This is a genomic window from Pseudomonas sp. 1 R 17 (assembly GCF_900067035.1).
Taxonomy (GTDB): Bacteria; Pseudomonadota; Gammaproteobacteria; order Pseudomonadales; family Pseudomonadaceae; genus Aquipseudomonas; species Aquipseudomonas marginalis.
Window position 1 is genome coordinate 251,023 of record NZ_FKLB01000069.1, and the last position, 57,671, is coordinate 308,693.

A 57,671-nucleotide genomic window follows, 5' to 3' on the forward strand; every position below is an offset into this window, starting at 1 on the left:
CCCTGCATGCCTTCGGCCGGCACGATCAAGCGCGTCGGGCTGGCCATCAGGCCGTCACGAATGCTGGGGTCGGCGGCCGGCTTGAGCGCCACCTCTTCGGAGGTTCCGTCATTGTTGTAGAGGATTTCCTGCACCTGGATCCGTACAAAGGCGGTGCTGTCGCCAGCATTGAAGACCCGCTTGAGGTAGGTACTCTTATCGCCTTCCAGGTAGTCGTAGAACGCCCCGACGTTGAGGCTCGGGCCGGCGTGTGCCCACAGCGGCAAGCCGCCGAGCACCCACAGGGCCAACACATACTTGATCCACATAACGCTCTCCGTTTACAGGTCCGAATCCCAGATCACCGTGACCTGCCCCGAATAGGTGCTGCCGCCCTGGCTGAGCATGGCGTCGACATGTTCCTTGGCGACCTCGAAATGCAAGGTTCCAGGGCGGCGGTTCACATAGAACCCCGGCTGGAATTGCTCGGTGCCGGCACCACTCAACAACAGCGGCTGGCGATTGACGGCAGAGCTGTCAGGGCGGTTCAGGCCGTGGGGCAAGGAGACACTGATATTCACGGGAACCTGGTGGTCGGCCGCGTTTCTCAAGGCGCAGGTATTGCCCATGACTCGCTCGCATTCCAACTGCATCTTGAAACGCGACGAAGCGGAAATATTGAAAGTCTGGTCGCGAAACAGCCGCGCCGGCTTGCGCCCTTGGTTCAGCCAAGCCTGCCAACCGCCTTGGGGTACCAGTTCAATGCGGGTGCCTCCCGGCGGCACCTCGACTTTCAGGTCGTGCTCCACACTCAAGGTGAAATTGAAGGTGAGGGCATTTTTCGAGGGGATCACGACATCGCCAAAATCGTAATCGCCACCGGGGCCCATGGTGTACGTAATGCTTCCGGTGTAGTGACCACTGGACATGCCCAACGGGTTGGGAGTGCGCAGTTCGTAGGCATACTCCATGGTGTTGTAACGCAGGGTCGCCAAGTCCTGGGACGGTTGCCGACTGCAGGGGCCCGCACCTTCGGGTGTCAGCCAGAAGTACGAGGCAAAGAAAGTGCCGGCAGCAAGGTGGCCGGTGCTCTGACAGGGCGCGGGCGCCGTCGTCCATCGACTTTGCCATCTCACCCCAGGCTGTGCCCACGCCGAAACGCCAGGTGGCCGCGGCACATACCAAAGCGATCCGACGCCGGCGATCCTGACCTGTACGGTCTCGGTCTCCTGGGTGACCGTATGCGTCACGGTCAAGTCACGCCAATCAGACGGCACCTTGACCATGAAGCCTTGGCGCTCGTCCGAATGGTTGGCCTGGATGGGCGCAATGGCGGCTGCCGTGAAGTTGGTGTCGCGCAGGCTGAAGATATTCAACGCCTTGCACCGGGCCGGAATGTGCGCGGCGCAAATCGAACTGATCGGCGTGGTGTTCTCGAACCTGTTCACCATGGGGTTGCCGGGGTCCGGCCTGAACCGTGCGGTGATGTCCTCGTCGGCCAGCGCCGCGAAGGAACACAGGAGCATCGCCGTACCCACTACATGGCGTTGGGTGGCGCGGGAAAGAAGCGTTTTCATGACTGTGCGTGTTCTCATCTTCATGCTCAACCGGCAATCTGTTCGGTGACTGTGGACTCCGCCAACGTATCCGGCGTGCAGCGCAAGTCCCCGATCATCAGCACACTGTTTTCAAGGCGCGCCTTGGAAGGATCAAGCCTGAACTGGCAGAGCAGTTGGTTGTTGCGGCGCACTTCCAGGGTCGGCGAACTGGCATTCATTTCCAGGGAGAAGAACCCGTCGACCTCACTCACCCCACGCGTGGCGTGGTTGATCACATGCAGGCCCTTGAGCGGTTTACCCTGGGGGTCCACCAGGCGCCCGAGCACGGTGACGGTTTGCATCACGCTGACCTTGCGGTACTCCACGCCGCCCTTGTTCAGGTGGTAGCGCGTGCGCGGCGGTTGAATCGAGGCCGAGGGCGCGTGGTTGCCTTCGAAGTCGAAGCTCACCGAGCTGCCTTTGTAGGCGGTGATCGGGATGAAGTTGCGACCAGGGCGCAGGGCCGTACTGCCACCGCTCAAGTCGTCGGCGCGCAGGGCGATGTCGTCGACGTCGGTTTCGACATCCACGATCAACCCGGAGCCGGTGCCGTGGTATTGGCTGGTGAGCACCATTTTTTGTTGGCCCAGGGCAAAGGTGCTGTCCAGGTTCAGGCCGCCCGCCAGCTCATTGTTGAATGAAGAACGCTGGACGTAGCCGTCACCACTGACAAACTCGTTCTCGAAACTGGCCATGCCGGACAAACCGATGCCGTAGGTGTCAGTGGTCGCCGTGGCGGAGACGCTTTGCAGCATGTGGTCTTGCAGGTCCTTGCGGTAGGTCAGCGAGGCATTGTTGTCGCGGGTGCCCTCGCGGGAGGTACGCGTGCCGATGCTGGCGGACCACTGCTCGCCGGGGGCGCCGAGGGCCAGGCTGATGCTCAGGTCGACCCCACGGTTGCGCCGGTCGCCCGTGCTGGCGGTGGCTGGCCGGTCAAATACCGACACGCGCCAGTTGGCGTCGTTGCCGAACATATGGGTGCGCTCGGTCCAGCCCAGGTCCAGGCCGACGCCTTCACTGTTGCCTTCGCTGTAGAACAGGCGAGCGTTGATCGAGCGCAGGTTGCTCAAGCGGTGGTTGACTGAAATCGATGAGTTACTGGTCTGGCCCACAAACACGTCGCGCTGGCGAATGCGCGTGCCATCCGGCAGGGTTTCATAGGTGTTACGGGTGTCTAGCCAGCTGCGCGTGTGGTTGAACACGACGCTTCCCAGGCCGTAGTTGTACAGGCCGTTGAGGTCGAGGCCGGTGCCGTATTTTTCCGTCCAGTAGACGTTGGCATACAGGCTGGCCTGGTCGGCGAGGGTCCAGTCGACCGAGGTGCCGTATTGCATGTTGTCCTTGACCTGGCGACCGGACGCCCCCAACACCACACGGGGGTGAGCCAGGTAGTTCACCGAGATGCCTGCGGTCGGGCTGCCGCTGCTCTGCTCATCAAAGTTGCTCAGCAGTTTGCTTTCCCGGCCAGCAAACAGGTTGTAGCGCCAGCGCTCGTCGTGGTTGCGCCAGTTGTTGGGCTTGTACACCAACTCCTGGGTGGTGCTGGTGATCTGGCCGTCCTCCACCAGGCGTACTTCCACTTCATAAATGCCACCGGGCAGCGGCCGCGTGTCCAGGCTGTGCAAGCCGCTGCTGACCGGCTGGGTGTTGATCAGCAGGCCATTGCGATAAATCTCCACCGATGCCTGGCGGCTGGCGGTGACATAGATCGGGTAAACGGCAGGCTTGGAATTATTGATCATCAGGCTGTCGGAACTGCCATACATCACGCCCACGGCGGTGTCCGGGCTGGCCCCGAAGGTTCGCAACTGGCGGGTCAGGCCTTCGGCATTGGGTGTGAAGTAGCCCAGGCGCAGGAAATTGCCCTGCAGTTCACGCTGGGTATAGAGCGCATACACGGCGTGGTTGAGGTCATCGTCGTCCGGCCCGCCGAGGCGCGAGAACTGCATGTTCAGGGTCTGGCTCCACAGGCCCAGGCTGCTGCTGGCATCGATGCCGAAGCGTCCGCCCAGGTCCTGCCCTTCGCCACCGCTGAGGTTCATCTGGTTGCGCACGATCAGGCCAGTGCTGCCGCCGGTGGGCAGAAAGTAGTAGCGCTGCTCCTCGGCGTCGCGCTCGGCATTTTCGGTCAGCAGGGAAACCGTGGAGTTTTCCAGGTTGTAATGCACGGCCATGAGCCCGTCGGGGCAATTGGTTTCGCATGCCCCCAGGGGCACGCCTTGTTTCAGGTACTCGGCCCAGCGGTCACGCTCGTCATCCTTGATCACGCTGCCGTCATGGTCGGTAAAGTCGAGTAAGGTCAGCCCGTCATCACGGGTCAATACGATCATCGCTTCGGACACAAACTCTTGGTCCAGATCCACCTTGACTGCCAGGGGCACGTCGAAGAAATGCTCTTCAAAGTCCGCCGGTAGTCCCTTGGCCTGGGAAAGCAGACTACGAGGTGTAGTGCCGTCGGCAGTACCTGCCGCCAGCGCGTTCGCACAAAACAACAAGGCAAGCGCTGCCGCGATGGGAGTCATCGGGAACATGAACGGAATACTCTGATTTCGAATTTCAATACGAGAAAACCGGCCGACCGACAGACAGAGACTGACTGCCGACCGGTTTGACTACCGAGCCACAGGCCGGTGCTTACCGCTCAACGAGCCTGGCTTCACGGCGTGACGCGCGGCTCGTGGTCGAACACGATGGTGTAGTTGGTGGTGAAGAGCCCGGAAACGCCATCCGCAGGTTTGGCAGCGGCCACTACCAGGTCCGCCTGGGTACCTGGAGTGGAGCTGGCATCATCGACCACTTCCAGCGGCGAGCCGGTCAGTACGACACCGTTGAAGGTGTTGGTCAGTGCGATCGCGTCGCTACCGTTGGTCAACGAAGCAGGGCCGCCCTCGATGTAAGCCTTGATCGAGCCGTCGGTGTTTTTCACATCGTAGGTGGCGCGCAACTGGCTCAACTCGCCGGTGACGGTGTTGTAGTTCATGGTTTCGTCACGACCGAAGTTGGGGTCACGTGGCTGCGCGTGGAACTGCTTGGTCGGAATCGTTGCCTTGATGTTGATGACACTGCTGGCTTCACCTGCGGCGAACACGCTGGACGTGCTGAAAGCCAGTGCGAGAAACGGCAGTACGAAAGCGGTCTTCTTAAGCATTTTAAGTACCTGTTGTGGCATTAGATATTGGTTGGGAAACCGATTTTCCCAATGCGACAAAACACGAATAAACCGGGTCTTGCGACGCAGGTAAATAGTGCTTGGAAATCACACTTGACGATGCCGGCAACTTCTCTTTAGCGCGTAATAAATCTCGACCCGATCGGAAATAAAAAAACCTTAATATTCAATATTATAAATATTAACTGTCATCCACTAATTACATCCAAACATCACTGATACTACTTATATAAATCATAAAGCTGTAGGAGATCGGCCACACGACTAGAGCGGGCTTGAGCCTGCATACTTCTAGAGCAAACACTCCAACTAACAACTGTATTTAATATTCATGCAAATGCCATGTTTTCGCCCACTTAAAGGCGAGCAGTGCCACGCTCCGCTCACCCCTACCGACCACCCGCCAAGCGCAGATTTGCTTGCGCTACCGTTCGTCAGACGATTTTGCGCTCTTCATAAGATATATCTTAAGTTGTATCTTAATTAGACAGGAGAGAACGATCATGAGAGACCCTCATCACCACCGAGACCACGGTGACGACCGCGACGGCTTCGAAAAACGCCCCGTCCGCGAACGCGGCGGCCGTGGCCCGCGCGTCTTTGCGCCGGGCGACCTGAAGCTGCTGCTGCCCGCCCTGATCGCCGAACAGCCGTGCCACGGCTACGACCTGATCCGCCAGATCGAAGGCCTGTTTGACGGCGCCTACACCCCAAGCCCAGGGGTGATCTACCCGACGCTGACCTTCCTGGAAGAAAGCGAATTGATCAGCGGCGACGCCGAAGGCGGAAAAAAACGCTACACAATCACCGACGCCGGACGTCTCTTCTTAAGCGAACAGGCGGTTGCGCTGGACGGTGTGCGCATGCGCATCCAATTGAGCAAACGCTCGCTGCGCGGTCATGACCGCCCGCCGCAAATCCACGAGGCCGTGCACAACCTGCGCCATGCCTTGCATTCGCACCACGGGCGCTGGAGCCCGGAAGAAATCGTTCGTGTCGCGGCGCTGCTCAACGGCGCCGCCCAAGCCATTGCCGACGGGACAGCTCAATGAATACGCAAGCCATCCACCGTGTCACCCACGAAATCAAACGCCGCCGCCTTGAAGTATTGCGGGTAGTCGACCTCACCCCGCGCATGCGCCGCATCACCCTGGGCGGCCCGGAACTGGCGGGCTTTATCAGCCTGGGCAGTGACGATCACATCAAGCTGCTGTTCCCACAGAACGCTGCGGAACAAGCGGCGCTGGAAAGCCCGACCTTCAACATCAAGGGCGACGGCCCGCAGCCGGCGATGCGCGACTACACGCCACGCCGCTTCGACCTGAACATCGGCGAACTGGACATCGACTTCGTGCTGCACGGCGACGGCCCGGCCTCCACCTGGGCTGAACAGGCCAAGGTCGGCCAGCACCTGTATATCGGCGGGCCACGGGGCTCGATGATCGTGCCGGATATGTTCGACAGCTATTTGCTGATCGGCGATGAGACGGCGATCCCGGCCATTGCTCGGCGCCTGGAAGAATTACCGGCCGGGCGCAAGGTGCTGGCGGTGATCGAAATCGCCAATGCGGCGGAACGGCAGGCACTGGCAAGTGCTGCCGATGTGGAGGTGAAATGGATCGTGCGCGGCCAGGACGACCTGCTCGACACCGTGCAGAAACTGACGCTGCCGAGCGGTTCGTTGTACAGCTTTGTCGCCACCGAAACCAGGCTGTCGCGCCAGGTCCGCCGGGTGCTGCTGGACACACACAAGGTCAATGAGGCGTTCCTCAAGGCGGTGGGTTACTGGCGTGCGGAAGGCAGCGAAGAGGAGTAAGCCTCAGGGCACCCCCATTACAAGGACGCCGCTGCCGCTGACAACCCCAGCGGCAGGCAGTGAACCGAAACGCCGTACGAGGGAAAACGTCACATCGTCGCTCCCCACACTGTTGGTGATTTGGGTCAGGAATGAACCACCGACTTGAACCGCGCTTGCGCCACGAACCAGGGCCGTGCCCACGTCCGGGTTGGTCATGCGCAGCAGGCGCGTGTCGAACGACGAGGCGGTACCTTTGTAGGTGATGGTGATCGGCGTGGTAATCCCGCCGTCCGGGCATGAATAGGTGAGCCGGCGGTTGCTGCGGATGGTCGTGGTCAGCGGATCGGTACCTATTGCTCTTTGGTGCACATTGCCGAAGTTGATCTCGATCGGGTTGTTATTGTTGATCGTGCAGGTGGACGGGGAGATGGTGAAGTTGTTGGCAGCCGTATACGTGACCGTGAGTTGCGGCCGTGTCGCGTCGTAATTGTTCGAGCTGGTGAGACGCAACAGGCCGAGGGTATCTCCTGTTCGTATATCGATCGGATTGGAGGGACTGTGACGCACCAGGATGTAAGGGGTGATATTGATCGGATAGCCGATCCCGTTGTTGGGCATGGTAGCCACCCGTATACCCGCCGGAACCGGGGTATTGAGGAAAGCGCCATTGATACGCAAACCACTCCGTTCACTGACGAACTTGGGGCCGGATGTCCAAGGTGTCCCAGAGGCATTGCCGGTTTCCCAATAGTCCGCCCCCCAAGCCGGGCCTGCTCCAGCCGTAAACCGACATTCGAGCCGGGCACCTTCCATCAGGATCCTCGTGCGATCCGCATCGAGTCGTACCGTTACGGGGACGGTCAGATGAGTGACGCGCGCCCACTCACCGCCATTGACCCGACAGTCTACGGCCTGCGCGGTCGTGCTGACGCCAATCAGCAGGAGAAGCACAATGGCGCTGTCATATAGTCGTTTCATGTTGATCTCTCGTTGCTTATCTACACAGGCGCCATCCAGCGAACAATCAGTTCGTGCAGACCTGATTGATCTGGAGCCCCATGCGTATGCGCCCGGTTGTCGAGCGTTTGAATTACGGATAATCCAGCGTAAAAGTAGAGGTCGCGGTATAGCTGCCGTGCCCTATGGTCTGGTCCCTGATGGCCATCGGCTCCCCTTGCACGTAGGCTTTGAGTTCGATGACATTGCTGCCATTACTCAGTACCTGTTCGTCGCTGGTTTTATTCAGCGGCAAGGGCTTGTTACCCAGCGTCTCTATACCGATCCCGATACCGGAGGCGCCGCTTCCACCATCGAGTGCGAGCAACCCCGGAAGCTCCCGGTTTTCTACGCCGCCGAACGTGATGGTCACCGTGTCGCCGATGGTGGTGTCGCAGTCCTCCAGGTGCAGCTTGAAACCTTTGCCCACCGAACGCGTATTGATGTAGAGGTGCTTGCTGGTCAGGTCCCAGAGTTCCAGGCTGATTGCCTCGTCACCCGGGCGGATGGTGCAGGCTTCTTCAACCAGGTTGCCCTTGAAATTCAGGTTATCCGCCGCGTGTGCTTCGCAGATCAGGCCGAGGGCCGGCAGGCACGCCAGCACGGCGTACAGCCTGGCCCTATGAACAGTTTCATGTCCCATATCCAACTCCTACTGGTACTCGGCCAACAACGTCGCCACCGCGGTAAACCTGGCGGGGGCAAGCGTTGCACCGGGCTGTTTGACCGGCACGACTTCCAATACCGGCGGGGAAGACAGGGTGATGTCCAGTGGCGTATTGAGTCGAAACGGCAGGTTGTTTTGGAATATCCGAATACCCAGGTCAGGTGCACTGGTCTGCAATGCCGCGCCGTCGAACGTCGTGGGGGTACCGTTGACACTCAACTTGAGTACCCACGGGAGCGTGTCGACGCCACAATTGATGGTGTAACCCACCCCCCGGCGATATTTCACCCCATCGACCCGCTTGACCCCCACATCCCCAAAGTCGACTTCAATCTTGTTGCCCGCATCAATGGTGCAGGGCGGGGGCTCGTTAAGCGTTCCGCTGAACGTTACGTTGGCCGACGCACTATGGCAGAGGCCGATGGAACACAAAGCGAGCAAGGCTCGCTGCTGCCAGCATGTCATTGCGCGCTCCTCATCACTGGTAATCGATCACGAAGGTGGCGGCAGCGTCGAATGCGCCTCCCACCAGCCGGCTGCCCGCGCGCTTGACAGGCACCGCCTGCACCACGGGAAAGTTCGGATAGGTAAAATTCACGCTCGAATTCAGCGCCCAGTCAGCGCCATTGAGCGACAGCTTGACCCCCAGGTCCGGGTTGCGGGTCGAGAGCACACGCCCATCGAACGAAGCCCCGGTCCCCCTGAGCTGGAGAGTCATCGCGTTACTGAACGGGGCGTCACAGGTGACGGTGTAAGGCACGTTGCGACGGTAGTTGACCCCGTCGATCCGTGACGTAAGAAGGTCATTGCCAAAAGGCACATTGAGCGTACCGCCGCCATTGATGACGCAGGGCGGAGGCGCAATGATGACTGCGCGGATGATCAGGCTGGTCTCGGCCTGCGCGCCTTGACTGACCGCCCACAACAGGCCCCCCACGATAAGAATGGCCCGCGAGCCGACTGACTTAGCCATTGTTTTGCCCTTACTCATAACTGAGCCTGAAATCCACCACGGCCCGAAACGCTCCGCTGGTCAACGGCGCGGAGGTACGCGTGGGTTGAACATTCCACGTCTGGGTCGTGCTGCCCTCGCTCAGAAACAACGGTTCGCCCCTGGAGCCCAGCTGTACATCGCGCCCCAGGGCATCGGTCAACCGCAGTCCCATCCCGGTGATGCCTTGCACTTTGACCAGTCGTGGGTCGTCGGCATCGGCAGGGGCAACAAACGTTACCGACAACACCGGTTGGTGAGCGCTCCATGCCAGGTTCCCGGTACGTTCGCTGCGGATACTGCCTGCGGTGCGCTGGCAATCCTGAAAACGCAGTTGAAACGGCTTCGATGGGGCCTGATCGCCAGGTCGTTGCAGCTGACTGGCAGACACGGCGCCCAAGTCGACCGTTTGATGCAACGATGTCATCTCCAGCGTGCAAGGGGACTCATGCATGGATCCGGAAACGTTCAACCGGCCACGCTGGCCATCGATTCCATCGTCATCCTCGGCGCCCGCGCGCGTTGCCAGGACCAGTAACACACAGCCCAGGACTTTCACGTTGTGCAACTTCATGACGCTCTCCCGCTGCAGGCTGCTACTCATTAGGCGTCGAGACTTGCAAGTTCACCTTGCATGTTTCGCCCGTGCAGGTGAACGCCAGTAATGGACGCCCGCCGTAGTCATTCACGTAGGCCAGGTAGGGTGAATTGCCCAGCGCCTTGGCCGTCGGCCCGAGGGTTTGCGTGCCTTTAGGCGGGATCATCACGGGCTCGAAACCCGGCACGGTCTTGCCGTCTTTGCTGCTGCGAGCATCCACCAGAGACACGTAGTAAGGCGTAGGGTTGTTCACCTGGTAACGGTCGCCCTGGCGGGTCAGGGTCAGCTTTTCCTGCCAGGGGTTGGACAGGTCTTGCTGACTGGGAGCGATGGCCTGCGGTCGGTAGAACAATTTAATCCGGGTCTGCAGCGCGATTTGCAGGGTGTTGGATTTGTCGCTGCGCGGTGGAATCTCCCGCAGGTTGAAGTAGTAGACCGTCTCGCGATCCTGCGGCAACGACTTGGCCGCCGGCAACGCCTGCACTTTCACCTGGCTTTGCTTGCCGGGCTCCAAGCGTTGAACCGGCGGCAGCACGATCAAGGGCGAGGTGATCTTGTTGCCCTCCTCGTCCTCGATCCAGCCTTGGGCCAGGTACGGCAGTTGGGTGTTGTTATTGGTGATATTCACGCTGGTCGCATCCTTGCCACCGTCAAAAATCACCCGGGTTCGGTCCAGGCCAACCGCGGCGCCGGCACTCTGGCTCAGACCCAGAGCCAGCAGTGCGAAGACCAGGAGTGTGGGGTGCGTATTGAGCATCATGAGGCGTTGTTCTCCGTATCGGTACGCTTCCCGGTCAGCGCTGCTGGCTCGGGTGAGGATTGATCAGTGGCTACGCTCTGGCAGCGCAATTGCAAGGCATCGGTCAAACTGTCTGCGGGCAGCGCGACGGGCAGCGTGAGCAGGCAGCGTTCGATGCCGCCCCAACTGACGATCATTTGCTCACCGGCCTGAATACCGCTCAGGTAAACAGCGCCACCGTCGTTCACAATCCCGGTGTCCTGCTGTTTGGTGTTCTTCACCGTCGCGCCGAAGGGCGGTGCACTGCCATCCGGCAGGCGCAGGACAGCCATGGCCTTCTCACCGGCAATCACGTCCAGGGACCGATAACCAATGGCCCCTTCGGTAAGGGTCAGTTGGGTCACCGATTGAGTGGCTTCAACGTTGCTCGGCAGGTTCTCCAGGTCGACACTGGCGGCCGTACGCTGGTAGCTGCTGATATCGGAAATCACTGCCTTGCCGAACGCGTTGGTGCGGGTCGATGTGCCGTAACCACGCACAGGCACATCGGGCACACCTCCGGTGTCGAGCATCAGGCGGGTGCCACCGGTGCCATTGGTTCGGTGCAGCGCCGCACCGTAGGGCGTGAGCGTGCCGCCGCCGCGAATGGATGCACTGAGGGTCCTGCCACTGCCTTCCTGGGTGCTGGCGCTGAGATCGATGTCGGCCTGGTCGCCGATATGACTCAGATAGCCGCTGGCGGAGCGGTCGCTTGCATTGAGCTGGTAACTGTTGCGCTCATCGAGGCGATCGCTGTAGCGCGTCGAGAAACTCTCTTTACCCGAGGTCCTGTTGGCGTCCAGCGACAGGGTGCCGCTGCGCCCCAACGGCAGGCTGACCGTCAGCGCCATTCCGTTATCCTTGTAGGCATACTCCTGGGTGCGAAACATGTTCAGGGACAGGCTCATGTTCCTGACGGTTCCCACATTGAAGTAGCGCGACATCGACAGGTTCCAACGCTGAGTGTCCGGGCGCCCCCAATACGTCTGCTTGTTGTAGCTGGCGTAGACGGTCGCCCCAAGGTCACGAAACTGCTTGTTGAGCGTCACCGTATACAGGGCCTTGCTGTCGCCAATCGGCTTCCAGCCCTCGATGTATTCACCGCGCTCGATCCCGCCGCGCTCACCGTTCAACCCGTAATGACGGGCGTCCAGGTACTCGCTCATGCTCAAGTAGTTTTTCTCGGAAAACCGGTAACCGGCAAACGTGACCTGGCTGTCGTACTGCTCGAAGTGCTTGGAGTATTGAAGGCGGTAGGATTTGCCCGAGAATGTCTGGTTCCACACACTGGCGTGGGACTGGGTGGCATCCAGCGATACGGCGCCGAACGCCAGCAGGTCGCGACCGACCCCGACAGACAATGCGCGGTAGTTGTTATCCGTTATCCCGCCGCCAAACAGCGACCAGCCATTGCTGATCCCCCAGGAGAATTCGCCGGTGCCGAAAACGCTGCCGTTGGCGCCGTACTGAAGATCGGACGGGCGCCCGGTCGCCAGCTTGTATCGAACGTGCCCAGGACGTGTCAGGTAGGGAACGCCTGCCGTATCGATCTGGAAGGTCTGAACCGAACCGTCCTGCTCCTCGACCCGCACATCCAGAGTGCCACTCACGGCGTCGCTGAGGTCCTGAATGCGATAAGGGCCTGCGGCGACCAGCGTTTCATACAGCACGCGGCCCTTCTGGCTGATGATGATTCTTGCGTTGGTCTTGGCGACCCCGACGACTTCCGGTGCGTAGCCACGCAGGTTGGGTGGCAGTTGGCTTTGATCCGAGATCAGCGAAGCCCCGGTAAAACGGAAGCTGTCGAAGATGTCCGAGTACAGGTAGTCCTCTCCGACCGTCAAGCGTGCCTTCAGTGCAGGCACTGCGCGATAGGCGTAGTAACGACTCCACTCCAACTGTTGTTGATCCCTGGGTGCCCCCTCCACGCCTTTCTCGATCCGCCCCTGCCAGTCGGCCCTCAGGCGCCAGGCCCCGGCATTGGCGCCAAGGGTTCCGTTACCACTGAGGTTGTTGCGGGTGCCGTCATTCTTTTGATAGCTGGACTGCGCCGTCATGTTGTAGTCAACCAGCAGCCCCGGCACCCCCTCATCCCACCGGGACGGCGGATCCCAATGGATGGCGCTGTACTCGAGATAGGCCTGGGGCAGGTTGATGTTCAGTGTGGAGGTGGCCAGGTCGCCACTGACCTCCATGCCAGGCAAACTTTCGGTATCCAGGCACTCGCCGTTTTTCCACCATTTGAGTTTGGCCGCGTCCGACGCCTTGAGACCCAATTGATCGACAAGATCCAGCGATAAACATGCCTGGCTGCCTTTAGGGTCATTATCGGGGGGATAGAAAGCCACCGATTGCTCAGCAATGGGCTGGGCATTGATCTGCACTACCATCGAATAGGTGCCCGGCAGAATAAACCCGCTGCGGGCAAACTGAGACAAGTCAATATTAGTGCGATCACTCAGATCAAGAACATCAGTATTAAACTCAATATCCCCAGCAGCCAGTGCAGTGCCTGCCAATGATATCAACCCGCCAAAAAGGCTTGGGCGCAGCGTATTTTTGACCTTCGCTGTATTTAACATGCAAGCAACCCATCAACGTTCAAAAATATTCCAACTTGAACCGCACGGCAGTACGGTGGGCTCCGGCCACTATGGGCAATCCGTTACCGACAAAATGAAGCGTGTAGTGCAGCGTCATATCGCCTTCCGTTAACGGATGTGGAGTCATCGGCTGACCCGGAACACTTAACTGGCCAGCGGAATCCTCAATATTCATCGCAACGCCTTGGGAGCCACCAAAGACCGCAAAAGAACGACCGCCTCTGTCGGTGGGGCCGTCAAACGTCACCCGAAGGTGCTGCCAGTCGGGCAGCGTTACCCCTGGACGGGATGGATCGGTACGACTCAAGGTGCAATTGACCAGGCGCAACTGGAAGGACTGGTCCTGGCCCCTGGCGCGCCGCAGGAACCGGCCAATGGGCTCGGGGTCCGTATCGATGGTTTGATCGACGCTGACCAACTCCAGCCCGCAGGCCGAGTCGACGACCTCTCCTCCCAGCGTGACAAGCCCATCACCTTGAGCAGGCTCCTGGGCAACCACCCCAGGGCTGATGAACATCGCCAAAGAAGAGGAGATAGCGAGACTTATGAATGTTTTCACCTGTGCCTCCACCAGCCTCCCCCGCCACGCTGGGTGGCGGGGGAAAACGCTTACTGATAAGCCAAGGTGAAGTTGGTCACCGCGCTGAAGTCGCCTGGCACGATGTCGCCCGTGGCAGCGCCTTGTACATAGGCACCGAACTCCAGCGTGTTGTCACCGGCGGCAATCACTTGCGGCGTGGTAGCCACGCCCAATTCAACGGGTTTACTGCCATGGGTCATCATGATGCCCACATTGCCCGCGCTCCCGACGGTGCCCAGCGCACCCGGCACAACGCTCGATGGCGCTCCGGTGAAGGTGGTGGTCACGGTGTTATCGGTGAGACCCGCCAGGTCGCAGCCCTCAAGTTCAATCAGCAGGCGACGCGGCTCGGACTTCCCGCCCGCTTGCAATTGATGTTTTGCGATCGCGCCAAGGGGAATGGTCTGATCGACCGAATCAGGCTTTATAGAGCAGGCACCCGAATGGACCGACCCCAAGAACGTGACAGTTCCGTCCGCCGCCTGGGCAACGGACATCGACCCCACCAACAGCCCGATAGAGAACAGCGCGGTTTTCATTTTAGCTTTCATTTATAGATGCCCACATTAGTAATAAACGTCGTTTAAGTGATTCCGCCGCCGTGGCGCACAGAATTCCTCTATTTATTCCAATTACTTGTATTGCAAACCAGCTCATTTGAAGCCAGGCGATTATCCCGACCAGATTCCAAAAACATAAGTCGGCCAGTTCTTCTAATTACGTAGCCCTGCAACACTTAAACACATAGGAAAAACATGGCAAATTGCCAAAACTTTAAAAACATCCGTAAGAATTGGACTACATCGGCCTTAGTTGCAAAAGCTTGTCTTCAGATATAACTGTAAGAGAGGGATTACACTCAACGAAAAATAACAACATTTACTCGAGCACATCAACTAACGTGTTGATAAGTGCGCGACGTGGCGAAACACCGCTCAATGGAAAACCATGGACGGTGCGCAGCGGGGGGATGACGAGGCTTAAAGCCTGGGAGAAGGGAGTTGCTCCCTGCCCAGAGATCCGTACAGGTTAAATTCGGGGTGACTTCAAGGTCTTGTCCAGGCCGACCGCCGCCAGGGCAACCAGCACGAACCCCAGCAGGATCCCCCCGGCATTCACAAACACTTGTGGATAACCCAGGGTGCCGACATCGATGAACGGGTACTGGTACTGCCCGAGCAAATCCCCGCGCAGCAGCACATAGCCGAAGTACACCAGCGGGTAGATGACCCACAGGCCAATGTGCTTGAGGCGCAACTGGCCCTTGGGCACGCAGCGCCACCAGTACAGCACGAACAGCAGCGGCATCACGTCGTGCAGCAGTTCATCGGCGATCCATTGAAAGCCTTCGGGCTGCCACAGATGCCGCAGCAACAGGCTGTAGGCCAAGCCGACCACCACGATGCTGACGGCGATGCCGCTGCTGACGCCGGGGGCGAGGAAAAACCGCCTGGCTGCAGAATCGCGCTTCACCCACGCATAGCTCAGCACCACCGCTGCCAGGGTATTGGTCAGCACCGTGAAGAAACTGAAGAAGTTGATCAGCCCGCCGAGCAGACTGGCGCCGGACTCCCAGCGCGAATAGAAAATCAGGTATTGCTGAATCGCCAGGCCCACCCAACCGGCCAGCGCCGCTGCCGCCACATACCGCTTCATGAGGTCAATCCAGCGGGCGTTTGGTGCGCATCAGCTTGACGTACAAGCCTTCGACCTTCTCCCGCGCCCATGGGGTCTTGCGCAAGAAAGTCAGGCTCGACTTGATGCTCGGGTCGCTCTTGAAGCAACGGATATCAATGCGTTCGGCCAGGCCTGCCCATTCGTAGTGTTCCACCAGGGTGGTGAGGACGTGTTGCAGGGTCACGCCGTGGAGGGGGTCGTTGTTTGTCGCGGTCATGCCGGGCCTATGAAAAAGTGCTCACGAAGGCGCACACCTTATCACTCCGCCCTGGCAGGTAAAAAAAGTTCCCGCCCCCGGCAAAAAAGAGATGTTATATTGTAACTATAAATCTCAAATCTTTTTCGTCGTTTTGCCAAGGAATGTCCGATGTCCCTCTCCTCCCTGTGGCGCTTGTCGCCGCTCGCCGCCGCCCTGTTGATCAGCTCGGAAGCCCACGCCCTGGAACTGCAACCCCAAGTCATCACCGGCAACCCGCTGGGCAGCGAGCAACTCGCCTCGCCGACCACCGTGCTGGAGGGCGATGAGCTGACCCTGCAACAAAAAGGCAGCCTCGGCGAAACCCTGAACAAGCAACCGGGCGTGTCCTCCTCGTACTTTGGCCCAGGCGCCAGCCGGCCGATCATTCGTGGCCAGGACGGCGACCGTATACGCATTTTGCGCAACGGCGTGGGCGCGCTGGATGCGTCGTCGCTGTCCTATGACCACGCGGTGCCGCTGGACCCGGTCAACGTCGAACGCATTGAAATCGTACGCGGCCCGGCAGCGCTGTTGTATGGCGGCAGCGCCATCGGTGGCGTGGTCAACACCTTCGACAACCGCATCCCCACCGAAGCCATCGAGGGCATCCACGGCGCCGGTGAATTGCGTTACGGCGGCGCCGACACCACGCGCAGCAGTGCGGGCAAGCTGGAAGCCGGCAATGGCACCTTCGCCTTGCACCTGGACGCCAACGCGCGGGAATTCAACGACCTGAAAATCCCCGGCCAGGCCCGCAGCCGCCACGCCCCGGACAGCGATGACGCACCCGGCAGGAACGGCCGCCTGGGCAACAGCGACGGGCGCCAGGACGGCGGTGCGGTAGGCGGCTCCTACACCTGGGACGACGGTTACGCCGGGCTGTCCTACAGCAACTACGACAGCAACTACGGCTCGCCGGCCGAGCAGGAAGTGCGCATCCGCATGAAGCAGGATCACTACGCCTTTGCGTCCGAGATCCGCAACCTGCAAGGCCCGTTCACCTCGGTCAAACTCGACGCGGGCTACACCGACTACGAGCACCGCGAAATCGAAGGCGGCGAAACCGGCACGATCTTCAAGAACAAAGGCTATGAAGCCCGCGTCGAAGCGCGTCACCAGCCCGTTGGCCCGTTCGATGGCGTGGTGGGCGCCCAAGTAACCCGCAACGAATTCTCGGCCCTCGGTGAAGAAGCCTTCGTGCCGCAGACCGACACCAACGCCGGCGCGCTGTTTATCCTCGAAGAAATGCAGGCCACCGAGCGCCTCAAGCTCAGCCTCGGCGGGCGCCTGGAGCACACCAGCGTCGACCCGGACGCCAAGGGCAACGCGCGTTTTGCCGGTGCCGACAAGACCAACGACTTCACCGCCGGCAGCCTGTCGTCCGGCGCGGTGTATACGCTGACGCCCATCTGGTCCCTGGCCGCGACCCTGGGCTACACCGAGCGCGCGCCGACCTTCTACGAGCTGTATGCCAACGGCGCCCACGTCGCCACCGGCACCTATGAACTGGGCGATGCCAACCTGAAAAAAGAAAAGGCCGTGTCCAGCGACCTGGCCCTGCGCTTTGACAATGGCACGCACAAGGGCAGCTTCGGCGTGTTCTACAGCCGCTTCTCCAATTACATCGGCCTGCTGGGCACGGGTCGTACGCTGAACGATGAAGGCGAAGAAGACGCGGATGGCATTCCTGAGTACGAATATTCCGGCGTGCGGGCACGTTTCGCCGGCTTCGAAGCCCAGGATCACATCAAGCTCGGCGAAGGCGCCTACGGCAAATTCGCGCTGGAGCTGTCAGGCGACTACACCCGCGCCACCAACCTCGACACCGGCGAAGCCTTGCCGCGCATCGCCCCGTTGCGCTTGAACAGCGGTTTGCTGTGGGAACTGGACCGCTGGCAGGCACGCATCGACGTCGAACACGCCGCTGGCCAGGGCCGTGTGCCGGATAACGAAAGCGGCACCGATGGCTACACCACATTGGGCGCGAGCGCCGGTTATCACTTCAATGTCGGCGGCAGCCAATGGCTGGCGTTTGTGAACGGTGAAAACCTGACCAACCAGACCGTGCGCTATGCCAGCTCGATCCTGCGCGATATCGCGCCGGCACCGGGACGCAGTGTGCAATTGGGCATCCGCACCACCTTCTAAACACACTGAAATTCCCCTGTGGGAGGAGGCTTGCCCCTCCCACCGTTATTTGGCAGCGACGATCTGTCACTGTTACCAAATCGGAAATGATGCATCTTGCGATTTGCGCTTTCTCTCGGCGCGTCCGCGCTTTATTCTTGTCGGCAATAAACTGAAACGTTTCACTTCCCCGGTCGATCCTATCTTGCTGATTATTCCTGCCCACCAAGACAGCGCTGTCTTACACCGACCCGCGCCTGGGGATAAATCGCCCGCCTGTGGATAACCCCCGCTTTCCCCAGAAAAACCGAATTAACGCTGAACCAAGCCCGTGCCGAATCGTCATCTACAGTGAATGAAGCACGGGGTTACACAATTATTCCAACGTCACGGAGAAACACACTATGAGCACTGATGGTGCTTCGAGCCCAAGCCGCCTGCTGCCCAGGCTGCTGGGGATCTTGCTGCTGATCATGGGCCTGGCCTTGCTGGCCGGCGGCGTCAAGCTGAGCCTGCTCGGCGGGTCGCTGTACTACCTGCTGGCCGGTATCGGCATCACCCTGACCGGCCTCCTGCTGCTGGCTACCCGCCGCGCAGCGCTGGGCCTGTACGCGCTGGTGCTGTTCGCCAGTACCGTGTGGGCCTTGTGGGAAGTCGGCCTGGACTGGTGGCAGTTGGTGCCGCGCCTGGCGCTGCTGTTCGCCCTGGGCATCGTCATGCTGCTCCCGTGGTTTCGCCGTCCGTTGCTGCGCGGCCAACCTGCCCCGCTGGGCACTGGTGCGCTGAGCGTGGCCGTGGTGCTGGCCGGTGCAACCGCCCTGGCCAGCCAATTCACCAACCCCGGTGAAATGGTCAAGACCGGCCAACTGGACCGCGACGCGGTACCGGGCATGGCCAGCGCTGCACCGTCCCAGGCCGATGGCGACTGGAACTCCTATGGCCGCTCGGCCTACGGTGATCGTTACTCGCCGTTGGCGCAGATCACTCCGGAAAACGCGCACAAGCTGGTACCGGCATGGACCTATCGCACCGGCGACATCCCCGGCCCGAACGATCCAGGCGAGACCACCGCGGAAAACACCCCGCTGAAAGTCAACGGCATGCTCTACGTGTGCACGCCCCACAGCCAGGTGATTGCGCTGGACCCGGACACCGGCAAGGAAATCTGGCGCTTCGATCCGAAGATCAGCAGCCAGGGTGCCGAGAACTTCAAGGGTTGGGCACACATGACCTGCCGTGGCGTGTCGTATCACGATGACGCCGCCTACGCTTCCGAGCAGAGCCCGACCGGCAGCGCCAGCCCGGCCGCCGCACCGAATGCCTGCCCGAAACGCATCTTCGTGCCGACCGCCGACACCCGCCTGATCGCCCTGAACGCCGACACCGGCAAGATGTGCGAAGACTTCGGTGACAAAGGCCAGGTCGACCTGCGTGCCAACATCGGCAGCTTCGCCCCAGGCGGTTACTACTCCACTTCGCCACCGGCCGTGACCAAAAACCTGGTGGTGATCGGTGGACACGTCACCGATAACGTCTCCACCGACGAGCCCAGCGGCGTGATCCGCGCGTTCGACGTACACACCGGCAAGCTGGTGTGGAACTGGGACAGCGGCAACCCGGACGACACTACCCCGTTGGCCGAAGGCAAGACCTACACCCGCAACTCGCCGAACATGTGGTCCATGTTCGCCGTGGATGAAAAACTCGGCATGCTCTACCTGCCGATGGGCAACCAGATGCCCGACCAGTACGGCGGCGATCGTACCGACGATTCCGAGAAATACGCTGCGGGCCTGACCGCCCTGGACATCGACAGCGGCCACGTGAAGTGGACCTTCCAGTTCACTCACCATGACCTGTGGGACATGGACGTCGGCGGCCAGCCGTCGCTGATCGACATCAAGACCGAAGCCGGCGTGAAGCAAGCGGTGATGGCGTCGACCAAGCAAGGCAGCATCTACGTGCTGGACCGCGCCACCGGCCAGCCGGTGGTGCCGATCCACGAAGTGGCCGTGCCCCAGGGCGCTGTCGCGGGCGACCGTACTTCCCCGACCCAGCCGAAGTCCGAGCTGAACTTCATGCCACCGCCCCTCAAGGAGCGTGACATGTGGGGCGTGACACCGTTCGACCAACTGCTGTGCCGCATCGATTTCAAATCCATGCGCTACGACGGCCCGTTCACCCCGCCATCGCTGCAAGGTTCGATCGTCTACCCAGGTAACTTTGGCGTGTTCGACTGGGGTGGTATTTCCGTCGACCCGGTACGCCAGATCGCCTTCGTGAACCCGAGCTACATGGCGTTCAAATCCAAGCTGATCCCGGCGGCCGATATCGCCAAGCAAGGCCCTCGCGTCAGCGAAACCCAGGGCGTGCAGCCGAACAAAGGCGCGCCGTACGGCGTGATCCTCGAAGCACTGCTGTCGCCCCTGGGCCTGCCGTGCCAGGCACCGGCGTGGGGTTATGTGGCCGCGGTCGACCTGACCACCCACCAGACTATCTGGATGCACAAGAACGGTACCGTGCGTGACAGCTCGCCGGTTCCGGTTCCGCTGACCATGGGCGTACCGAGCCTGGGCGGTACGTTCACCACGGCCGGTGGCGTGTCGTTCCTCAGCGGTACCCTCGACCAGTACCTGCGGGCCTATGACGTGAAAAACGGCAAGCAGTTGTGGGAAGGCCGCCTGCCAGCCGGCGCGCAAACCACCCCGATGACCTACACCGGCAAGGACGGCAAGCAATACGTGCTGGTCGTGGCGGGTGGTCATGGTTCCCTGGGGACCAAGCAGGGTGACTATGTGATGGCGTTTAAACTGCCGGATTAAGCAAGACTGGCGGTAAAACAAAGGCGGCTACCCTCAACAGGTAGCCGCCTTTTTCATGTGTGATGCAGGACTGAATGTGGTGTTCAGCAGACTAGTGCTCGATCACTTCTCCACGCATCGCAGCCAGCCGGGCAATCAATCGATTTTGCACCGCTACCGCAATGCCCTCGCGGTCCATCGCCTTGATCAAATCCTCCACCAACGCATTAAAGTCACTGCGGCTCACGTTCTGGCCCTTGTGACTCTCGGCCATGCTGTCACCGGTGTAGGTGCACGGCCCGCCTGCCTCGACGCAGAACTGTTCGATCAACTTGTTGCGCAAACGCTGGATATCGATGCGTCGGAAGCGTTCGACAATGCGCTCATCGCGGGCAATGTTGAGCAGCATGCCTTCGACAATCCGCGTGATGCCGGGCATGGCGCCGAGGTCGCGGTACAGGCTGTCGTCCTTGGGCGGTTGCTGGGCGCAGGCGCTGAGCAGCAGCACCAGGGCGATGGGTAGAAAGCGCATCAGAAACTCCCCTGCACCGACAGGTAGGTGCCGTTCTGGTTATCCAAGGTCGCGATTTCGCCGAGGCGGGCGTAGGCCAGCACAAACGACAGGTGTTTATTGGGAAAGTAGCCGACAAACACATCGGCCCAGTCGCTTTCGCCGGCGAACGACAGGTTGTCGGGTTTCTCGCGGTACTCCACGCCCACCGCCCAGCGCGGGTTGAACAGCAGCGCCAGCGAGCCTTCCTTGAGCAGGCTGCGGCTGTCGCGACGGTCGCCGCCAAAGCCGAGCAGGCCGGTTTCGTTGGCGCGGCTGTAGCGCAGGCTGGCGTTGACCAGCACGTTGTAGCCAAACGCGGCGCCCATGAACAAGCGGCTGGCGGCGAGGTAGCCCTCCACATCGCTGTCGCGCTTGGCGCCGACGAGGCTGGGGATATCGAAATTGGTCTGGTGCTTGTATTCCAGGCCGAGGGACACCTGCGGCAAGCGGTCGTAAATCACGTCACCGAACAGGCGAACCTTCACGCCCAGTACATCCTGGCCGAGGTTGTCTTCGGGCAGGTTGAGCTTATGCACCAGGCTACCGAGGTCAAAGCGCTGGCGGGCGAAAGACACTTCGACCCGGTTGTCATAGGCCAGCGCCAACCCGGCCACGTCCAGCCGATAATCCGGCAGGTTGACCGTGGTGGCGAACGCCGTGGCACCCCACTCGTGCTGTTCGCCGTAGCCGGTCAACACCGCCCACGGCGTGATCCCACCGCCGGCCGTACCCTCGATGCTGCTGGCACCGCCGGTGGCGATCAGGCGACCGCTATCGGCCAGGGTGGTTTGCACCGTCAGGGCGGCCAGGCAGCCGATCACTAGAGAAAGACGCACGTCAGCCACTCAATGAACCAGGGAAGTTTGCGCACTGAGGGGCAAGGCCACCCAGGCTTCGAAAGCGTCGGCGCTCAAGGGCCGGCTGATCAGATAACCCTGGGCCGTATCGCACTGCCAGCGTTCCAGAAGACGCAGGCTGTGGGCGTATTCAACGCCCTCGGCGACCACTTTGAGGCCCAGATTGTGGCTCATCTCGATGGTGGAACGCACGATCACTGCGTCTTCACTGGTTTCATCGAGGTTGCGCACAAAGGATTGGTCGATCTTCAATTCTTGCACCGGCAAGCGCTTGAGGTGCGCGAGGGACGAGTAGCCAGTGCCGAAGTCATCCACCGACAGGCTGATGCCGCAATTGCGCAGCAGGTGCAGGACTTTGAGGGCTTTTTCCGGCTCGCGCATCACCGCGCTCTCGGTGATTTCAAACACCAACTGCTCCGCCGGCAAGTTATAGCGCCGCAACAACGCCAAGACTCGGTGAGCCAGCTCATCGCCGAGCAAGTCGTCTGCCGAGATGTTCAACGACAGCTGCAGGTACAGGCCACGGCGGTTCCATTCACACAACTGACGAATGCCTTCCTCGATCACCCAATGGGTCAACAACTGGATGCTGCCCGAGCGTTCGGCCAGGGGGATGAACTCCGCTGGCGAGACCATGCCGAACTGCGGGTGCTGCCAGCGCAGCAAGGCTTCGGCCTGGCGCACATGGCCTTGGCGAATGTCCAGCTTGGGCTGGTAATGCAGCAGCAGTTGGCCCTGGTTGGGCGCGTGACGCAGGTCGCGGATCAGGGTGATCTGGCGGCGGTGCGCGAGGTCGCGGCCCTGCTCGTAGATTTGCAGGCGGCCGGGCATTTGCGCGGCGTCTTTCATGGCGATGGCTGCGCGCTCGAGCAAGGTGTGCGGGCTTTCGCCATCGGCCGGGAATGCCGCGATGCCCAGGCGGCAGTCCAGCGCCAGGTCATGGCCGTTGATGCGCTGGGGGCGCAGCAACAGTTGCTGGAGTTTGTCGGCCATGCCCACCGCCTCGTCGCTGCCGGCGCCTTCGAGCAGGAGCAGGAACTCGTCGGCAATCAAGTGCGCCAGGGTATCGCCGGGACGCAACACCGCCTCCAGGCGACGACTGACGGCCAGCAGCAATTGGTCCACCGCATCCGGCCCGGCGGTTTCGCTGGCGGCGCGCAAGTTGTCGATGCCCAGGTAAATCAGCGCGACCGGCCGATTCAACGCAATGGCGCTGCCCAGGCGCTCCATGGCCAGCGCGCGGTTCGGCAGGCCGGTGAGCCGATCATGCAGGGCGTTGTGGGCAAGCTGCTGTTCGCGCTCGGCGATCCCGCTTTGCATGGAGTTGACCGCATGGGCCAGCAAGCCCAGTTCGTCGCTGCGGGCCAGGGCCACCGGCGTCTGATAATCGCCCTGGCCAATGCGTTCGGCCGCCAGGGCCAGCGCCTGCACCGGGCGCGATACGGTGCGCGCCAGCAACAAGGCACCGATCAACGAGGCCAGCAATGCGATCAATGCGATACCGAGGATCTTTTCATCCAACGGCACAAAGGCCTGCATCGCCGCATCCAGCGGGCTTTGCAGCAAGGCCAGGACCTTGCCGTTTTCATCACTGGCCAAGACCAGCGACTGGCTGAGGAAGCTCTGCTCCAGATGATCGGTGGTGGACACGCCACGGCGCGTGGAATCGCCCTGCATCAGGCTCAGGATACTCCCGCGCAGCGCCTGGGGCTGGGTGGTGACCAACTCGCCGGGCTGGTCTTTATCAATCGCCAGGAACGACACTTCGAGGTTGCTCAACGAACGCAACTCATCGGCGAACACGCCGTCCATGCTGAAGCCCATCACCACCCGCGCAATCGGCAACGGCGCCAGCACCGAGGCCTCCACCAGCAGGTGCGGCTTGCCTTGCAGCGGCACGATCAGCATGGCCTGGCGATTGCGCCGGGCTTCGCGCAGCGATTGGTCATAGTGGAAGGTCGAACCTTCGGGCACTTCGCTCAGGGTGCTGGCCAGGACTTTGCCGTCCATGCCCAGCAGGATCATGTCGCTGGCGTTGATGCGCTTGCCGTGGTTGAGCAGCACCGAGCGCATCGTCGCCGAATCGCCACTGGCCACCGCATCACGAAAACCGAAGTCGGCCGCCAGCAATTGCACGCCGTCGGCGAGGCGCCGGCCGCGTGCGTCCAGCAAGCGCTCGAACACCCGCGCGCCCACGTCCAACTGGGCCAGCGCCTGGCTGCGCACCGCCGAGCTGGTGGCGGCCTTGACGCTGAAGTACAGCGCACCGATCACCACCAGCAGCAGCAGGATCAGAACGCTGGCGACCCGCGCCTGGAAACTACTGCGCAGGTTCACGGGCAGCTCGGTTGAAGGCATCGCCAAAGGCGCTTGGCATCGGTGTGGGTGGAAGATCTTCGGACGCGGGCTCAAGGGCCAGCACCACGCGGTGGCTCAGGCCGGCGGCGGGAACATGCAGGGTGCCGCCATCCAAGGGCTGCATATTCGCCAATTGCGGATGCCACAGGGTGGCGTGGTAATCGCCGGGAGGCAGTTGCTCCAGGCGCACCTGGCCCTGGGCATCGCTGACGCCAAAGTGCGGATCGTCGGTGACGTAGATATAGCCGAGCATCCAGTCATGGATATTGCAGCCCAAGACCACCACGCCGGGCTTGTCGAACAGCAGCGGCTCGCTGGGCGTGCCTTCATACAGGCGCAGTTCGAAGCGTTTGGCCGCGGAGAAGGAATACACCTGGTGCCGGATGTTATCGCTGTTGGGGAAACGCACCTGGGTGCCGGTATGGACCGCCAGCACATGTGGGGCAAAACGCTGGCCACGTTGGTCCATATTGGCCTTGAGCACACCGGCAGGCGCGCCTGCCGGGCCCTGGAGGGTCACGACTGCATCGGCAACCGGGCTGCCATCGGCCTGGCGCATCGAGACCTCAAGCGTGGCCGCCGACGCGGGGCATGCCACTGCCAGCACCAGCGCTACACGGGATAAGAAGTCAGTCATTCGAGCCATGGGATATCCGCAAAAAATGGAAAAAGAGCGGCCAGCCCTGGCACAACGAAGCACAGCCATGATGCCGCAAGCAAGGCAAAATGCCATCACTGATTATGAGATGAGGCTTGACCGTTGGTCGGCAAAAACCTATGCAATCGGTCAAGCTCTGTAGAGGATGTCGACCATTCAAGAGAAAGCTGTAGCCGAGCGCCCGTTTTTTCCGGCCGCCACGGCTACCTCAATCTACTGCCCTGGCCATGCTGGTTTGCGAACCGATCTCTACCGCAAACTTGCTGTTGAAGGGCAAGTAATGGTTGTAAGCCTCGGCAAAGGCTGTGGCGTCTGAAGAAGACAGCTTGATACCCGCGAGCGACGGATCCGTTGCCGCCCAACTCAAGTCATAGGCGCTGCCCATGGTTTTCCTCAGCACGTCGTTGAACAAGGTCGGCCCCGTGACTTCAAAAATCCTGGTCTGGTACTCATTGAACGTCTTTATCTGCTCGGCGGTAGGGGTTCCCTTCAAGTAAGGGCGATTACCTTCGAGCCATTGCTGATTGCCTTTGAAACGACGGTACAGCTCATCGCTGATATCGCGCAGCACAGGATTATTGGGATGACTTGCAAACACACTGGTGTTGTAGCCAATAAAATCGGTGTCTGCATAGGAAACATGCGAGTTCAATAACACCTGATTACCCGTCGCCTTGAGCTCCACCTCACCGATATTGGCCGTGACCACGTCATCACTGTCCAGGTAAATACCGCCCCGGTGATTGATCAGCGGGTAACGTAATGCATCACTGGCCGCCGCGTAGTTTTGCCCCGCGCCTTGGCGGAAGAACTGATAAACCTCGCCGGAATCCGATGCCTTGAAGGCTTTGAAAAAGGCATCATCGTTCAAGTTACGCACGTCCAGGTTGCGGCCTTTGCCCTGAAGTTGCGCTTTTATCTGCTCAAACACCTGCGGTGTGTCCGCATCGATATGCACAATGGTTTTATAAGCAGAGGTCTTTTCTGCGTTACTCAGAACAGTGGCGAGCCGATCATCCGGCATGCTGCCGCCCGCCCAGATGTAATTGATCTCCTTGGGGATGGCGGTGGCTGCCTGGGGAATAGGCAGCGCTGCAACGCGCACGGTTCTGATACTGCTGGGCGAAGGCAATGTGTCTTTGACTTTCAAGTATTCCTGTAACGGCCCGGCGCGCCAGTCGTAAGGCCCGGCTCGCCAGAAAACATCACCCAGCGCATCGCCCCGGCCGATTTTACGCCAAGCGCCCAGTTCGGCATCAAACCTGACTTCAGTCGTAAAGTTAGCGAGAAAGGTTATTTGCCCATCCCTCCTCACCACTTGCTCAACCTCGTCCATCGGCAGTTCAACCAGCTTGTAGTCCTGTGACGCAATGCCGTCTCCACCCTGTAACCCCAAGCGACGCCACTGTTCGTTGCCACGGTTGCTGAACAGGAACTCGGTTTGCCGGTTGGTCTTCGGGTTAATCAGCCGCGCCTGCACACTCCCCGGGCTGCCGGCCTGCGACACCTCGCGAACTTTATAAACCGAGGTTTTCCCCGAGCCGTCCGCGTTGCGAATGTACTGTGCGCCGTCCTCCCCTCGGTAGATACCCTGGCTGTCAGGCGTCAACCCCGCCAACTTCGCTTTACTGACCGCATACTTGTCGAAGTGCACATTATCAACGGCACCCGGCGCAACTGCGGGTGGGCTGACAGGGCGAAAATCCTTGAGCGCCGGGCCATAGGCCGTGCGAGTAGTGACATCGTAGGCATGCCACTTGCCCCGATGACGCTTGGCAATAACCTTCAATCCCTGCGTCGATGCACTCGCCAAACCCATCTCACCTTCGACAGCACCCGACATTTTTGCGTAGGCGTTGAGATTGAAACCCTGCCCCTGCAGCCATTTCAGTTCCCTGTGACCGGCCTGCCAGAGCGTTTTGATGCCTTGGGTGGCCCGCAGCCCCAAGCCCCCTAGACCTTCCACCGGGTTCAGACCGCTGAGGGCGGCCCGGAACAGGATGTCAGACGCCTTGAACGCTCGCGTTCCAAGCCGCTCAGTCACTTTGCCAGCCACCTTCGCCGCCGAACCCAGCCCCTTGCCGACTGGCACGACGAAACCAAAGATATCCAGCGCAAAATCGCGCACAGCAGCACCGACGTTTCCGTTGGCGGCATTCTCGATCGCGTTTTTGAGCGGAATCAAACCCGTGACAAAATCATGTCCGGCCTTGATCTGCGCCTCCTCATCTTCCACCGCCGTCGACCCGCGTGCGGCCGCTTTCATCGCTGCTGGGTCATACAGCAGGTGATTGGCCATGACCTCAGCAATCTGGCCGAAGCGAGGATGGTCGATAGTCGGAACCGCGTCGTCCATCGCCTTTCTGTCCTCGGGCAAGAGCGGCGCATTGAGTTTTTCGGTCAATAAATCATGGGAGTACGTGCCCGGTCGCGGGGCAGTGCCTGAACGGTAAGCCTCGTAGTCCAGCCATTCGCCGATCCCTTTGGCTTGACGGGCTGCATACCCCTCAGGATCCGCCACTCGGGGCGCTGGATTCGGCGGATTCCTGGGCAGGTCCTCGCGCTTTCGAATGAGCCCCTGCAACGGGAACAACTCATAGGACGCATGCTTGAAGTCGGCATAGGCCCGGCCAGTGTCACGCTTGTCCCTTGGGGTCAGGACCCGCATCCACAAACCGTAGCGCGCCACGGCGGCCTGCGCTTGGGCGTCGGACTCCAGCCCCTCGGCCTGGGCCTCACTGGCCTTGCGCAAGGAAAAAAACTCTACCTGGCCGGACGCGATGGTTTGCCTGTCGCTCAGCGGCAATTGCGAGAGTTGATGTGCGACCAATGTCGTGAGACTCGCCTTCAGGCCACTCACGTATGCATCGAATTGCTCATCGAAGATTTTTCCAACGTCAGGCAGCGGCGTGACCCTGTAATGCCGATTACCCAGGGAAAAATCGTGACGCACCCCTCGCGGGATACGGTCCATTTTGCCGGCCATGTAAATGTCCAGCAGTGAGTGCAGCTCACTCTCGCTGGCATCAATGTGGGTGATGCTGATGTTTGGGACTTCAAAAGAAACATCGTCTCCATAGGCTTTTTTCAGTTCGGCAAGCGCAATGTCTCTTCGGGTGGGCATCGTCGCGGCCAACTGACTCTGCGCCTTTTGCAGCCTGGTCATGGTTTCATTGAAGGTTGTCCGTAACCCATCCAGTTGTTCGGGCGTATACACCCTCGGATTGGCCGGGACTCTGCCCTGGGCAATGCCCCAATCGACCAGAGCCTGCTCCTGGGCGTGACGCTCGACGATTGCCTGAGTCAGCGAGACCGGACCATGGCTCTCACGCGTCATCCACTCGCCAAAAGGAATGCACGCGGCAACACCCGGTATCGCGTGTTCGCTGGCCTCAACCACTGCCGTGAGCCTCATCCAGGCGGGTGACCCCACCACCAGATTGGCGGGCATATCAGGCACAAGAAAGGTCGGTGCCGCGCCCACGAGCAGCAGCCAGGCCGCCGCAGGAGCCAAGGCGGAGGTGACTTTGCCCTGCGCCACCAAGTGCTGGCTCAATCGCTCCACTACCACGGCCGGGCTTACCCCCCAGTTGGCCGGCGCCAGCAAGTCATACCCGGCCACCTGCCCGCGTTGGCTGCCTGCGTGCGGGTCAAGTTCCAGCACCATCGCTGCCATCGCCCATTGAGCGGCGCTGGAAGGTGTAGATACGCCGTCGAAAGCCGCCTCGAGTTTTTTCCCCAACGCTTGGACTTCGGGACTTTCAATCATCTGTTCAATCCGCTGCACGACGCCTGCGGGTCGACTTGAATCAACGTGTTTCTCCTGAAAGAGCGCGAACAAACCCTTGCCAGGCGAAACCTCGGCCAGGGTCTGCGAGACCATCGCCTGCAGCCGACGCCTTTGCTCAGCGTCCAGCGCAAGCGGCATGGACAAAAGGCCCCAGTAGTTGCCCCGTTCAAGCGGCTCGGGCAGAGGGTTTGAACTCGCGTAGAGCAGGTCTGCCAGTTGTTCCGGGGTGTGTGGAACATTCAAGCCGGACTCCCTTAGAAACCAGGCCACCGGCACTTGCGAAGCAGGCTCAAGCCGATTTTCGCGTCCAAACGTTGAAAGGGCATCAGCAGGCATCATCTGACGGTCCAACAAGGTTGCAACCTTCAGGCTCGGGTTTTCCAGCGCGGCCTTTTGCACCGCCCCCAAGGCCGTTATCAGGCTCTGCGTGTTGCGGGTATTGCCAAGCCGTTCTCTCGCTTCATCCAGGCTCTGTTCCGAGCTAGACAGTGACCTTTGCAGCGAGCGCCCAGGGTTTACCTGCACGGCTGCGGGTGGCGAGCTTGAATCATGGATTTGGATGGGTTCGCGCTGATGCCCTTCCCAGGGCAGGGGCGACTGAAGTTCAGGGCGAGATTGGCCAGGGAGGACGGTTGTAGGAATGGTGCGCATGAATTGCCCCTCACAGGCCCGTCGAGAGCGGGCCAAGGTTAGGAAAGGCCGGAGAGAGTTCCGGAGTAACCTGAGTGCAACTTGGAGAAAAATCGGCGAGACGAAAATTTTAGAAGCTGTTTCACCCAGCCAAAACGGCATGGAATAGGTCAGTCACGGTGCCACCCGCTCACGCCGCATCCACCGCTCGAACGCCAGGGCATTCAACGGTCGGCTGATGAGATAGCCCTGGGCCGTGTCGCAGTTCCACTGTTTGAGCAACTTGAGACTAGGCTCGAACTCCACCCCTTCGGCCACCACCTTGAGCCCCAGGTTGTGGCTCATTTCGATGGTGGAGCGCACGATCACGCCGTCGCCCGTGGCGCTATCGAGGTTGCGCACGAACGACTGGTCGATCTTCAACTCCTGCACCGGCAGGCGCTGCAATTGCGCGAGTGAGGAGTAGCCGGTGCCGAAGTCATCCACCGACAGGCTGATGCCGCAGCCGCGCAGTTGCTCCAGCACGCTCAAGGCTTGTTGCGGGTTGTGCATGATCGCGCTTTCGGTGATCTCGAAAATCAGCTGCTGGGCGGGCACCTGGTAGTGCGCCAGCAAGGTGGTGACGCGGGTCGCCAGGTCATCATCGGCCAAGTCATCCACCGAGATGTTCACCGACAACTGAATGTGCATGCCGCGCTGCGACCACTCGCCGATCTGGCGGATGGCTTCTTCGATCACCCACAGGGTCAGGCCGCCCATGCTGCCGGTGCGCTCGGCCAGGGGGATGAATTCGGCGGGCGACACCAGCCCCAGGGTGGGATGCTGCCAGCGCAGCAGGGCTTCGGCCTGGCACACCTCGCCAAGCTTGAGGTCGAGCTTGGGCTGGTAGCACAGGTACAACTCGCCTTCGACGACGGCCCGGCGCAGGTCGCGGATCAGGGTGATCTGGCGCTGGTGGGCGAGGTCGCGGTCCTGCTGGTAGATCTGCAGATAACCCGGCAGCATCGCCGCATCGTGGCGGGCGATGGCGGCGCGACTGATCAACTCTTCCACCTGCTGGCCATCGGCGGGATAGGCGGCGATGCCGATGCTGACTTCGTGGCGCACTTCGTCATTGCCGATGCGCTGGGGCTCGGTGAGCAGTGCGTAGAGGCGGTCGGCGCGGGTCACTGCACGGTCGATCTCGGTGTTCTCCAGCAACAGCAGGAATTCGCTGCCGGTGATGCGCGCCGCGGTATCGCTGGCCAGAAGGCTCATGGACAAACACCGGCTGGCTTCACGCATCATCTCCTCCACGCCCTCGGGGCCGAAGCCTTCGTTGATCACCCGGTAGTTCTCGATGCCCAAGTACAGCAACACCACCGGCCGCCGCGCACTGATCGCGCTGCCCAGGCGCTCCATCGCCAGCGCCCGGTTGGGTAGACCGGTGAGTGGGTCGTGCAGGGCGTTGTGGGCCAGTTGCCGTTCGCGCACGGCGATGCCGCTTTGCATGGCGTTGAAGGCGCGTGCCAGCAAACCGAACTCATCCTGGCTGCGTACCCGCACCGGCGTGCGGTAATCACCGGCGCCGATGCGCCCCGCCGCCTCCACGAGGGCGTTGAGCGGGCGCGACACCCGCCGCGCCAGGAACAACGCGCCGGCCAACGACACCAGCAGCACCGCCAGGGCAATCCCGAGAAACTGCCGGTCCAGCGGCGCAAAGGATTCCAGCGCATGGTCCAGCGGGCTTTGCAGCAATACGCGCACGTCATCGCCGTCGCCGGTATTGGCCAATGGAAGCACGCGGCTGAGCACGCGCTGACCGTGGAACCCATGGATCTGTGCCTCAGGGTTGAGCGGAGCGTCGTGCAGCAGGCTGAGGGCGGTGGCCCGGTACGCGTCGGGCTGGGTGCTGAACAGCGGGCCGGGCGTGCCGTCCTGCACACTGAGAAACGACACTTCCAGGTTGCTCATGGAGCGCAGTTCATAGGCGAACAGTTGGTCCATGGCAAAGCCCATCACGATGCGCGCGATGGGCAACGGGTCGCGCACTTCATCCTGCACCAGCAGGTAAGGCCGCCCATCCAGGGCCACGATCACCATGTGCAGGCCATTGCGCCGCGCATGGCGCAAGGCGGCGTCATAGGGGAACGGCTGGCCGCGGGTGAGGATAGGGAGTGTGCTGACCATGACCTTGCCATCCAGGCCCAGCACAAACACGTCGCTGGAACGGATGCCGGTGCCGTGGCGACGCAGTGCCGCCAGGATCGGCGCGGGCTTGCCTCCGGCCACGGCCTGCTTGAACGGACCATCGCCGGCGAGCCAGTCGAGCCCGTATTGCAGGCGCCGCCCGCGCAGGTCCAGCAGACGCTCGAATACCTGGGTTCCGGTTTTCAGTTGGACTTGTGCCTGGTTCTCCACGGCACGGCGGGTGGCGCTCTTGACGGCGAAATAGGTGGCGGCGACCACCACCAGCAGCAACAGCGCCAACACCCCGGCGATGCGGGTTTGAAAGGTATGGCGCCATGTCATGGCAGTGCCCTCTGGCAGCGTTCGCCTCTCTCTGCCGCCGCGTCCCTTAGTCATGTGCAGTCCCTGCGCCCAAACCCGCCGTCAAAAAAACATCTATTTAGACTGGACATTTTGTTTTAGCAGAGTAGCTGGGACAGAGCAGAAGCGCACCGAATAAAACCGGGGATTTAACTGTCATTTTATTGGCGACAACCGCTTGGCCATACCCGCCTGTCAGCTGCGGGCGCGCATGAAGTCCCCCCAACGCCGCACCAGATAGTTGTGCTCATCCATGACCGAGTTCCACACCGCAATATGCCCCATGCGCTGCTCATAGGAGCCGCCATCGCGCACCTCGCCGATATCGATCAACGGCAACCCATCACTGCCGAGCAGCTCCTCCCGCGCAGGCTTGCCGGCGTACCAGTAATCCCACTCGGCACTGCTCAGGTGATCACGGCTGCGCGCCGGGTTGCCGATGTAGTAACCCTGGCGCGCCATCACCGCGCCCGGCCAGCCGGACAACCACCAATTGAGGTACGCGTAGGCCGCGTCCAGCACCGGCCCCTGGGCATGGCGCGACAATGACAAGCCGCCGAACCAGGCGCGATAGCCTTCGCGGGGCACCGCCAGGCGGTATTTCACCCCGGCGCGGTGCAGGCGCATCAAGGTTGGCGACCACAGGCTCTGGATATCGATGCTCGGGCTGAGCATCAGTTGCGCCGCCTCTTCATCGTCGGACCAAAACGCAGCGAAATGCCCTTCCTTCTGCTTGCGCACCAGAATATCGGCGAGCACGTCGATCTCTTCGATGCTCATATTGCCTATGTCGTTGAAGCGCGCCAGCCCCGCGCCCTGTACCGCCAGCGCCGCATCCAGTGCACCGATGGCGGCGTCGCTTTGCAGTGCCGTGCGGGCACGCCAGGCCGGGTCCAGCAGCCAGCCCCAGCTTTCGTTGCCGTGGCAAAAACCCTCGGGCAGGCGCTCGGGGCGGTAGGCAAAACTGTCCGCATTGTGGGTAAGGGGCAGCATGCTGATGCGTTCGGTGACGGTGCTGCCCAGGCTGCCATCGTGCTGCACGAACAACCGCTCACTGGGCACACTGCCGCTGCCCAGCCGGTCGTTGGGTGACAGGCGACCGCGCTTGGGCAAGTCGTTGATCTCGTGCCACAGCGCGATGCGCCGCGTGTCAATGGGCTGGATCGCCCGGGCCGGCCACACGAAGTCGACGTTGTGAAACCATTGGTCGTACAGGTCGTAGCTGTCGGGCTGCATCACTGCGATGCGCTGGGCCTGTTCCACATCGTGCACCTGGTACACGAGGCGAATCCCCAGTTCCTGTTCGGCGCGCACGCGCAGGCATTCGAGCAAAGTGACCGAGGTGCCGAGCACTCGTAAGGTGATCATTCGGCGAACCGCCGCGAGAACACCTCAAACGAGCGCTGCAGCAGCGCGGGGTCCAGGCCACGCAGGATAAACACCAGCCGCGATTGCCGCTCGGTGCCTGGCCACGTGGGCAGATGGACCGGGGCATGCAGGCAATGCTGCACGCCATGAATGACGATGGGGGCGTTACTGGCGTTCACGTTGAGCAGTCCTTTGACGCGAAGGATTCGTTCGCCGTGGCATCTTAACAGCATCGACAACCACACCCCGAAGCCGACCCAGTCCAGCGGCTGGTCAAAGGTCATACTGCACACTTGGGCCGCCCCATGGCTGGCGCTGGTGGTCTGGTGCAATTGCCAGCGGCTGACTTCCAGGGCGGGTTCGGCACTGCGCAGGCCTTCGCCGAGCAACAGTTGGTCGCCACTGTGGATAGCGTGGGTATCGAGGATCGGCGTACCGGCGTTGAGCGCCTGCAGGTGCGCACGCAGCGGTTCGCAGTCATCCACAAGATCAGTCTTGCTCAGCAGCAAACGGTCTGCGGCCGCAACCTGGGCCAGCCATTCCGGGTGCAGGCGTTCCTGCAACGCGGCGTGGCTGGCGTCGACCAGCGTCACCACCAGGCCGATATGAAAACGCCCGCGCAGTTGCACATCGTTGTTCAAGGTAGCGAGGATCGGGGCCGGGTCGGCCAGGCCGGTGGTCTCGAGGATCACCCGTTTGAACGCAGGAATTTCGCCACGCTCGCGGCGTTGCAACAGGCCGAGCAACGCGTCCTTGAGCTCGCCACGGATGGAGCAGCAAATGCATCCGCTGGGCAGCAGCACAGTGTTCGGCGCGACTTCTTCCACCAGCAGATGGTCGATGCCGATATCGCCGAATTCGTTGATCAGCAACGCGGTGTCGCCAAGGCTTTCGCCTTGCAGCAGGCGCTGGAGCAAGGTGGTCTTGCCACTGCCGAGGAAGCCGGTGATCACATTTAGAGCAATGCTCATATTTACCTCCACGCCCGGTAGGAGCGAGCTTGCTCGCGAAAAACCCGAGAGCGCCACGTACATCCAGACAACACGCGTTATCGTTGACGTTTTTCGCGAGCAAGCTCGCTCCTACAGTGGGGTGTTTTCCAGGTGGTCAAGCAGACGCGGATCAAGGGGATCCAGCGGCCGGCCGAGCATGGTTTCAGCTGCCTGCCACAGTTGATCCAAGCCGCTCGCCAGTGCCTGTTTACCGGTGGCGCCCACCAGCAGATAAGACGCACCCTGGAAGTCTTCGACCTTGAGCCGGAACACCGCCAGCACTTGGTTGATCGCGGCGATACGGCGCAGGCGTTCGCGGCGCCGGGGTAGTTCATCACCCAAGGGGTCGCTCCAGTGCAGGTCTTCGCCGAGCAATCCGCAGAGTCCGCACATGGCTACACCCCGCTCATGGCATGACATCGCCGGAGTTCGGGCCCAGCGTCTGGCCGACGAACAGGTTGCCGCCCGGTTCACTGGCCAGCAGCACGGCGGTGGGCGCCACTTCGTCTGCCAGGCCGAAGCGCCCCAAGGGCAGCTCCTTGGCCTTGGCGCGCTTCCAATCGTCGCTGATACCGCCCACTAACGGCGTCTCGATCGGTCCGGGGGCGATGGCATTGACCAGCACATTGTCCTTGGCCACCTCCAACGCCAGGGACTTGGTAAAACCGATCACTCCAGCCTTGGCGGCAGCGTAGTGAGTCAGTTCGGCGCCGCCCTTGATACCCAGTTGCGAAGCCACGTTGATGATCCGTCCCCAACGCTGCGCGAGCATATGGGGCAAGGCACGTTGGCTGGCGACGAACACGCTGGTGAGGTCGACGCGCAGCATGTCGTTCCACATTTCGATGGACAGGTCGACGCAACGCGCCTGGGTGAGCATCCCGGCATTGTTGACCAGGATATCGATGCCGCCGAAGTGGTCGACGCAACGGTCGACACTGGCCTGGGCGCCTTCGACCGTGCCCACATCGGCCACGCACTCGACCACCTCGGCGCCCAGGTTACGGCAGGCGGTCGCGGTTTCGGCGAGGCTGGCGGAGTTGCGGTCGGCCAATAACAGGCGCGCGCCTTCAACGGCATAGGCGCGGGCGATGGCGGCACCGATGCCGCTGCCGGCGCCGGTGATCACGGCGCGGCGGTCAGTCAGTTGGAACATGTTAAATCTCCTGAAGCAAACACAGTTTCAATGTGGGAGGGGGCTTGCTCCCGATAGTGGTGGTTCAGTTAGAACTGCTGTGACTGACCCACCGCTATCGGGAGCAAGCCCCCTCCCACATTTGGATCGAGTACACCAGTCAGTCGGGCCAGCGTACGGTCAGGCCGCCGTCGATAACGATGCTCTGCCCGGTCAAATAGCTCGACGCTTCACTGGTCAAGAACTGCACCAGCGACGCCACTTCATCCGCGCGCCCTACCCGCCCCAACGGAATCGCCCGCGCCGCTTTTGCCAGACCTTCCGGACCCAGCGAGTTCTTCGCATCCAGCGACTGCGGCGTCTCGATCAACCCCGGGATCACCGCATTGCAGCGAATGCCCAGGGGCGCCAATTCCACCGCCAGCGAACGGCACAACCCCGGCACACCGGCCTTGGCCGCAGCGTAATGGCTGTGGTCGTGCCAGCCATACACGCCGCCGGCAATCGAAGAAATCGCCACCAGCGCGCCGCCTTCGTTCATATGCCGCGTCGCCGCGCGGAAGGTGCGCATCACCCCGGTCAGGTCGACATTGAGCATCTCGTTCCATAACTCGTCGGTCATTTCCAGCAGCGGCGCACGGCGCAGCAAACCGGCGTTGGCCACCGCGTAATCCAGCCGACCGAAATGCTGTACCGCCTGTTCGGCGAGGGCGTCCACCGAGACGGTATCGCCCACGTCCAGCGGCAACATCAGGCACTCGCCCCCCGCCTCTTCCACCAACGACACGGTGGTGCCCGGGTCGTGGGGATCGGCCGGGTAATACCCGCCCACCACCGCCACGCCACAACGTGCATAGGCCACGGCGAGGGCTTGGCCGATGCCACTGGCGGCGCCGGTAATCAAGGCAACTTTACGGCTCATCGAACTCTCCTTACTGAACGGTTTCCGGACGCACATGGCGGGCGGCAAACATCAGGGCGCCGGACAAGAAGCACGGCAGCGCGCCGAACCACAGCGCGGCGGTCTGCCAGTCACTGCCGGCGGACAACACCTGGGTCGCACCAAAGCCCGCGACTACGGCACCAATCGGGCCCATGGCATGGATGATCGCGCCGCCGGTGGCGCGGATGCTGGTGGGGAAACTTTCACTGATAAAGAACAGCGCCGCCGAGTACGGCCCGATCAGGAAGAACAGGCCCAGGCTGTACAACCCGACCACCATCGGCATATTGCTTGGGCCAAACAGCATGCCGGCAAACGCCAGGCCGCCGAGCATCCAACCCAGGCCGATCACATTGCGACGGCCGATCTTGTCGCCCATCCAGCCGTGGCTGAGGTAGCCGCAGTAACCCACCAGGTTGGACAGCACGAGGATGATCAGCGAGTTCTCGAACGAGATGTGGTGCACGCTGACGATCACCGAGGTGCCGAGCACGCTGAACACCTGGATCGCTGCCCAGTTGAGCAGCAGCGCAGCGCCGATCACCAGGGTGGCGCGACGGGCCGGGCCACGGAAGGCCGCCTTGAGGCCGGCCTTGCTGTGTTCGTCGTAGTCCACACCGTAGGTCACGGCAACGTTTTGCGCTTCGGTCACCGCACCGCTTTTACGCAGTTGGCTGATGCGCTGGTGGATCTGGAACTGCGGGCTCTCCTTGAGCTTGCGCGCCATGATCGCGATCACCACCGCCGGGATCGCGGCGAAGATGAAGCAACCCTGCCAGCCGATGATCGGCAGCAACAGCGCGGTCAAGCCGGCGGCGATCAACGCACCGACCGGCCAGCCGCCCTGCACGAGGCTGTAGATGAAACCGCGGCGCTTGGTCAGTCGCGGGTCTTCCGAGGCGCCATACAGCTCGGTCAAATAGGTGGCGTTGACGGTTTCTTCGGCATACCCCAGGCCGCCCAGCGAACGAATCAGAATCAGCGGCGACTTGCCCCACGCCCCGCCAATGGCGGTCAGCGCCGAGCACAGTGCGGAACCGGCCACGGTGAAAATAATCCCTTTGCGCCGCCCCAGCTTGTCGACGATCGGCCCGATGGCCAAGGCAACCACGGCGGTACCCACCGCCACCCAGGTCGCGATTTCAGCCTGCTCCACTTCACCCCAGCCGAAGTGTCGGCCTATCTCCGGCAGCAAAGTGCCGAACAGGATGAAGTCGTACACCGCAAACACCCAGGCGAAAAACGCGATCCAGGTGGCGAAGCGCACTTCCTGGGACGTCAGTTGCCGGGGTTTCCAGCCAGTCAGGTCAAGCTTGTTGTAGATGGACATAATCGCGCCTCGGGAGGTGGAGTGGGCTTTCTGTAGGAGCGTGCTTGCTCGCGAAAATCGTCAACGATGACGCGGGCATCCTGAATGCACGCGGTGCTCTCAGGCTTTTCGCGAGCAAGCTCGCTCCTACAGGGTTGGGATCAGGTACGCGGTTGGCGGCGGATAAAGTCGTCGGCGATTTCGTCGAAGGTGACGAAGCGCACGCCGGCATGGCTCTGGATGTGTTCGATCAAGCGTTCAAGCATCAGCAGCACTTGCGGGCGGCCGGACACGTCGGGATGGATGGTCATGGTGAATACCGCGTGTTCGTGCTCGCGGTAGACCCAGTCGAACTGGTCGCGCCACATTTCTTCGAGGTGGCGCGGGTTGACGAAGCCGTGGCTGTTGGGGGCTTTCTTGATGAACATCATCGGCGGCAGGTCGTCGAGGTACCAGTTGGCCGGGATCTCCACCAGATCGGTTTCTTCGCCGCGCACCAGGGGTTTCATCCAGGTGTCGGGGTGCTGGCTGTAGTCGATCTTGGTCCAGCTGTCGCCCTTGCGCACGTAGTAGGGGTGGAAGTCGTTGTGCATCAGGCTGTGGTCGTACTTGATGCCTTTTTTCAGCAACAGCTCGTTGGTGACCTTGCTGAATTCCCACCACGGCGCGACGTAGCCGGTGGGGCGTTTGCCGGTGACTTGGGTGATCAACTCGATGGATTTATCGAGGACGATTTCTTCCTGCTCGGCGGTCATCGCAATCGGGTTTTCGTGGCTGTAGCCATGCACGCCGATTTCGTGGCCGGCGTCGGCCACGGCCTTCATCTGCTCGGGGAAGGTTTCCATCGAGTGGCCGGGGATAAACCAGGTGGTGCGCAGGCCGTAGCGCTCGAACAGTTTGAGCAGGCGCGGCGCACCGATTTCACCGGCGAACAGGCCGCGGGAGATGTCGTCGGGCGAGTCTTCGCCGCCATAGGAACCGAGCCAGCCGGCGACGGCGTCGACGTCGACGCCAAATGCACAGAGGATGTCTTTAGCCATGGTGTGTCTCCTTAAAAGTTAAGTACGGACTCGACGGACAAGGCCGCGCGCAACAGCCGCGCGTCTTCTCCGCTCGGGGCGCTCAGCAGCAGCCCGGTGGGCAGGCCCTGGGCATCGCGGCCACTGGGTAAGCTGACGCCTGGCATGTCGAGAAAGCTGCCGGGCATGGTCAGGCGCAGGGTGGCGAGGTTGGTTTTGACGAACAGTTCGTCGTCGGCCTCAAGCGGTGCCAACGCCGGGGCGACATGGGCGACGGTGGGGGTGATCAGGATCGCGCCGTCAAGCGCGTCGAGCAGTTGCTGTTGCAGGCGACGGCGTGCGTCGGTCAGGTGGATCAACTGGCTGGCCGGCAATGCGCGCGCGGCTTCAAGGCGGCGGCGCACACGGGGGTCGAGGTGTTCGGCGTCAACACTGTCGAGCAGGTCCTGGTGCAGGGCGAAGGCTTCGAACGCGCCGAGCCAGCCTTGGTGCTTGATCAGGTCCAGGGTGGCCTGGAACGGGGTGCTTTCACGCTCTTCAATCAGCGCACCGTCCGCCTTCAGTCGCTCAACGGCGCGCAGCAGGTTGTTGCGCACGGCAGGCTCCACGTCAGCCAGCACACCTTGTTCCAACACAAAACGCTGCCCTTTCAGGCGACGGGCACTGTGCTGCCGGGCACGGCCATGGAGCAGGTCGTCGATGGCCAAGGCATCGCGCACGCTGCAGGTCAACGGGCCAAGGCTGTCGAGGGAACGGGCCAGGGGAAACACACCGTCGCGGCTGTAGCGTCGGCTGCTGCTGCGGTACCCCACCAGGCCGTTGAGCGCTGCCGGAATGCGGATGGAGCCTGCGGTGTCGGTGCCCATGGCGATCGGCACGATACCGGCCGCAACCGCCACCGCCGACCCGGACGACGAGCCGCCGGGAATGCGCGCCTGGTCCGTGCCATGGGGATTGTGCGGCGTGCCGAAATGCGGGTTCAGGCCCAAACCGGAATAGGCGAGTTCGCTGAGGTTGGTCTTGCCGACGCTGACCATCCCGGCACGGCACAACAGGCCCACGCTGGGGGCGTCGAGCAACGCGGCGGGCGCAGTACGGCGGTAAGCGGCGCCGGCGGTGGTGATGCTGCCGGCTACGTCGAACAGGTCTTTCCAGGCCAGGGGCACGCCATCGAACACGCTCAAGGGCTGGCCGGCACGCCACCGGGCGGCGGACGCTTCGGCTTCACGGCGGGCGCGCTCGGCCGTCAGGGCAATAAATACGCTGGTCGAGCGGCTCGCTTGATCGAGTGCCTGCTCAAGGACTTGCACCGGGTCGCTGCGACCGCTGGCGAAATCCTCGGCCAGTGAAGTGGCGTCTGACATCAGGGAAACCTCATAAAACGTACATATTAATAAAATGTACATTTTACAAAGGCAGCTTTCGTGCCAGTCTCTGCGTAGCGCTCTTGGCGCGATTACGCATTCTTACCCAGAGCTACAGGATAGATGGTGTTGATCGATGGAAAAAAATCTTGCGCCACGGTTACGAAGCGTCCTCAATGAAATAATGTATCTTTTATTAATAAGTACATTTTGGTGCAGAAAAGTAACATTCCTACATTCAAGGCCCCAAAAAAGTGCCACCGACGTGGCGCAGAGTGACAGGCGCAACTTATGAGAGAATCCCCGGCCATCGTCCTACATGCCTTTGAGAAATCGATGAAAGCAGTGTCCGCCTCGGCCTCCCGTTACGCGATGATTCACCAGGTGTTGCGCGACGCGATCGTCAATGGCACCGCCCGCCATGGCCTGGTATTGCTGGAAGCGCCCCTGGCCGAGCTGTTCGGCACCAGCCGCGTGCCGGTGCGCAAGGCGCTGGACCTGCTGCACGCTGAGGGCTTGATCTGCCGTTTCAACGGCCGGGGCTACCTGATCAACCCCGACGGCCTGGCCATGGAGCCGTTGCGCCTGCCCTTGAGCCATGGGCACCTGGGCCTCAATGGCGAGGCCGAACTGGTGGACACCCGGCCGCTGGGCGAGCGCATCGTCGAGGAAATCGGCGCGGCGCTGTCCACCTGTATCGCCTTTGGCCATTACCGCCTGGATGAGCAAGCCGCCGCCGACCACTACGGCGTCAGCCGCGCGGTGGTGCGTGAAGCGCTGATGCGCCTGCGCGACCGCGGCCTGGTGGAAAAAGAGCCCTATTCCCAATGGCTGGCGGGGCCCTTGACCGCGCGGGAAGTCACCGAAGATTACGAACTGCGCGCCTGCCTGGAACCCGAAGCCCTGCGCCAGAGTGCCCCGAACCTCGACCGCGACATGCTGGAAGCCATGCTGCAGCGCGTGCTGGATGCCCAGGACAGCCCCCAGTGCAGCCTGGAAGCCATCGAGCAGATCGAAGAGGACCTGCACCAGCGCTGCCTGGCCGGCCTGCAAAACCGCAAGATTGCCGCGCTGATTCGCCAGGGCCAGAGCCCGATGATCATCAGCCGGATTTTTTACCGATTGCTGGGGATCGGCGCTGATCCGGCGATGCTTGCCGAACATCGATTGATTCTGGAGCTGCTGCTGCATGGCGCATTCGATGCGGCGGCGTTGAACCTGCGCGAGCATTTGCAGCGGGCGCGGCAGCGGATGTTGCAGCGCCTGAAAGTGCTCTCGGTGCTGCCAGAACAGCCACTCCCCGCCTACCTCCACAAAATCAGTTGACCCATATTGACCAATGTCGCCGCAGTAATTTCCTGCAATATGTTGCTATCTCACCCCCACCATTGAAACCACTGCTGCCCCGCCCCATCTAAGCTGCATACTTCCTTATGCAGGTGCCCCATGAGCGACCAGCAAGAATTCCCTGATTACGACCTCAACGATTACGCCGACCCCGAAAACGCTGAAACCCCTTCGTCCAATACCGGCCTGGCCCTGCCTGGGCAAAACCTGCCGGACAAGGTCTACATCATCCCGATCCACAATCGGCCGTTCTTCCCGGCGCAAGTGCTGCCGGTGATCGTCAACGAAGAGCCGTGGGCCGAGACCCTGGAGCTGGTGAGCAAATCCGACCATCACTCCCTGGCCCTGTTCTTCATGGACACGCCGCCGGAAGATCCACGCCATTTCGACACCTCCGCCCTGCCGCTGTACGGCACCCTGGTGAAGGTGCACCACGCCAGCCGCGAGAACGGCAAGCTGCAATTCGTCGCCCAGGGCCTGACCCGCGTGCGGATCAAGACCTGGCTCAAGCACCACCGCCCACCGTACCTGGTGGAAGTGGAATACCCGCACCAGCCGAGCGAGCCGACCGACGAGGTCAAGGCCTACGGCATGGCGCTGATCAATGCGATCAAGGAACTGCTGCCGCTCAACCCGCTGTACAGCGAAGAGCTGAAGAACTACCTCAACCGCTTCAGCCCCAACGACCCGTCGCCCCTCACCGACTTCGCCGCCGCGCTGACCTCGGCCACAGGCAATGAGCTGCAGGAAGTGCTGGACTGCGTGCCGATGCTCAAGCGCATGGAAAAAGTCCTGCCGATGCTGCGCAAGGAGGTGGAAGTCGCGCGCCTGCAAAAAGAACTCTCCGCCGAGGTGAACCGCAAGATCGGCGAACACCAGCGCGAGTTCTTCCTTAAGGAACAGCTCAAGGTCATCCAGCAGGAACTGGGCCTGACCAAGGACGACCGCAGCGCCGACGTCGAACAGTTCGAGCAACGCCTGGAAGGCAAGGTGCTGCCGGCCCAGGCGAAAAAACGTATCGATGAAGAACTGAACAAACTGTCGATCCTCGAAACCGGCTCGCCGGAATACGCCGTCACGCGCAATTACCTGGACTGGGCCACCTCGGTGCCCTGGGGCGTGTATGGCGAGGACAAACTCGACCTCAAGCACGCACGCAAGGTGCTGGACAAGCACCATGCCGGCCTGGATGACATCAAGAGCCGCATCCTCGAGTTCCTCGCGGTGGGCGCCTATAAAGGCGAGGTCGCTGGCTCCATCGTGCTGCTGGTGGGCCCGCCGGGCGTGGGCAAGACCAGCGTGGGCAAGTCCATCGCCGAGTCCCTCGGGCGGCCGTTCTATCGCTTCAGCGTCGGCGGCATGCGCGACGAGGCCGAGATCAAGGGCCATCGCCGCACCTACATCGGCGCCCTGCCGGGCAAGCTGGTGCAGGCGCTCAAGGATGTGGAAGTGATGAACCCGGTGATCATGCTCGACGAGATCGACAAGATGGGCCAGAGCTTCCAGGGCGATCCGGCTTCGGCACTCCTGGAAACCCTCGACCCGGAGCAGAACGTCGAATTCCTCGACCACTACCTGGACCTGCGCCTGGACCTGTCCAAGGTGCTGTTCGTGTGCACCGCCAACACCCTGGACTCGATTCCCGGCCCGCTGCTGGACCGTATGGAAGTGATTCGCCTGTCGGGCTATATCACCGAAGAAAAAGTCGCCATCGCCAAACGCCACCTGTGGCCAAAACAGCTGGAAAAAGCCGGCGTTTCGAAAAACAGCCTGAGCATCAGTGACGGCGCCCTGCGCGCACTGATCGACGGGTACGCCCGTGAAGCCGGGGTGCGCCAGCTGGAGAAACAACTGGGCAAACTGGTGCGCAAGGCGGTGGTCAAGCTGCTGGACGAACCGAACTCGGTGATCAAGATCGGCAACAAGGACCTGGAAAGCTCCCTCGGCATGCCGGTGTTCCGCAACGAACAGGTGCTGTCGGGTACCGGCGTGATCACCGGCCTGGCCTGGACCAGCATGGGTGGCGCGACCCTGCCGATCGAGGCGACCCGTATCCACACCCTCAATCGCGGCTTCAAGCTCACCGGGCAGCTGGGTGAGGTGATGAAAGAGTCCGCCGAAATCGCCTACAGCTACATCAGCTCCAACCTGAAGTCGTTTGGCGGCGATCCGAAGTTCTTCGACGAAGCCTTCGTGCACTTGCACGTACCGGAAGGCGCCACGCCGAAGGACGGCCCGAGCGCCGGGGTGACCATGGCCAGCGCGCTGCTGTCCCTGGCGCGCAATCAAGCGCCGAAAAAAGGCGTGGCCATGACCGGCGAACTGACGTTGACCGGGCATGTGCTGCCGATTGGCGGGGTACGCGAGAAGGTGATTGCGGCGCGCCGCCAGAAGATTCACGAGCTGATTTTGCCGGAGCCCAATCGCGGCAGTTTTGAAGAGTTGCCGGAGTACCTGAAGGAAGGCATGACCGTGCACTTTGCCAAGCGCTTTGCGGATGTGGCGAAGGTGCTCTTCTGATACCTCATTAGCCCGAGTGGGCCCCTGTGGTGAGCAGGCTTGCCCTGCGTTGGGCTGCGCAGCAGCCCCGAAACTGACGACCCTGTTCTTTCAGAAAGAATGGGGGTCTTTTTAAGAGGGGCTGCTTCGCAGCCCAACGCAGGGCAAGCCTGCTCGCCACAAACGGCACCCGGCAGCCCTCTTGTCACACCTTGTCTCATCTTCGGTTATGCTCGGTCTTCGTCGCCAAACAACGGAGCCCCCATGATCGCCGCCCGCCTGCTTCTCCCCCTGAGCCTTTGCCTGCTCGCCGCCTGCGCCAGTGCGCCGAAGCAAAACGTCACCGTGGACAACCAGAGCGCCTGCCCGCTGCAACTCAAGACCGGGCAAAACCTGATCCTCACCCTGCCGAGCAACCCCACCACCGGCTACCGCTGGGCCATCCAGGATTCCGCCGGCGGCGTATTGCGGGCCCGGGGCCCCGAGGTGTACAGCAGCTCGGAATCCGGTGTAATCGGCGGCGGCGGCCAGTCCACCTGGCGCTTCCAGGCATTCACGGCCGGCCAGGGTCGTTTGCGCCTGACCTCCCAGCAACCCTGGGAACCGGAAGCCGAGCCCGCAGAGACCTTCGATTGCGCCATTACGGTGAACTGATATGCCATGGCTGATTCTTGCGTTGATGGGCGCAGGCACCTTTATCTACGGCCTGAGCACCCATGCCACGTTGCTGTGCCTGCTGGTCAAGCCGCTGCCGGTGCTGGCGCTGCTGGGTTGGCTGCATGATGCGCCGCCGACCGACTATCGACGCTGGATCAGCCTCGGGCTGATTTTTTCCCTGGTCGGCGATGTATTGCTGGCCTGGCCGGGCGACCTGTTTATCTTCGGCCTCGGCGCTTTCCTGTGTGCCCACCTGGCCTATCTCAGAGCCTATTTCAGCGACTGCCGCCGTCTGGCGCTGCTGCCGTTGGCGTTGGCGCTGGGCGTGGGCGCGATCCTGCTGGGCATCCTGATCTCCCACGGTCTTGGCGAACTGCTGGTACCGGTGGTGATTTACGCACTGGTGATCAGCGCCATGCTCTGGCGCGCGCTGGCACGTGTGGGCAGCGATGTACCGAAACGCTCGGCGCTGCTGGCGGCGGCGGGCGCGGTGTCGTTTGTGTTTTCCGACACGCTGATCGGCATCAATCGGTTTGTGCTGTCATTCGACGCCGCGCCGTATTTGTTGATCGTCACCTACTGGCTCGGACAGTGGGGCATCACCGCCTCGGCTTTCCATCAGACAACCCGCGCACACGAGGGCCAACTTGGCTAAAATGCCGGCCTTTCCCCTTCGTCGCCGGAACAACCGTGAGCAAAGAACCCGATCGCCTATTCGCCCAGCCCCTGCCCCAGGTGCCGGACTTCGCCTTTAACGAGGACGTGGTGCGGGTGTTCCCGGACATGATCAAGCGTTCGGTGCCCGGTTACCCGACGATTGTCGAAAACCTCGGCGTGCTTGCAGCGCAGTTTGCCCAACCACACAGCGTGCTCTACGACCTGGGCTCGTCCCTGGGAGCGGTGACCCAGGCCTTGCGCCGTCATGTGCGCACCGACGGTTGCCGCGTGATCGCGGTGGATAACTCGGCGGCCATGGTCGAGCGCTGCCGCGAATACCTCAATGGCCAGGACTCGATGTTCCAGGAGCTGCTGCCGGTCGAGGTGATCGACGGCGACATCCTCGCGCTGCAGTTCCAACCGGCCTCGGTGGTGGCGTTGAACTTCACCCTGCAATTTATCGCCCCGGATGAGCGCCTGGCGTTACTCGGGCGTATCCGCCAGTCGTTATTGCCCGGCGGCGCACTGATCCTTTCGGAAAAGCTGCGCTTCAACGACCTGGAAGAACATGCGCTGCTCACCGACCTGCATATCGCGTTCAAACGCGCCAACGGCTACAGCGAACTGGAAATCGCCCAGAAGCGCAGCGCCATCGAAAACGTCATGAAGCCCGACAGCCTCGAAGAACACCGCGAACGCCTGCTGGCGGCCGGGTTTTCGAAAGTCGTGCCGTGGTTCCAGTGTCTTAACTTTGCCTCGTTGATTGCCTTGCCATGATTGATCTGTCCCCCCTCGCCCGCCATCTGGTCGGTACCCCCCTGGCTGTATGGGCCCAAGGCCTGCAAGCGCAGCTCGATAGCAAGATGGAAAAGGGTCATGGCGACCTGGAGCGTTGGCAGAGTGCCCTGGACGCGCTGCCCAAGATCCAGCCCAGTGAAGTCGACTTGCTCAATGGCCTGGTGCTGGACACCGATTGCGACGACGCCACCCGCGCGCAGATGCACACCGCGCTGATGGGCTTGAGCCCGTGGCGCAAGGGCCCGTTCCACCTGTTCGGCGTGCATGTGGACACCGAATGGCGCTCGGACTGGAAGTGGTCGCGTGTGGCCCCGCACCTGGACCTGAAGGGCAAGCGTATTCTCGATGTCGGTTGCGGCAACGGTTACTACATGTGGCGCATGCTCGGCGCCGGGGCCGACAGCGTGATTGGCGTCGACCCGAACTGGCTGTTCTTCTGCCAGTTCCAGGCCGTACAGCGTTACCTGTCCGAACCCAAGGCCTGGCACCTACCGTTCCCGTTTGAAGACCTGCCGGCGAACCTGGAAGGCTTCGACACGGTGTTTTCCATGGGGGTGTTCTATCACCGCCGCTCGCCGATCGAGCATTTGCTGGCGCTGAAGGACACCTTGGTCAAGGGCGGCGAACTGGTCCTGGAAACCTTGGTGGTGGAAGGCGACCAGCAACAGGTGCTGGTGCCGGAAGACCGTTATGCGCAGATGCGTAATGTGTGGTTCCTGCCCTCAGTGCCGGCGTTGATGCTGTGGCTGCGGCGTGCCGGGTTCAGTGATGTGAGGTGCGTGGATGTGAGCGTGACCACGGTGGAGGAACAGCGCGGGACGGCGTGGATGAAGTATCAGTCCCTCAGCGACTTCCTCGATCCACAGGATCACTGCAAGACGATTGAAGGGCTGCCGGCGCCGATGCGGGCGGTGATCATCGCTAAAAAGTAAGCCCCCAAGCTCCCTGAAAAAATGAAGTGTTCTTTAGAGCGGGGGCTTGGCTCGGCGGGCCTTGAAGAATTCGCTCAACACCGTGCCGCACTCCTCGGCCAGCACCCCGCCTTCAAACAACACCCGATGGTTAAGAAACCCTTGGGTAAAAAACTGCCCCTGGCTTTGCACGATCCCCGCTTTCGGCTCCAACGCGCCATACACCACCCGCGCGATGCGTGAATGCACGATCAGCCCGGCGCACATGCTGCACGGTTCCAGGGTCACGTACAGCGTACTGCCCGGCAGGCGGTAGTTGCTGACAGCCTGCGCAGCGGCGCGAATGGCGACCATTTCGGCATGGGCGCTGGGGTCATTGCCGCTGATCGGGCAGTTGAAGCCGCGACCGATGATTTCACCGTCCTGCACCAGCACCGCGCCCACCGGCACTTCGCCCAGCGCCGCGCCTTGGGCGGCAAGCGCCAGGGCTTCGCGCATGAAATCCTGATCGCGGCTGCGGTCGATAATCGCCGTGGGGCGAAACTGGCGCATCACGCCACCTCGATGGCGGCCATCAGGCCGGTTTCCATGTGGTCGATCACATGGCAATGGAACATCCACACCCCTGGGTTATCCGCCACCAAGGCCACTCGAGCACGTTCGTTCTTGCCCAGCAGGTAAGTGTCGGTGAAGTACGGGATCACCTTATGGCGGTTCGAGGCGATCACCTTGAAGCTCATGCCGTGCAGGTGGATCGGGTGCTGGTACTGGGTCATGTTCTTAAATTCGAAAATGTAGCTCTTGCCTTTTTCCAGCTTGGCAATCGGGCGGTCGGCGCAGGTCTTGTCGGTGATGTCCCAGGCCTGGCCGTTGATCTGCCACAGGCTCGGCGGCTTGCCATTATCGACATTCACCGACACTGAACCGACCCACTCGAAATTGAAGTTGAGTTTCTCCGCATTGGCCAGGTCCGGCTCGGCAATCGGGTTGGCGGGCAATGCCGGGGGCCATTCGGTCGGTGCATCGGCGTTGACGACTGAGCGGAAAGTGCCCAGGCGCACCGGGCCGTTACGGATCGACAGTTCTTCGCCCGCCGGCGGCGCCTTGATCGCCAGGCAGATACGCATGCCCGGACCCAGCCAGTATTCCTTGCCCAGCGGGCGCGGTTCGACAGGGTTGCCGTCCAGGGCGTAGATCTGCGCTTCGACGTCGGGGATGTTGATGCGATAGGTCAGGGTGTTGTCGAGGTTGAGCAGGCGCACACGGGTGATCTGCCCGGCAGGCAGGTCGATCACCGCCTGGGATACGCCATTGATCGTCGACAACCGCCCGGCCGTGCCCCCGCGCGCGGCCTCACGGGGAATGCTGAAGGCGACAAAGGCGCCCTCTTCGTCCACGTGCCAGCTCTTCAGGCTCAGGGTGCGCTCGTGCTTGAACCCTGTGGGTTCGCGTTCTTCGATGATCAGCGGGCCGACCAGGCCGCGGCCGAGTTCTTCGCTGCTGTTCACATGGGGGTGATACCAGTAGCTGCCGGCGTCGGGCACGCGGAATGTGTAGTCGAAGTATTCGCCGGGCAGCACCGGCAATTGCGAGACGTAGGGCACGCCGTCCATTTCCAGCGGCAGGCGGATCCCGTGCCAGTGGATGGTGGTGGCGACCGGCAGGTGGTTGATAAAGCGCACCCGCAGCCATTCACCCTGGCGCACGCGCAACTCGGTGCCCGGTGCCGAAGGGCCGAAGGCCCAGGCCTGGGTCTTGTGCCCCGGCACCAGTTCTACGTCGAGCGGCGCGGCGATCAGTTCGTAATCATGCCCCGCTTCGGCTTCGGCGACTTTCCCCAGCCAGTAGCGGTAGGCGCCACCGGCACCGACGCCCACTACGGCCAGGCCTGCAAGACCACCCAGGATTTGTCGACGGGAAAAGGATCGGGACACAACAACCTCACGTATCTGCCGCAGGCACAGGGCCTGCAAAGGGCAGATACGATACACCTGCATGTGCTAAACAGTAAGGCTTCGCATTGCCGCGGATCTGCGATCAGCGCTTGGCGGCCGCCAGGATCAGGGCTTTCATCTCGGCCACCGCGCCTTTGAAACCGACGAACAGCGCGTGGGCCACCAGCGCGTGGCCGATGTTCAGCTCGTTGATGCCCTTGATCGCGGCCACTGCTTCGACGTTGTGGTAGTGCAGGCCGTGGCCGGCGTTGACGATCAGGCCTTCATTGAGGCCGCAGTTCACACCGTCAATGATGCGCTGCAGTTCATCCGCCACTTCGGTCGGTGTGGTGGCGTCGGCGTAACGGCCGGTGTGCAGTTCGATGGCCGGCGCGCCGACACGGCGGGACGCTTCGATCTGACGCTCGTCGGCGTCGATGAACAGCGAGACTTCGCTGCCGATCTTCGACAGGCGCTCCACGGCGGCCTTGATCCGCGCTTCCTGGCCGGCCACGTCGAGGCCGCCTTCGGTGGTCAGTTCCTGGCGGGTTTCCGGGACCAGGCAGATGTGCGCCGGACGGATGCGCTCGGCGAAGGCCATCATTTCTTCGGTGACGCCCATCTCGAAGTTCATGCGGGTTTGCAGCACGTCCTTGAGCAGCAGCACATCGCGCTCCTGGATGTGGCGGCGGTCTTCGCGCAGGTGCACGGTGATGCCGTCGGCGCCCGCTTCTTCGGCGTCCAGCGCGGCCTTGACCGGGTCAGGGTAACGGGTGCCCCGGGCCTGGCGCAGGGTAGCGACGTGGTCGATGTTGACGCCAAGAAGAATGCGATTGCTGGTGGTCACGGAAGCGCTCCTGAAAAGGGGAAAGAAACGCTGCACAGCATACACGGGGATGTCAGGGCTTTCGAAACAACTCGCGACTGACCAGCGGCCGTCCACCCAAGTGCACGGCCAGCGCCTGGCGCATCAAGCGCTTGGCGGCGGACAAGGCGCCCGGTGCAGTCCAGTCGGCTTCACTCATGGCCAGCAGCTCGGTGCCCTGGAACAGCCCCGGTTGCAGCAGGTACACACGCTCCAGACCCGCATCCACCTGCAGGCGATACATGCCGTCGGCGGCGATGGGGTCGCCGTGCAGGTCGTTGTGCAGTTCGAAGCCGTAGCCCAGGTCGTCAAGCAGGCGCCATTCGAAGGCGCGCAACAGCGGCTCCAGGGGGCGGCCCTCGGCCAGGGCCAGCAAGGTGGCGGCATAGTGATCGAAGACCGCCGGGTGCGGGTCTTCGGCGGGCAACAGGCGGATCAGCAGTTCATTGAGGTAGAGGCCGCTGAACAGTGCATCGCCATTGAGCCAGGCGGACGTGCCGACGCTTTCCAGGCGGCCGACGTTTTTCAGCTCGCCCTTGCCGCGAAACTCCACGTCCAACGCCACGAAAGGTCGCGCCAATGTCCCCGCCTTGCCCCGCGCGCTGCGCAACACCGCGCGCAGGCGGCCTTGGGGCGTGAGGAAATCCACCAGCGCGCTGGTCTCGCGGTAGGCGCGGCTGTGCAGGACGTAGGCGAGTTGGCTGATGGGTTGGGATTGGGACATGGGTTCTCTATCTTGAAAACAACACAAACCTAATGTGGGAGGGGGCTTGCCCCCGATGGCAGTGTGTCAGTCATTTATTGGTTAACTGACCCACCGCTATCGGGGCATAAGTATCTACACAACTTTTTTCAGCGGCCTGTGGCGAGGGAGCTTGGGCCCGTGGCGGCCTTCGGGCCGACCATGTCGTTGGATTTGACCGAGTACATATCCGTTGCTGCGGTAACGGCCACTTAGGGTTACGCCCTTACGGCGTGTCACTTTTGTAAAGGCACAAAAGTAACCAAAAGGCCTTCGCCCCAACACTCGGCACCTCGCTTAGGCTCGGTGTGCCCGAACGCAGGCTTTGGAGCGTGGGCCGCCGCGATGGGCCATCCATGGCCCAGCGCGGCTAACCCGGCGTCCTGCCGGGTTACCCACACTCCAAAGCCTGCGTTCGGCCAGCGTGTTTGACGGGGCGATCCCAAATCAAAAACAAGACGAGGCGGCCTTAAAGCCGACCTGATCTTTGAAGCGTACGCGGTGTGGCTTCTACTTCCTTAACCGCTGACGAAGTCAGCCATCTTTTGATCTGCTCTGGCTCTGGCTTTTGATCTTGATCTCAGGCGCCCCGTTAACCACGCTGGCCGAACGCAGGCTTGAATCCGTGGGTAACCCGGCAGGACGCCGGGTTAGCCGTCCTGGGCCAGGGATGGCCCATGACGGCGGCCCACGGATTCAAGCCTGCGTTCGGGCATACCGAGCCTAGGCGAGATACCGAGTGGTGGGGCGAGAGCCTTTTGGTTACTTTTGGGCTCTTCCAAAAGTGACCCGCCGTAAGGGCGGAACCCTAAGTCGCCGTGACCGCAGCAACGGATATGTACTCCCCCAAACCCCAAAAAGCGGTCGGCCCGAAGGCCGCCACGGGCCCAAGCTCCCTCGCCACAGACCACGGAAAATTGTGTAGATATCCATGGCTATCGGGGGCAAGCCCCTCCCACATTTTTTGCCCTGCGGTGTCCTTACAGGTCGCCGTAGCCAAGGGAGCGTAACGCACGCTCATCATCGGACCAACCACCCTTAACCTTCACCCACAGGTTAAGCATGATCTTGGAATCGAACAGCAATTCCATGTCCTTGCGCGCTTCGGTGCCGATGCGTTTGATGCGCTCGCCCTTGTCGCCGATGATGATTTTCTTCTGGCCGTCACGTTCGACGAGGATCAGCGCATGGATATGCAGGGTCTTGCCCTGCTGCTTGAACTCTTCGATTTCAACGGTGATCTGGTACGGCAGCTCGGCGCCCATCTGGCGCATGATTTTCTCACGCACCAGTTCGGCGGCGAGGAAACGGCTGCTGCGGTCGGTGATCTGGTCTTCCGGGAAGAAGTGCTCGTTCTCCGGCAGGTAGCCGGCGATCACGCGCTCCAGGGCTTCGAGGTTGTGGCCGTGCTGGGCCGAGATCGGCATGATCTGGGCGTTCGGCAGTTGCTCCTGCAGCCAGCTCAGGTGCGGCATCAGCTCGGCTTTGTCTTCGATGCGGTCGGTCTTGTTCAACGCGACGATCAAAGGGCCGGTGACGTACTGCACACGCTCGAGAACCATCTGGTCTTCGTCGGTCCACTTGGTGCGGTCGACCACGAAGATCACCACGTCCACGTCTTTCAACGCCGCCGAGGCCGTCTTGTTCATGTAGCGATTAAGGGCTTTCTCGCCGCCCTTGTGCATGCCCGGGGTGTCGACGTAGACCGCTTGCACGCTGCCTTCGGTCTTGATGCCCAGCATGTTGTGGCGGGTGGTTTGCGGCTTGCGCGAGGTGATTGCAAGCTTCTGGCCGAGGATATGGTTCAGCAGCGTGGACTTGCCCACGTTCGGGCGGCCGACGATGGCAACATAGCCACAGCGTGTTGCGGTTGAATCAGTCATGGCCATTCTCCACGCCCAGGGCAATCAGTGCTGCAGCGGCCGCTACCTGTTCGGCAATGCGACGGCTCACACCCTGACCTCGGCTTTTTTCATTCAGTAAGGTGATTTCACATTCCACGAAGAACACGCGGCAATGGGGCTCACCCTGGATATCCACCACTTCGTAGCGTGGCAGGTCGCAACCGCGCGATTGCAGGAATTCCTGCAGTCGGGTCTTCGGATCCTTGTTGGTGTCGACCAGCGTGAGGCTTTCGATCTCGGAGGTCAGCCACGCGGTGACGCGCTCCTTGGCCGCTTCCATGCCTGCATCGAGGTAGATCGCGCCGATCAATGCCTCAAGCGCATCGGCCAGGATCGACTCACGGCGGAACCCGCCGCTCTTCAACTCACCGGAGCCGAGGCGCAGGTACTCACCCAGGCCAAAACCACGGGCCAGTACGGCCAGGGTCTCGCCCTTTACCAGGCGTGCGCGTAAACGCGACAGCTGGCCTTCACGGGCTTGGGGAAAGCGCTCGAACAGAGCTTCACCGGCGACGAAATTGAGGATGGCATCACCGAGGAATTCCAGGCGTTCGTTGTTACGCCCTGCAAAGCTGCGGTGTGTGAGGGCAAGGACCATCAATTCCTGATCCTTGAAGGTGTAGCCGAGCTGGCGCTCGAGACGACTTAGAGAAACGGTCACGGTTTACCCATATCTGTGTGGTGGCACCGGCGGCCATCGACGATTGACGCAGTGTTCAAATTCAAATCCTGGTTGGTATTGCACGGGGACGGGAAATGTCCAGGCCCCAGAAAAGCATTCGGCGCTGTGTGCACAGCGCCGCTTGTATTACTTGATCAGCCCGACCCGCGAGAAGTTCGGCAGGTGGCTGAGCTTGGGTTCCGGCCAGCTCATCCAGACCGCAAAGGCCTTGCCGACGATATTCTGGTCGGGAACCATGCCCAGCAGGTCCTTGGGAATGCTCGGGTCATCCCAGTAACGGCTGTCATTGGAGTTGTCGCGGTTGTCGCCCATCATGAAGTAGTGCCCGGCCGGCACTTTCCACTCACCATCAGGCATGGCACGGTAGCGGCTCATTTCCTTGCGGATTTCGTGCTCTACCGCACCGAGTTTTTCCTGGTACAGCTCGGCACTGCCCAGGCTGTTCGGTTCGGAACCGATCAGCTTCTCGGCCACCGACTCGCCGTTGATGAACAGGCGCTTGTCGCTGGTGTAGCGAATCACGTCGCCCGGCAGGCCTACCACACGCTTGATGTAGTTGACGTTCGGGTCGCTCGGGTAGCGGAACACCATCACGTCGCCGCGCTGCGGATCACCGACTTCGATGACCTTCTTGTCGATCACCGGCAGGCGAATCCCGTAGGAGAACTTGTTCACCAGGATGAAATCGCCCACGTCCAGGGTAGGTTTCATCGAGCCCGACGGGATCTGAAACGGTTCCACCAGGAACGAGCGCAGCACCAGCACGATGAACAACACCGGGAAGAACGACTTGCCGTATTCAACCAGCAAAGGCTCTTTGTTCAGCTTCTCGATCACCATGCCATCGGGCTGGCTGACGCTGCCCTGATAGGACGCGATAGCCGCCCGCCGACGCGGGGCGAAGAACACCAGATCGAGCAACGCCAGGAGACCGCAAACGGCAACGGCGATGACCAGCAACAGCGGGAAATTTAGCGACATAGGACCTAACTATCCAACCTGAGCACCGCAAGGAAGGCTTCTTGTGGAATTTCCACGTTGCCCACTTGCTTCATGCGTTTTTTACCGGCCTTTTGCTTCTCAAGCAGCTTGCGCTTACGGCTGACGTCGCCACCGTAGCATTTGGCCAGTACGTTCTTTCTGAGTGCCTTGACGGAGGTTCGCGCAATGATCTGCCCGCCAATGGCGGCCTGGATCGCGACGTCGAACATCTGGCGCGGAATCAGTTCTTTCATCTTCTCGGTCAACTGGCGACCTTTGTAGTGCGCGTTGTCCTTGTGCACGATCAGTGCCAGGGCATCGACCTTGTCGCCGTTGATCAGCACATCCAGTTTCACCAGATTAGCCGATTGGTAACGGTCGAAATGGTAATCCAGCGAAGCATAGCCGCGACTGGTGGATTTGAGACGGTCAAAGAAGTCCAGGACCACTTCGTTCATCGGCAAATCGTAGGTCACTTGCACCTGGGTACCGAGGAACAGCATGTCGTGCTGCACGCCACGCTTTTCGATACACAGGGTAATGACGTTGCCCAGGTGTTCCTGCGGCACAAGGATATTGGCCCGCACGATCGGCTCGCGCATGTCTTCGATGGAAGACAGGTCTGGGAGCTTGGACGGGTTGTCGACGTAAATCGTTTCACCGTTTTTGAGCAGCAGCTCGAAAATAACCGTCGGCGCCGTGGTGATCAGGTCCAGGTCGTACTCGCGCTCAAGGCGCTCCTGGATGATTTCCATGTGCAGCATGCCGAGGAAGCCGCAGCGGAAGCCGAAGCCCAGGGCGTCGGAGCTTTCCGGGGTGTACTGCAACGACGAGTCGTTGAGGGTCAGCTTTTGCAGGGCTTCGCGGAAGTCTTCGAAGTCGTCGGAGCTGACCGGGAACAGGCCGGCGTAGACCTGCGGCTGGATGCGTTTGAAGCCCGGCAGCACGTCGACGTCAGGGGTGGAGCTCAAGGTCAGGGTGTCACCCACCGGCGCACCATGAATGTCCTTGATGCCGGCGATGATGAAACCTACTTCACCGGCTTTCAGATCAGTGGTCGCGGTGTGCTTGGGGTTGAATACACCGACGCTGTCCACCAGGTGGATCTTGCCGGTGGACTTGACCAGGATCTTGTCGCCCTTCTTCACACGGCCGTGGCGCACGCGTACCAGGGAGACAACCCCCAGGTAGTTGTCGAACCAGGAGTCGATGATCAACGCCTGCAGCGGATCTTCGTAGTTGCCGGTGGGAGCCGGGATAGTCTTGACCAGGCGCTCGAGCACTTCGTCGACGCCCAGGCCGGTCTTGGCGCTGCACTCGACGGCGTCGGTGGCGTCAATGCCGATGATTTTTTCGATTTCTTCTTTTACGCGGTCCGGATCGGCCTGTGGCAGGTCGATCTTGTTCAGCACCGGCATGACTTCCAGGCCTTGCTCGATGGCGGTGTAGCAGTTGGCCACGGACTGGGCTTCAACACCCTGTCCCGCGTCCACCACCAGCAGCGCACCTTCGCAGGCCGCCAGGGAGCGGCTGACTTCATAGGTGAAGTCCACGTGGCCCGGGGTGTCAATGAAGTTCAACTGGTACTTGATACCGTCTTTGGCGGTGTAGTACAGGGTAACGCTGTGGGCCTTGATGGTGATCCCGCGCTCGCGTTCGAGGTCCATGGAGTCCAGCACCTGGGCTTCCATTTCACGCTCGGCAAGGCCGCCGCACATCTGGATGAATCGATCGGCCAGCGTCGACTTACCATGGTCAATGTGGGCGATGATGGAGAAATTGCGGATATGACTCAAATCACTCACGGATCAACACTCAAAAAGGCTGCAGGCAGATTGCCCGCTGAAAAATAGCCGGGAATTGTACCTGATGCTCAGGCCGGGCGTCATCTTTGCTGACCAGAACAAAAATGCCCCACTCATCCGAGCGGGGCATTTTTTATCCAACGGTGCGGTATCAGCCGGCCCGGCGCAGCAGCCAGAACCCGGCCAGGGCGCAGATGGCCGTCGGCACCAGCACTGCAAACAGCGGCGAGAACCCGAACACCAGGCTCGACGGGCCGAGCAGATCCTGGGCGATGCGGAAGGTGAAACCGACCAGCACGCCAGTGAATACCCGCTGGCCGAGGGTCACGGAGCGCAACGGACCGAAGATGAACGAGATCGCCATCAGCACCAGTGCGGCGGTCACCACCGGCTGCAACACCTTGACCCAAAATGCCAGCCAGTAACGACCGTTATTCAAGCCTTGATCCTTCAGGTAGTGGATATAGCCCCACAACCCGGAGATCGGCAGGCTTTCGGGGATCATCACCACCGTATTGAGCAGTTCCGGCTTGAGGGCGATATCCCACTCTTCACTCGGCACATTGATCACTTCGGTGCTGGCCTTGGTGCCTTGGCCGACATTGCGGAAGTAAGTCGTGGTGACGTCGGTCAGTTGCCATTTTTCGTCGCCGTACTGCGCGCGTTTGGCGAAACTGGACGACAGCATGTGACGTTCCTTGTCGAACGTATAGCGCGTCACACCGATCAACAGCCCGCCCGGTTGCACGGCGTTGATGTGGATGAACTCATCACCCTGGCGGTGCCACAGGCCATGCTTGGCGCTTTGTGCATCGCCCGAGCCCTGGGCCAGGGCTCGATTGGCCTGGGCGGTGGTTTCGGCCGGCGGCGCTACGTACTCACCGATCAGCACGCTGCACAGCATCAGCAGCAACATAGGCTTCATGACCGCCCAGACGATACGCCCGATGGACACACCGGCGGCGCGCATGATGGTCAGTTCGCTGTTGCTGGCCAGGCTGCCCAGGCCGATCAGGCAACCGATCAGCGCGGCCATCGGCATCATGTCGTAGAGACGACGCGGCGCGGTGAGTGCCACGTAGCCGAGCACGTCCCATACGGTATAGGTGTCGCTGACGTTGCCGACTTCATCGATGAAGGCGAACAACGAGGCCAGGCCCAGGATAATGCCCAGTACCGCCAGGATGGCGATCAGGACGCTGCTACCAATGTAGCGATCGAGCTTAGCCACGAGCCAACTCCTTCTGGCCACGACGGCTCATCATTTTCAAACGAATAGGCTCCCAATACAGCAGCCCCAGGCCGATCAACAGGAACATGCCGTGCACCCACCACAGGCCCAGGACCGGCGACAGCTTGCCTTTCTCCAGGGAGCCACGGGCGGAAATCAGGATGGTGAGGTAAGCCATGTACAGCAGGATCGCCGGCAACAGCTTGAGGAAACGGCCCTGGCGCGGGTTGACGCGCGACAGCGGCACGGCCATCAGGGTCACGATAAACACCAGCAGCGGCAGGGAAATCCGCCATTGCAGCTCGGCGATGGAGCGCAGTTCCTTGCTGCCGAGCAGGTCCGCCGTGGGGATGGCGTCGCGGTCGGTGACTTCGTCGCTGATATCCGGGCGGGCCAGCATCACGCCATAGGTGTCGTACTTGATCGCGCGATAGTCGGCCATGCCTGGACTGCCATCGTAGCGATAGCCATTTTCCAGGATCAGGTAGCGGCTGCCGTCAGGACGCACTTCCTGGCGGCCCGAATCGGCCACCAGTACGGAAATGCCCCGGTC

General features: G+C 61.5%; 49 protein-coding genes (2 of these 49 only partly in view). 10 read left to right on the plus strand and 39 right to left on the minus strand.

Annotation, left to right across the window (positions count from 1 at the left end; genetic code table 11):
* From BFP99_RS30115 to BFP99_RS30130, 4 genes are all read right to left on the minus strand, one after another.
* Window positions 1-308, minus strand: partial view of a pilus assembly protein gene (locus tag BFP99_RS30115; RefSeq protein ID WP_065926560.1) — the 5' portion only. Its footprint begins 439 nt before the window's first position; only the first 308 of its 747 coding nucleotides appear in the window; its start codon is at window positions 306-308; its stop codon lies off the left edge, out of view.
* 12 nt (window positions 309-320) lie between these two features.
* Window positions 321-1,556 (minus strand): hypothetical protein, encoded by a 1,236-nt coding sequence (locus tag BFP99_RS30120; RefSeq protein WP_065948885.1) that lies wholly within the window; start codon window positions 1,554-1,556, stop codon window positions 321-323.
* Between the two features lie 26 nt (window positions 1,557-1,582).
* On the minus strand, window positions 1,583-4,108 hold the full coding sequence (locus BFP99_RS30125) for a CS1-pili formation C-terminal domain-containing protein (RefSeq protein WP_065948886.1): 2,526 nt from the start codon (window positions 4,106-4,108) through the stop codon (window positions 1,583-1,585).
* A 125-nt stretch (window positions 4,109-4,233) separates the two neighbouring features.
* On the minus strand, window positions 4,234-4,725 hold the full coding sequence (locus tag BFP99_RS30130; protein ID WP_065926563.1) for a CS1 type fimbrial major subunit: 492 nt from the start codon (window positions 4,723-4,725) through the stop codon (window positions 4,234-4,236).
* A gap of 524 nt (window positions 4,726-5,249) precedes the next feature.
* Between BFP99_RS30130 and BFP99_RS30135 the strand changes: the two genes are divergently transcribed.
* Window positions 5,250-5,798: a PadR family transcriptional regulator gene (locus tag BFP99_RS30135; protein WP_065948887.1), complete on the plus strand. Its 549-nt coding sequence runs from the start codon at window positions 5,250-5,252 to the stop codon at window positions 5,796-5,798.
* Window positions 5,795-6,562, plus strand: a complete 768-nt coding sequence (locus BFP99_RS30140; protein WP_065948888.1) for a siderophore-interacting protein — start codon at window positions 5,795-5,797, stop codon at window positions 6,560-6,562. The genes BFP99_RS30135 and BFP99_RS30140 overlap by 4 nt, the downstream gene beginning before the upstream one ends.
* A 3-nt stretch (window positions 6,563-6,565) precedes the next feature.
* Here BFP99_RS30140 and BFP99_RS30145 read toward each other — a convergent pair whose 3' ends face one another.
* The 11 genes from BFP99_RS30145 to BFP99_RS30195 all read right to left on the minus strand — a co-directional run bounded on the left by BFP99_RS30145 (window position 6,566) and on the right by BFP99_RS30195 (window position 15,651).
* Window positions 6,566-7,522 carry a fimbrial protein gene (locus BFP99_RS30145; protein WP_065926566.1) on the minus strand — a complete coding sequence of 319 codons (957 nt, stop codon included), beginning with the start codon at window positions 7,520-7,522 and terminating at the stop codon, window positions 6,566-6,568.
* Window positions 7,523-7,634: 112 nt separating this feature from the next.
* Entirely contained in the window at window positions 7,635-8,183 is a 549-nt protein-coding gene (locus BFP99_RS30150; protein ID WP_065926567.1) for a fimbrial protein, read from the minus strand.
* Between the two features lie 9 nt (window positions 8,184-8,192).
* On the minus strand, window positions 8,193-8,672 hold the full coding sequence (locus BFP99_RS30155; RefSeq protein WP_065926568.1) for a fimbrial protein: 480 nt from the start codon (window positions 8,670-8,672) through the stop codon (window positions 8,193-8,195).
* A gap of 13 nt (window positions 8,673-8,685) precedes the next feature.
* Window positions 8,686-9,180 (minus strand): fimbrial protein, encoded by a 495-nt coding sequence (locus BFP99_RS30160; RefSeq protein ID WP_065926569.1) that lies wholly within the window; start codon window positions 9,178-9,180, stop codon window positions 8,686-8,688.
* A 10-nt stretch (window positions 9,181-9,190) separates the two neighbouring features.
* On the minus strand, window positions 9,191-9,772 hold the full coding sequence (locus tag BFP99_RS30165; protein ID WP_065948889.1) for a fimbrial protein: 582 nt from the start codon (window positions 9,770-9,772) through the stop codon (window positions 9,191-9,193).
* A 22-nt stretch (window positions 9,773-9,794) separates the two neighbouring features.
* A complete protein-coding gene (locus tag BFP99_RS30170; protein WP_065926571.1) occupies window positions 9,795-10,556 on the minus strand; it encodes a fimbria/pilus periplasmic chaperone in 762 nt (253 codons plus the stop codon).
* Window positions 10,553-13,156, minus strand: coding sequence for an outer membrane usher protein (locus BFP99_RS30175; protein WP_153227260.1), 2,604 nt, complete (start codon window positions 13,154-13,156; stop codon window positions 10,553-10,555). Before BFP99_RS30175 ends, BFP99_RS30170 begins: the two co-directional genes overlap by 4 nt.
* Window positions 13,157-13,175: 19 nt before the next feature.
* Window positions 13,176-13,736, minus strand: coding sequence for a fimbrial protein (locus tag BFP99_RS30180; protein ID WP_065926572.1), 561 nt, complete (start codon window positions 13,734-13,736; stop codon window positions 13,176-13,178).
* A gap of 50 nt (window positions 13,737-13,786) precedes the next feature.
* Complete coding sequence (locus BFP99_RS30185) at window positions 13,787-14,296, minus strand: fimbrial protein (protein ID WP_065926573.1); 510 nt, start codon at window positions 14,294-14,296, stop codon at window positions 13,787-13,789.
* 490 nt (window positions 14,297-14,786) lie between these two features.
* Complete coding sequence (locus tag BFP99_RS30190) at window positions 14,787-15,413, minus strand: Pr6Pr family membrane protein (RefSeq protein ID WP_065948890.1); 627 nt, start codon at window positions 15,411-15,413, stop codon at window positions 14,787-14,789.
* A 4-nt stretch (window positions 15,414-15,417) separates the two neighbouring features.
* Window positions 15,418-15,651, minus strand: a complete 234-nt coding sequence (locus BFP99_RS30195; RefSeq protein WP_027604640.1) for a VF530 family protein — start codon at window positions 15,649-15,651, stop codon at window positions 15,418-15,420.
* A gap of 150 nt (window positions 15,652-15,801) precedes the next feature.
* Between BFP99_RS30195 and BFP99_RS30200 the strand changes: the two genes are divergently transcribed.
* Both BFP99_RS30200 and BFP99_RS30205 read left to right on the plus strand, forming a co-directional pair.
* On the plus strand, window positions 15,802-17,820 hold the full coding sequence (locus BFP99_RS30200) for a TonB-dependent receptor (protein ID WP_065926575.1): 2,019 nt from the start codon (window positions 15,802-15,804) through the stop codon (window positions 17,818-17,820).
* Between the two features lie 383 nt (window positions 17,821-18,203).
* On the plus strand, window positions 18,204-20,621 hold the full coding sequence (locus tag BFP99_RS30205) for a glucose/quinate/shikimate family membrane-bound PQQ-dependent dehydrogenase (protein ID WP_065926576.1): 2,418 nt from the start codon (window positions 18,204-18,206) through the stop codon (window positions 20,619-20,621).
* A 91-nt stretch (window positions 20,622-20,712) separates the two neighbouring features.
* On the opposite strand, the gene BFP99_RS30210 is transcribed toward BFP99_RS30205, so the two are convergent.
* From BFP99_RS30210 to BFP99_RS30275, 14 genes are all read right to left on the minus strand, one after another.
* Window positions 20,713-21,132, minus strand: a complete 420-nt coding sequence (locus tag BFP99_RS30210) for a group I truncated hemoglobin (protein ID WP_065926577.1) — start codon at window positions 21,130-21,132, stop codon at window positions 20,713-20,715.
* Window positions 21,132-21,989 carry a DUF3034 family protein gene (locus tag BFP99_RS30215; RefSeq protein WP_065948891.1) on the minus strand — a complete coding sequence of 286 codons (858 nt, stop codon included), beginning with the start codon at window positions 21,987-21,989 and terminating at the stop codon, window positions 21,132-21,134. The genes BFP99_RS30210 and BFP99_RS30215 overlap by 1 nt, the downstream gene beginning before the upstream one ends.
* Window positions 21,990-21,998: 9 nt before the next feature.
* Complete coding sequence (locus BFP99_RS30220; protein WP_065949016.1) at window positions 21,999-24,347, minus strand: bifunctional diguanylate cyclase/phosphodiesterase; 2,349 nt, start codon at window positions 24,345-24,347, stop codon at window positions 21,999-22,001.
* The gene (locus BFP99_RS30225) at window positions 24,331-25,014 is read right to left on the minus strand and encodes a methylamine utilization protein (protein WP_083221283.1); all 684 of its coding nucleotides are present in this window, start codon (window positions 25,012-25,014) and stop codon (window positions 24,331-24,333) included. The genes BFP99_RS30220 and BFP99_RS30225 overlap by 17 nt, the downstream gene beginning before the upstream one ends.
* Window positions 25,015-25,234: 220 nt before the next feature.
* Window positions 25,235-29,467, minus strand: coding sequence for a glycosyltransferase (locus tag BFP99_RS30230; RefSeq protein ID WP_176719711.1), 4,233 nt, complete (start codon window positions 29,465-29,467; stop codon window positions 25,235-25,237).
* Between the two features lie 153 nt (window positions 29,468-29,620).
* Window positions 29,621-31,957, minus strand: coding sequence for a putative bifunctional diguanylate cyclase/phosphodiesterase (locus BFP99_RS30235; RefSeq protein ID WP_065948893.1), 2,337 nt, complete (start codon window positions 31,955-31,957; stop codon window positions 29,621-29,623).
* A 213-nt stretch (window positions 31,958-32,170) separates the two neighbouring features.
* Complete coding sequence (locus BFP99_RS30240; protein ID WP_065926582.1) at window positions 32,171-33,343, minus strand: ABC transporter substrate-binding protein; 1,173 nt, start codon at window positions 33,341-33,343, stop codon at window positions 32,171-32,173.
* The gene (locus BFP99_RS30245; RefSeq protein WP_065948894.1) at window positions 33,340-34,314 is read right to left on the minus strand and encodes a CobW family GTP-binding protein; all 975 of its coding nucleotides are present in this window, start codon (window positions 34,312-34,314) and stop codon (window positions 33,340-33,342) included. Before BFP99_RS30245 ends, BFP99_RS30240 begins: the two co-directional genes overlap by 4 nt.
* Before the next feature lie 111 nt (window positions 34,315-34,425).
* Window positions 34,426-34,728: a hypothetical protein gene (locus BFP99_RS30250; protein WP_065948895.1), complete on the minus strand. Its 303-nt coding sequence runs from the start codon at window positions 34,726-34,728 to the stop codon at window positions 34,426-34,428.
* Window positions 34,729-34,741: 13 nt separating this feature from the next.
* Entirely contained in the window at window positions 34,742-35,491 is a 750-nt protein-coding gene (locus BFP99_RS30255; protein WP_065948896.1) for an SDR family NAD(P)-dependent oxidoreductase, read from the minus strand.
* A 139-nt stretch (window positions 35,492-35,630) separates the two neighbouring features.
* On the minus strand, window positions 35,631-36,392 hold the full coding sequence (locus tag BFP99_RS30260) for an SDR family NAD(P)-dependent oxidoreductase (protein ID WP_065926586.1): 762 nt from the start codon (window positions 36,390-36,392) through the stop codon (window positions 35,631-35,633).
* 10 nt (window positions 36,393-36,402) lie between these two features.
* The gene (locus tag BFP99_RS30265; RefSeq protein ID WP_065948897.1) at window positions 36,403-37,743 is read right to left on the minus strand and encodes an MFS transporter; all 1,341 of its coding nucleotides are present in this window, start codon (window positions 37,741-37,743) and stop codon (window positions 36,403-36,405) included.
* 140 nt (window positions 37,744-37,883) lie between these two features.
* A complete protein-coding gene (locus BFP99_RS30270; RefSeq protein ID WP_003234086.1) occupies window positions 37,884-38,762 on the minus strand; it encodes a polysaccharide deacetylase family protein in 879 nt (292 codons plus the stop codon).
* 11 nt (window positions 38,763-38,773) lie between these two features.
* Window positions 38,774-40,105, minus strand: a complete 1,332-nt coding sequence (locus BFP99_RS30275; RefSeq protein ID WP_065948898.1) for an amidase — start codon at window positions 40,103-40,105, stop codon at window positions 38,774-38,776.
* A 336-nt stretch (window positions 40,106-40,441) separates the two neighbouring features.
* On the opposite strand from BFP99_RS30275, the gene BFP99_RS30280 reads away from it, so the two are divergent.
* The 6 genes from BFP99_RS30280 to cmoB all read left to right on the plus strand — a co-directional run bounded on the left by BFP99_RS30280 (window position 40,442) and on the right by cmoB (window position 46,995).
* Entirely contained in the window at window positions 40,442-41,431 is a 990-nt protein-coding gene (locus tag BFP99_RS30280; RefSeq protein ID WP_065926589.1) for a GntR family transcriptional regulator, read from the plus strand.
* A 120-nt stretch (window positions 41,432-41,551) separates the two neighbouring features.
* On the plus strand, window positions 41,552-43,972 hold the full coding sequence (gene lon / locus BFP99_RS30285; RefSeq protein ID WP_065926590.1) for an endopeptidase La: 2,421 nt from the start codon (window positions 41,552-41,554) through the stop codon (window positions 43,970-43,972).
* A gap of 243 nt (window positions 43,973-44,215) precedes the next feature.
* Window positions 44,216-44,605 (plus strand): protease inhibitor I42 family protein, encoded by a 390-nt coding sequence (locus BFP99_RS30290; RefSeq protein ID WP_065948899.1) that lies wholly within the window; start codon window positions 44,216-44,218, stop codon window positions 44,603-44,605.
* Between the two features lies 1 nt (window position 44,606).
* Window positions 44,607-45,263: a lysoplasmalogenase gene (locus tag BFP99_RS30295; protein ID WP_065926592.1), complete on the plus strand. Its 657-nt coding sequence runs from the start codon at window positions 44,607-44,609 to the stop codon at window positions 45,261-45,263.
* Between the two features lie 35 nt (window positions 45,264-45,298).
* Window positions 45,299-46,042 carry a carboxy-S-adenosyl-L-methionine synthase CmoA gene (cmoA, locus tag BFP99_RS30300; RefSeq protein ID WP_065926593.1) on the plus strand — a complete coding sequence of 248 codons (744 nt, stop codon included), beginning with the start codon at window positions 45,299-45,301 and terminating at the stop codon, window positions 46,040-46,042.
* On the plus strand, window positions 46,039-46,995 hold the full coding sequence (cmoB, locus tag BFP99_RS30305) for a tRNA 5-methoxyuridine(34)/uridine 5-oxyacetic acid(34) synthase CmoB (protein ID WP_065926594.1): 957 nt from the start codon (window positions 46,039-46,041) through the stop codon (window positions 46,993-46,995). Before cmoA ends, cmoB begins: the two co-directional genes overlap by 4 nt.
* Before the next feature lie 33 nt (window positions 46,996-47,028).
* Here cmoB and tadA read toward each other — a convergent pair whose 3' ends face one another.
* The 10 genes from tadA to lptF form a co-directional block, all read right to left on the minus strand.
* On the minus strand, window positions 47,029-47,526 hold the full coding sequence (gene tadA, locus BFP99_RS30310; RefSeq protein ID WP_053133694.1) for a tRNA adenosine(34) deaminase TadA: 498 nt from the start codon (window positions 47,524-47,526) through the stop codon (window positions 47,029-47,031).
* Window positions 47,526-48,908: a multicopper oxidase family protein gene (locus BFP99_RS30315; protein WP_065949017.1), complete on the minus strand. Its 1,383-nt coding sequence runs from the start codon at window positions 48,906-48,908 to the stop codon at window positions 47,526-47,528. The genes tadA and BFP99_RS30315 overlap by 1 nt, the downstream gene beginning before the upstream one ends.
* Window positions 48,909-49,011: 103 nt before the next feature.
* The gene (pdxJ, locus tag BFP99_RS30320; RefSeq protein ID WP_027604659.1) at window positions 49,012-49,755 is read right to left on the minus strand and encodes a pyridoxine 5'-phosphate synthase; all 744 of its coding nucleotides are present in this window, start codon (window positions 49,753-49,755) and stop codon (window positions 49,012-49,014) included.
* Window positions 49,756-49,807: 52 nt separating this feature from the next.
* Window positions 49,808-50,497: a DNA repair protein RecO gene (gene recO, locus BFP99_RS30325; protein WP_065926597.1), complete on the minus strand. Its 690-nt coding sequence runs from the start codon at window positions 50,495-50,497 to the stop codon at window positions 49,808-49,810.
* A 998-nt stretch (window positions 50,498-51,495) separates the two neighbouring features.
* Window positions 51,496-52,398 (minus strand): GTPase Era, encoded by a 903-nt coding sequence (era, locus tag BFP99_RS30330; RefSeq protein ID WP_027604661.1) that lies wholly within the window; start codon window positions 52,396-52,398, stop codon window positions 51,496-51,498.
* Window positions 52,391-53,080, minus strand: a complete 690-nt coding sequence (rnc, locus tag BFP99_RS30335; RefSeq protein ID WP_027604662.1) for a ribonuclease III — start codon at window positions 53,078-53,080, stop codon at window positions 52,391-52,393. Before rnc ends, era begins: the two co-directional genes overlap by 8 nt.
* A 147-nt stretch (window positions 53,081-53,227) precedes the next feature.
* On the minus strand, window positions 53,228-54,082 hold the full coding sequence (gene lepB, locus BFP99_RS30340; RefSeq protein ID WP_027604663.1) for a signal peptidase I: 855 nt from the start codon (window positions 54,080-54,082) through the stop codon (window positions 53,228-53,230).
* A 5-nt stretch (window positions 54,083-54,087) separates the two neighbouring features.
* Window positions 54,088-55,887: a translation elongation factor 4 gene (gene lepA / locus BFP99_RS30345; RefSeq protein ID WP_027604664.1), complete on the minus strand. Its 1,800-nt coding sequence runs from the start codon at window positions 55,885-55,887 to the stop codon at window positions 54,088-54,090.
* Window positions 55,888-56,038: 151 nt separating this feature from the next.
* On the minus strand, window positions 56,039-57,118 hold the full coding sequence (gene lptG, locus BFP99_RS30350; protein ID WP_065924180.1) for an LPS export ABC transporter permease LptG: 1,080 nt from the start codon (window positions 57,116-57,118) through the stop codon (window positions 56,039-56,041).
* Window positions 57,111-57,671, minus strand: partial view of an LPS export ABC transporter permease LptF gene (lptF, locus tag BFP99_RS30355; RefSeq protein WP_065924181.1) — the 3' portion only. The gene runs 558 nt beyond the window's last position; only the last 561 of its 1,119 coding nucleotides appear in the window; its start codon lies beyond the right edge, outside the window; the stop codon is at window positions 57,111-57,113. Before lptF ends, lptG begins: the two co-directional genes overlap by 8 nt.

What these genes read in the sequence shown, in the direction of transcription:
- BFP99_RS30120 (WP_065948885.1), bottom strand. Translation starts at nt 1,556, where the DNA reads ATGAAAACGCTTCTTTCCCGCGCCACCCAACGCCATGTAGTGGGTACG.
- BFP99_RS30125 (WP_065948886.1), bottom strand. Translation starts at nt 4,108, where the DNA reads ATGTTCCCGATGACTCCCATCGCGGCAGCGCTTGCCTTGTTGTTTTGT.
- BFP99_RS30130 (WP_065926563.1), bottom strand. Translation starts at nt 4,725, where the DNA reads ATGCTTAAGAAGACCGCTTTCGTACTGCCGTTTCTCGCACTGGCTTTC.
- BFP99_RS30135 (WP_065948887.1), top strand. Translation starts at nt 5,250, where the DNA reads ATGAGAGACCCTCATCACCACCGAGACCACGGTGACGACCGCGACGGC.
- BFP99_RS30140 (WP_065948888.1), top strand. Translation starts at nt 5,795, where the DNA reads ATGAATACGCAAGCCATCCACCGTGTCACCCACGAAATCAAACGCCGC.
- BFP99_RS30145 (WP_065926566.1), bottom strand. Translation starts at nt 7,522, where the DNA reads ATGAAACGACTATATGACAGCGCCATTGTGCTTCTCCTGCTGATTGGC.
- BFP99_RS30150 (WP_065926567.1), bottom strand. Translation starts at nt 8,183, where the DNA reads ATGGGACATGAAACTGTTCATAGGGCCAGGCTGTACGCCGTGCTGGCG.
- BFP99_RS30155 (WP_065926568.1), bottom strand. Translation starts at nt 8,672, where the DNA reads ATGACATGCTGGCAGCAGCGAGCCTTGCTCGCTTTGTGTTCCATCGGC.
- BFP99_RS30160 (WP_065926569.1), bottom strand. Translation starts at nt 9,180, where the DNA reads ATGGCTAAGTCAGTCGGCTCGCGGGCCATTCTTATCGTGGGGGGCCTG.
- BFP99_RS30165 (WP_065948889.1), bottom strand. Translation starts at nt 9,772, where the DNA reads ATGAAGTTGCACAACGTGAAAGTCCTGGGCTGTGTGTTACTGGTCCTG.
- BFP99_RS30170 (WP_065926571.1), bottom strand. Translation starts at nt 10,556, where the DNA reads ATGATGCTCAATACGCACCCCACACTCCTGGTCTTCGCACTGCTGGCT.
- BFP99_RS30175 (WP_153227260.1), bottom strand. Translation starts at nt 13,156, where the DNA reads ATGTTAAATACAGCGAAGGTCAAAAATACGCTGCGCCCAAGCCTTTTT.
- BFP99_RS30185 (WP_065926573.1), bottom strand. Translation starts at nt 14,296, where the DNA reads ATGAAAACCGCGCTGTTCTCTATCGGGCTGTTGGTGGGGTCGATGTCC.
- BFP99_RS30190 (WP_065948890.1), bottom strand. Translation starts at nt 15,413, where the DNA reads ATGAAGCGGTATGTGGCGGCAGCGGCGCTGGCCGGTTGGGTGGGCCTG.
- BFP99_RS30195 (WP_027604640.1), bottom strand. Translation starts at nt 15,651, where the DNA reads ATGACCGCGACAAACAACGACCCCCTCCACGGCGTGACCCTGCAACAC.
- BFP99_RS30200 (WP_065926575.1), top strand. Translation starts at nt 15,802, where the DNA reads ATGTCCCTCTCCTCCCTGTGGCGCTTGTCGCCGCTCGCCGCCGCCCTG.
- BFP99_RS30205 (WP_065926576.1), top strand. Translation starts at nt 18,204, where the DNA reads ATGAGCACTGATGGTGCTTCGAGCCCAAGCCGCCTGCTGCCCAGGCTG.
- BFP99_RS30210 (WP_065926577.1), bottom strand. Translation starts at nt 21,132, where the DNA reads ATGCGCTTTCTACCCATCGCCCTGGTGCTGCTGCTCAGCGCCTGCGCC.
- BFP99_RS30225 (WP_083221283.1), bottom strand. Translation starts at nt 25,014, where the DNA reads ATGGCTCGAATGACTGACTTCTTATCCCGTGTAGCGCTGGTGCTGGCA.
- BFP99_RS30230 (WP_176719711.1), bottom strand. Translation starts at nt 29,467, where the DNA reads ATGCGCACCATTCCTACAACCGTCCTCCCTGGCCAATCTCGCCCTGAA.
- BFP99_RS30235 (WP_065948893.1), bottom strand. Translation starts at nt 31,957, where the DNA reads ATGACATGGCGCCATACCTTTCAAACCCGCATCGCCGGGGTGTTGGCG.
- BFP99_RS30240 (WP_065926582.1), bottom strand. Translation starts at nt 33,343, where the DNA reads ATGATCACCTTACGAGTGCTCGGCACCTCGGTCACTTTGCTCGAATGC.
- BFP99_RS30245 (WP_065948894.1), bottom strand. Translation starts at nt 34,314, where the DNA reads ATGAGCATTGCTCTAAATGTGATCACCGGCTTCCTCGGCAGTGGCAAG.
- BFP99_RS30250 (WP_065948895.1), bottom strand. Translation starts at nt 34,728, where the DNA reads ATGTGCGGACTCTGCGGATTGCTCGGCGAAGACCTGCACTGGAGCGAC.
- BFP99_RS30255 (WP_065948896.1), bottom strand. Translation starts at nt 35,491, where the DNA reads ATGTTCCAACTGACTGACCGCCGCGCCGTGATCACCGGCGCCGGCAGC.
- BFP99_RS30260 (WP_065926586.1), bottom strand. Translation starts at nt 36,392, where the DNA reads ATGAGCCGTAAAGTTGCCTTGATTACCGGCGCCGCCAGTGGCATCGGC.
- BFP99_RS30265 (WP_065948897.1), bottom strand. Translation starts at nt 37,743, where the DNA reads ATGTCCATCTACAACAAGCTTGACCTGACTGGCTGGAAACCCCGGCAA.
- BFP99_RS30270 (WP_003234086.1), bottom strand. Translation starts at nt 38,762, where the DNA reads ATGGCTAAAGACATCCTCTGTGCATTTGGCGTCGACGTCGACGCCGTC.
- BFP99_RS30275 (WP_065948898.1), bottom strand. Translation starts at nt 40,105, where the DNA reads ATGTCAGACGCCACTTCACTGGCCGAGGATTTCGCCAGCGGTCGCAGC.
- BFP99_RS30280 (WP_065926589.1), top strand. Translation starts at nt 40,442, where the DNA reads ATGAAAGCAGTGTCCGCCTCGGCCTCCCGTTACGCGATGATTCACCAG.
- lon (WP_065926590.1), top strand. Translation starts at nt 41,552, where the DNA reads ATGAGCGACCAGCAAGAATTCCCTGATTACGACCTCAACGATTACGCC.
- BFP99_RS30290 (WP_065948899.1), top strand. Translation starts at nt 44,216, where the DNA reads ATGATCGCCGCCCGCCTGCTTCTCCCCCTGAGCCTTTGCCTGCTCGCC.
- BFP99_RS30295 (WP_065926592.1), top strand. Translation starts at nt 44,607, where the DNA reads ATGCCATGGCTGATTCTTGCGTTGATGGGCGCAGGCACCTTTATCTAC.
- cmoB (WP_065926594.1), top strand. Translation starts at nt 46,039, where the DNA reads ATGATTGATCTGTCCCCCCTCGCCCGCCATCTGGTCGGTACCCCCCTG.
- tadA (WP_053133694.1), bottom strand. Translation starts at nt 47,526, where the DNA reads ATGCGCCAGTTTCGCCCCACGGCGATTATCGACCGCAGCCGCGATCAG.
- recO (WP_065926597.1), bottom strand. Translation starts at nt 50,497, where the DNA reads ATGTCCCAATCCCAACCCATCAGCCAACTCGCCTACGTCCTGCACAGC.
- era (WP_027604661.1), bottom strand. Translation starts at nt 52,398, where the DNA reads ATGACTGATTCAACCGCAACACGCTGTGGCTATGTTGCCATCGTCGGC.
- lepB (WP_027604663.1), bottom strand. Translation starts at nt 54,082, where the DNA reads ATGTCGCTAAATTTCCCGCTGTTGCTGGTCATCGCCGTTGCCGTTTGC.